The 56,719-nt window shown below is 61.8% G+C and carries 40 protein-coding genes (1 of these 40 running past the window's edge); 12 read left to right on the forward strand and 28 right to left on the reverse strand.

From position 1 onward, the window contains the following. Positions 1–116, reverse strand: partial view of a hypothetical protein gene (locus HGO40_RS04480; protein WP_250962049.1) — the 5' portion only. 1,363 nt of this gene lie to the left of the window's left edge; only the first 116 of its 1,479 coding nucleotides appear in the window; it begins with the start codon at positions 114–116; its stop codon lies beyond the left edge, outside the window. A gap of 194 nt (positions 117–310) precedes the next feature. Between HGO40_RS04480 and HGO40_RS04485 the strand changes: the two genes are divergently transcribed. After that, a complete protein-coding gene (locus HGO40_RS04485) occupies positions 311–2,965 on the forward strand; it encodes an excinuclease ABC subunit UvrA (RefSeq protein WP_250962050.1) in 2,655 nt (884 codons plus the stop codon). 84 nt (positions 2,966–3,049) lie between these two features. Here the strand turns inward: HGO40_RS04485 and HGO40_RS04490 are convergent, their stop codons facing one another. From HGO40_RS04490 to HGO40_RS04505, 4 genes are all read right to left on the reverse strand, one after another. Continuing rightward, a complete protein-coding gene (locus HGO40_RS04490; RefSeq protein WP_250962051.1) occupies positions 3,050–3,661 on the reverse strand; it encodes a LysE family translocator in 612 nt (203 codons plus the stop codon). A gap of 201 nt (positions 3,662–3,862) precedes the next feature. Continuing rightward, entirely contained in the window at positions 3,863–5,251 is a 1,389-nt protein-coding gene (hemN, locus tag HGO40_RS04495) for an oxygen-independent coproporphyrinogen III oxidase (RefSeq protein WP_250962052.1), read from the reverse strand. After that, positions 5,248–6,621 carry an oxygen-independent coproporphyrinogen III oxidase gene (locus tag HGO40_RS04500; protein ID WP_250962053.1) on the reverse strand — a complete coding sequence of 458 codons (1,374 nt, stop codon included), beginning with the start codon at positions 6,619–6,621 and terminating at the stop codon, positions 5,248–5,250. Before HGO40_RS04500 ends, hemN begins: the two co-directional genes overlap by 4 nt. Positions 6,622–6,717: 96 nt before the next feature. Continuing rightward, the gene (locus HGO40_RS04505; RefSeq protein ID WP_250962054.1) at positions 6,718–7,161 is read right to left on the reverse strand and encodes a CopD family copper resistance protein; all 444 of its coding nucleotides are present in this window, start codon (positions 7,159–7,161) and stop codon (positions 6,718–6,720) included. A gap of 454 nt (positions 7,162–7,615) precedes the next feature. Here HGO40_RS04505 and HGO40_RS04510 point away from each other — a divergent pair, with 454 nt between their 5' ends. Beyond that, positions 7,616–13,228, forward strand: a complete 5,613-nt coding sequence (locus tag HGO40_RS04510) for a putative Ig domain-containing protein (RefSeq protein WP_250962055.1) — start codon at positions 7,616–7,618, stop codon at positions 13,226–13,228. A 478-nt stretch (positions 13,229–13,706) separates the two neighbouring features. Here HGO40_RS04510 and HGO40_RS04515 read toward each other — a convergent pair whose 3' ends face one another. The 4 genes from HGO40_RS04515 to HGO40_RS04530 all read right to left on the reverse strand — a co-directional run bounded on the left by HGO40_RS04515 (position 13,707) and on the right by HGO40_RS04530 (position 19,852). Further along, positions 13,707–15,056, reverse strand: coding sequence for a TolC family outer membrane protein (locus HGO40_RS04515; protein ID WP_250962056.1), 1,350 nt, complete (start codon positions 15,054–15,056; stop codon positions 13,707–13,709). Positions 15,057–15,058: 2 nt separating this feature from the next. After that, on the reverse strand, positions 15,059–16,429 hold the full coding sequence (locus HGO40_RS04520; RefSeq protein WP_250962057.1) for an HlyD family type I secretion periplasmic adaptor subunit: 1,371 nt from the start codon (positions 16,427–16,429) through the stop codon (positions 15,059–15,061). Further along, positions 16,422–18,143, reverse strand: coding sequence for a type I secretion system permease/ATPase (locus HGO40_RS04525; protein ID WP_250962058.1), 1,722 nt, complete (start codon positions 18,141–18,143; stop codon positions 16,422–16,424). The genes HGO40_RS04520 and HGO40_RS04525 overlap by 8 nt, the downstream gene beginning before the upstream one ends. A 308-nt stretch (positions 18,144–18,451) precedes the next feature. Further along, on the reverse strand, positions 18,452–19,852 hold the full coding sequence (locus tag HGO40_RS04530) for an amino acid permease (RefSeq protein ID WP_250962059.1): 1,401 nt from the start codon (positions 19,850–19,852) through the stop codon (positions 18,452–18,454). Positions 19,853–20,347: 495 nt separating this feature from the next. Between HGO40_RS04530 and HGO40_RS04535 the strand changes: the two genes are divergently transcribed. Next, complete coding sequence (locus tag HGO40_RS04535) at positions 20,348–20,959, forward strand: TetR/AcrR family transcriptional regulator (RefSeq protein ID WP_250962060.1); 612 nt, start codon at positions 20,348–20,350, stop codon at positions 20,957–20,959. Positions 20,960–21,002: 43 nt separating this feature from the next. Here the strand turns inward: HGO40_RS04535 and HGO40_RS04540 are convergent, their stop codons facing one another. From HGO40_RS04540 to HGO40_RS04565, 6 genes are all read right to left on the reverse strand, one after another. Next, positions 21,003–22,106 carry a polyamine ABC transporter substrate-binding protein gene (locus tag HGO40_RS04540; RefSeq protein ID WP_250962061.1) on the reverse strand — a complete coding sequence of 368 codons (1,104 nt, stop codon included), beginning with the start codon at positions 22,104–22,106 and terminating at the stop codon, positions 21,003–21,005. Positions 22,107–22,145: 39 nt separating this feature from the next. Beyond that, positions 22,146–23,483: an alginate export family protein gene (locus HGO40_RS04545; RefSeq protein ID WP_250962062.1), complete on the reverse strand. Its 1,338-nt coding sequence runs from the start codon at positions 23,481–23,483 to the stop codon at positions 22,146–22,148. Positions 23,484–23,598: 115 nt separating this feature from the next. Beyond that, on the reverse strand, positions 23,599–24,861 hold the full coding sequence (locus tag HGO40_RS04550) for a serine hydrolase domain-containing protein (protein ID WP_250962063.1): 1,263 nt from the start codon (positions 24,859–24,861) through the stop codon (positions 23,599–23,601). A gap of 313 nt (positions 24,862–25,174) precedes the next feature. After that, a complete protein-coding gene (locus HGO40_RS04555) occupies positions 25,175–25,825 on the reverse strand; it encodes a response regulator transcription factor (protein WP_250962064.1) in 651 nt (216 codons plus the stop codon). A gap of 119 nt (positions 25,826–25,944) precedes the next feature. Beyond that, positions 25,945–26,538 (reverse strand): lecithin retinol acyltransferase family protein, encoded by a 594-nt coding sequence (locus tag HGO40_RS04560; protein ID WP_250962065.1) that lies wholly within the window; start codon positions 26,536–26,538, stop codon positions 25,945–25,947. 134 nt (positions 26,539–26,672) lie between these two features. Then, on the reverse strand, positions 26,673–32,156 hold the full coding sequence (locus tag HGO40_RS04565) for a trifunctional serine/threonine-protein kinase/ATP-binding protein/sensor histidine kinase (protein ID WP_250962066.1): 5,484 nt from the start codon (positions 32,154–32,156) through the stop codon (positions 26,673–26,675). A gap of 350 nt (positions 32,157–32,506) precedes the next feature. On the opposite strand from HGO40_RS04565, the gene HGO40_RS04570 reads away from it, so the two are divergent. After that, positions 32,507–32,887 carry a response regulator transcription factor gene (locus HGO40_RS04570; RefSeq protein ID WP_250962067.1) on the forward strand — a complete coding sequence of 127 codons (381 nt, stop codon included), beginning with the start codon at positions 32,507–32,509 and terminating at the stop codon, positions 32,885–32,887. Between the two features lie 63 nt (positions 32,888–32,950). Here HGO40_RS04570 and HGO40_RS04575 read toward each other — a convergent pair whose 3' ends face one another. Next, on the reverse strand, positions 32,951–33,574 hold the full coding sequence (locus HGO40_RS04575; protein WP_250962068.1) for a TetR/AcrR family transcriptional regulator: 624 nt from the start codon (positions 33,572–33,574) through the stop codon (positions 32,951–32,953). A gap of 82 nt (positions 33,575–33,656) precedes the next feature. Between HGO40_RS04575 and HGO40_RS04580 the strand changes: the two genes are divergently transcribed. Further along, positions 33,657–34,286 carry an NAD(P)H-dependent oxidoreductase gene (locus HGO40_RS04580; RefSeq protein WP_250962069.1) on the forward strand — a complete coding sequence of 210 codons (630 nt, stop codon included), beginning with the start codon at positions 33,657–33,659 and terminating at the stop codon, positions 34,284–34,286. Between the two features lie 16 nt (positions 34,287–34,302). On the opposite strand, the gene HGO40_RS04585 is transcribed toward HGO40_RS04580, so the two are convergent. After that, positions 34,303–35,865, reverse strand: coding sequence for a L,D-transpeptidase family protein (locus HGO40_RS04585; RefSeq protein ID WP_250962070.1), 1,563 nt, complete (start codon positions 35,863–35,865; stop codon positions 34,303–34,305). 162 nt (positions 35,866–36,027) lie between these two features. On the opposite strand from HGO40_RS04585, the gene HGO40_RS04590 reads away from it, so the two are divergent. Both HGO40_RS04590 and HGO40_RS04595 read left to right on the forward strand, forming a co-directional pair. Continuing rightward, complete coding sequence (locus HGO40_RS04590; protein ID WP_250962091.1) at positions 36,028–36,711, forward strand: murein L,D-transpeptidase catalytic domain family protein; 684 nt, start codon at positions 36,028–36,030, stop codon at positions 36,709–36,711. A gap of 165 nt (positions 36,712–36,876) precedes the next feature. Then, positions 36,877–37,830 (forward strand): class I SAM-dependent methyltransferase, encoded by a 954-nt coding sequence (locus HGO40_RS04595; protein ID WP_250962071.1) that lies wholly within the window; start codon positions 36,877–36,879, stop codon positions 37,828–37,830. Between the two features lie 96 nt (positions 37,831–37,926). Here HGO40_RS04595 and HGO40_RS04600 read toward each other — a convergent pair whose 3' ends face one another. From HGO40_RS04600 to HGO40_RS04640, 9 genes are all read right to left on the reverse strand, one after another. Further along, entirely contained in the window at positions 37,927–38,253 is a 327-nt protein-coding gene (locus tag HGO40_RS04600) for a four-helix bundle copper-binding protein (RefSeq protein WP_250962072.1), read from the reverse strand. 119 nt (positions 38,254–38,372) lie between these two features. After that, positions 38,373–38,975 (reverse strand): LysE family translocator, encoded by a 603-nt coding sequence (locus HGO40_RS04605; RefSeq protein ID WP_250962073.1) that lies wholly within the window; start codon positions 38,973–38,975, stop codon positions 38,373–38,375. A 54-nt stretch (positions 38,976–39,029) separates the two neighbouring features. Continuing rightward, positions 39,030–39,866, reverse strand: coding sequence for an AraC family transcriptional regulator (locus HGO40_RS04610; RefSeq protein WP_250962074.1), 837 nt, complete (start codon positions 39,864–39,866; stop codon positions 39,030–39,032). 496 nt (positions 39,867–40,362) lie between these two features. Beyond that, entirely contained in the window at positions 40,363–40,788 is a 426-nt protein-coding gene (locus HGO40_RS04615) for a GlcG/HbpS family heme-binding protein (protein ID WP_014338265.1), read from the reverse strand. A gap of 57 nt (positions 40,789–40,845) precedes the next feature. Continuing rightward, on the reverse strand, positions 40,846–41,628 hold the full coding sequence (aotJ, locus tag HGO40_RS04620; RefSeq protein ID WP_250962075.1) for an L-arginine-binding protein AotJ: 783 nt from the start codon (positions 41,626–41,628) through the stop codon (positions 40,846–40,848). Positions 41,629–41,771: 143 nt separating this feature from the next. Next, entirely contained in the window at positions 41,772–42,122 is a 351-nt protein-coding gene (locus tag HGO40_RS04625) for a RidA family protein (protein WP_250962076.1), read from the reverse strand. After that, positions 42,119–43,492 carry an FAD/NAD(P)-dependent oxidoreductase gene (locus tag HGO40_RS04630; protein ID WP_250962077.1) on the reverse strand — a complete coding sequence of 458 codons (1,374 nt, stop codon included), beginning with the start codon at positions 43,490–43,492 and terminating at the stop codon, positions 42,119–42,121. Before HGO40_RS04630 ends, HGO40_RS04625 begins: the two co-directional genes overlap by 4 nt. Next, complete coding sequence (locus tag HGO40_RS04635) at positions 43,485–43,814, reverse strand: (2Fe-2S)-binding protein (RefSeq protein ID WP_250962078.1); 330 nt, start codon at positions 43,812–43,814, stop codon at positions 43,485–43,487. Before HGO40_RS04635 ends, HGO40_RS04630 begins: the two co-directional genes overlap by 8 nt. Continuing rightward, positions 43,804–44,928, reverse strand: coding sequence for an NAD(P)/FAD-dependent oxidoreductase (locus HGO40_RS04640; protein ID WP_284738997.1), 1,125 nt, complete (start codon positions 44,926–44,928; stop codon positions 43,804–43,806). Before HGO40_RS04640 ends, HGO40_RS04635 begins: the two co-directional genes overlap by 11 nt. Before the next feature lie 157 nt (positions 44,929–45,085). Here HGO40_RS04640 and HGO40_RS04645 point away from each other — a divergent pair, with 157 nt between their 5' ends. From HGO40_RS04645 to HGO40_RS04655, 3 genes are all read left to right on the forward strand, one after another. After that, a complete protein-coding gene (locus tag HGO40_RS04645; RefSeq protein ID WP_250962080.1) occupies positions 45,086–45,991 on the forward strand; it encodes a LysR substrate-binding domain-containing protein in 906 nt (301 codons plus the stop codon). 135 nt (positions 45,992–46,126) lie between these two features. Next, a complete protein-coding gene (locus HGO40_RS04650; protein ID WP_250962081.1) occupies positions 46,127–47,212 on the forward strand; it encodes a Rieske 2Fe-2S domain-containing protein in 1,086 nt (361 codons plus the stop codon). After that, positions 47,209–48,159: a PDR/VanB family oxidoreductase gene (locus tag HGO40_RS04655; RefSeq protein WP_250962082.1), complete on the forward strand. Its 951-nt coding sequence runs from the start codon at positions 47,209–47,211 to the stop codon at positions 48,157–48,159. The genes HGO40_RS04650 and HGO40_RS04655 overlap by 4 nt, the downstream gene beginning before the upstream one ends. A gap of 315 nt (positions 48,160–48,474) precedes the next feature. On the opposite strand, the gene HGO40_RS04660 is transcribed toward HGO40_RS04655, so the two are convergent. Continuing rightward, the gene (locus tag HGO40_RS04660) at positions 48,475–49,188 is read right to left on the reverse strand and encodes a GntR family transcriptional regulator (RefSeq protein ID WP_250962083.1); all 714 of its coding nucleotides are present in this window, start codon (positions 49,186–49,188) and stop codon (positions 48,475–48,477) included. A gap of 118 nt (positions 49,189–49,306) precedes the next feature. Further along, entirely contained in the window at positions 49,307–50,338 is a 1,032-nt protein-coding gene (locus HGO40_RS04665; RefSeq protein ID WP_250962084.1) for an Ldh family oxidoreductase, read from the reverse strand. Between the two features lie 229 nt (positions 50,339–50,567). Between HGO40_RS04665 and HGO40_RS04670 the strand changes: the two genes are divergently transcribed. After that, positions 50,568–55,385, forward strand: a complete 4,818-nt coding sequence (locus tag HGO40_RS04670; RefSeq protein WP_250962085.1) for a dermonecrotic toxin domain-containing protein — start codon at positions 50,568–50,570, stop codon at positions 55,383–55,385. A 150-nt stretch (positions 55,386–55,535) separates the two neighbouring features. Continuing rightward, positions 55,536–56,534, forward strand: a complete 999-nt coding sequence (locus tag HGO40_RS04675) for a FecR family protein (protein WP_250962086.1) — start codon at positions 55,536–55,538, stop codon at positions 56,532–56,534. Positions 56,535–56,719 lie beyond the last annotated feature (185 nt).

Here is a 56,719-nt window from a genome sequence, read left to right on the forward strand (position 1 = left end):
TCGGGGCCGTCACCGCCCCACTCCAGCTTGGCACTGGCAAGCATCCACATGTACCACAGCGCCGCGCCGACCAGCAGCGCGACAAATAATCTAGAGAGCAGTTTTGAACGAGACATGGGGAGGTTCGTATCCAGTGGAAAACTGCGAAGCTTTTCTCATCTCTTTTGTCCGGAGTAAATTTTTATCGCACGAGAATGGCCAAACCCGGTCGCATAAATGTCAGCGCTGTGATCCAGGTTACATTCTTCCCGTGACGCCGCCTCACCTGAACGCCCCAGTGCGACAAGCAGATGCCCACAAGGAACGCTCCATGCCCCCACGCTCCGGCCCCGCCGCCTCTTCATTGCCTCAAACCACCGGTTTCGTCCGGGAACGCGGCGCTCGAGAACACAACCTCAAGAACGTCGACGTGGACATCCCCCGTGATGCCCTGGTGGTGTTCACGGGCGTGTCGGGTTCCGGCAAGTCGTCGCTGGCATTTTCCACGCTCTATGCCGAGGCCCAACGTCGTTATTTCGAGTCCGTCGCGCCCTACGCGCGGCGCCTCATCGACCAGGTGGGCGTGCCAGACGTGGACAGCCTCGAGGGCCTGCCCCCGGCCGTTGCCTTGCAGCAACAGCGCGGCACACCCAGCGCGCGCTCGTCGGTGGGCAGCGTCACCACCCTGTCGAGCCTGATCCGCATGCTCTACTCCCGCGCCGGCAGCTATCCGGCCGACCAACCGATGCTCTATGCCGAGGACTTCTCGCCCAACACGCCCCAAGGCGCCTGCCAGGAATGCCACGGCCTGGGCCGAGTCTACGAAGTGACTGAAGCCTCCATGGTGCCGGACCCATCGCTGACCATCCGCGAGCGCGCCGTGGCCGCCTGGCCCATGGCCTGGCAAGGCCAGAACCTGCGGGACATCCTCGTGACCCTGGGCTATGACGTCGACATCCCCTGGCGCGACCTGCCGAAAAAGCAACGGGACTGGATTCTCTTCACCGAAGAAACCCCGACCGTTCCCGTCTACGCGGGACTGACCCCGGCCCAGACCCGCGAAGCACTCAAGCGCAAGCTCGAACCCAGCTACCAAGGCACCTTCAGCGGCGCCCGACGCTACCTGCTGCACACCTTCATGCATTCGCAAAGCGCCCAGATGCGCAAACGCGTGGCTCAATACATGCGCGCCAGCCCCTGCCCCGTGTGCGAAGGCAAGCGCCTCAAGCGCCAAGCGCTAACCGTGCCCTTTGCCGGCCTGGACATCGCCGAGCTGTCGCACCTGTCCCTGTTCGAACTGGCCGAGGTGCTCAAGCGGGTCCAGGCACCTGACTACCTTGAACAAGCCGAAGAAACAGGGGATGTCCTCAGTCACCCGCAAACCCGAAAGGCCCGGGAACAACGCGCTGCCCGGGGCGAAAATCCCCACGCCGGTGGACCGGACGCCCGCCACACACCCAACCTTTCCCTGGAAAAACGCCTGGCCGCCCAGCGCATCGCCGCCGAGCTGCTGGAACGAATCACCACCCTGATCGACCTGGGCCTCGGCTACCTCGCCCTGGAGCGCAGCACGCCGACGCTTTCCTCCGGTGAGCTGCAACGCCTGCGCCTGGCGCCCCAGCTCAACTCCCAGTTGTTCGGGGTGATCTACGTGCTGGACGAACCCTCCGCCGGCCTGCACCCGGCCGACAGCGAAGCGCTGTTTGGCGCCCTGCAACGCCTCAAGGCAGCAGGCAATTCGGTGTTTGTGGTCGAACACGACCTCGATACCATGCGCCGCGCCGATTGGCTCATCGACGTCGGCCCGGACGCTGGCGAACAAGGAGGAAAAATCCTCTACAGCGGCCCACCGGCCGGCCTTGGCCAGGTCGCCGAATCACGCACCCGCGCCTACCTGTTTGGCGAAGAACACACCACGACACGCACCCCGCGTCCCCCCAAGGATTGGCTGCGCCTGGAAGGCATCACCCGCAACAACCTCGACAACCTGAACGCGGCCTTCCCGTTGGGCTGCTTCACCGCCGTGACCGGCATCTCTGGCTCAGGCAAATCCAGCCTCGTCAGCCAGGCCCTGCTGGATCTGGTCGGTGCGCACCTGGGCCAGGCCAGCCCCAACGCCGAACCCGATGAGCAAAGCCTGGAAGACGAGCCCGTGCAACCCAGCGCCGGGCGCGTTGTCGCCGGGCTCGATGCGGTCAAGCGACTGGTCCAGGTGGACCAGAAACCCATCGGCCGTACCCCGCGCTCCAACCTCGCCACTTACACCGGGCTGTTCGATCACGTGCGCAAATTGTTCGCTGCCACTGAGCGGGCAAAGGCGCTGGGGTTCGATGCCGGGCGGTTCTCCTTCAACGTCGCCAAGGGTCGCTGCGAAACCTGCGAAGGTGAAGGCTTCGACAGCGTCGAATTGTTGTTCATGCCCAGCGTGTACGCCCCCTGCCCCACCTGCCTCGGTGCGCGCTACAACCCGCAGACCCTGGAGGTGCGCTGGCAGGGCCTGGACATCTCCCAAGTCTTGCAACTGACCGTGAACCAGGCTCTCGAGGTGTTTGCCGAGCAAGCGGCGGCCAGGCGCTCATTGCAAGTGCTGCAGGATATCGGATTGGGCTACCTGCGCCTGGGCCAACCAGCTACGGAGCTGTCCGGCGGCGAAGCCCAGCGGATCAAGCTGGCGACGGAACTGCAGCGCAAGGCCCGGGGCACGACGTTATATGTATTGGACGAACCCACCATCGGGCTGCATCCCCAGGACGTGGACCGCTTGCTGGTGCAGTTGAATCGCCTGGTGGATGAAGGCCATACGGTGGTTGTGGTGGAACATGACATGCGGGTGGTGGCGCTGAGTGACTGGGTCATCGATATTGGCCCAGGCGCAGGAACCCAGGGCGGAAAGGTGGTCGCTTGCGGGGCTCCGAGGAATGTGGCGAAGTCCCGGGAGAGTCGAACAGCAGGGTTCCTGAAAAGGGCTTTGCAGCGTGAAAATTGAAGATCTACAGCGAACTGTTGGGCTCCCTGGCGCCGATCTCACGATTCGGATCCGACGCCATCGAGTCTCAATATCAGCCCGGGTTCAGGCGAAATGTACCTGGGAAGCGATATTGAAAAGCATGCTGCAGGCGAACAACCCAATCACCAAAGAGATGGCTCGATTCAAAAATCGTCCCGATACAACTGCGTGAAATTTTCGGCCACAAAAAGCGCCAGCGGCAATCCACACAAGCCCTACTGGAAAAACGATGGATGAAAACAGCAACATGAATGACAGCCAGTTATCCAGCGACAAGAACGTACCCGCCGGCGCAACGAAGGATACAAAAAACAACCCTTTGGGATTGGTCAGCGTTGCCACAAACAGATCCGCAACGGTAATACCCGCAGTTGCGCCAGGCGCGTCATTTTTGACCGAGAGCCAAAGTTTGAGGGAAATATGAAACAAAAAGCCCACGGCAAAAATCTTGGTGGCGGTTACCACCCACCCGTGTTCAGCCATGAGCAGATCAATGAACACGCCCCACATCGTCGTCTGGATGACGTACGCCAACCACTCGGCGGCGACAAAACGCATTGAACGTGCGTTGAGCCCTCGACTCACACCGACTTGTAACAACAATGAGTTCGTCGGCCCCGGAACCAACAACACGGCCAACAACGAAAGCGCAACATAATCCATAGCATTTTCCATACCAGAAGCCTGCACGGCGAACGGTCAGGGGCAGGTCAATCCATCACCGCTGCAGCCCCAGCGCCGATTACTACGCGCACTTTACACTGCGGCGGCAAGACGATGGTGGTCAAACATTCATCCCCATCGCATCAGCCCGTTTTACGACGGCTGCGCAGCCCAGCGGGAGCAAGCTCCCTCGCCACAAAAGCAGTTCGGGCTTCAGACCGTGCGCGAATACTGGACCGTCTGGTCCGCCCCCAGGTACGCGTCGAATGCCATGGCGACGTTGCGCATCATCAATTGGCCTTGGGGCAACAACACCAGCTCGCCGTCACGGATGTCCAGCAACCCGTCGCGCACCAGCTCCTGGAGCCGGTCCAGGGCATCGGCGAAGTATTCGTTGAATCGGATGCCGTGTTCACTGTCGATCCGACCGAAGTCGATGCGCCCATGGCACATCAGTTCGCTGATGACCTGGCGCCGCAGCCGGTCATCGTCGCTCAACCGATAGCCGCGCTGCACGGGCAGCAGGCCTTGATCCAACCAGGCGTAATACTGGGAAAGCTCCTTGACGTTCTGGTTGTAGCTGTCACCCACCTTGCCGATCGACGACACCCCCAGGCCAATCAGGTCGCAATCGGCGTGGGTGGAATAGCCCTGGAAATTGCGCTGCAGGGTGCCCTGGGCGCGGGCGCGCACCAGTTCGTCATCCGGCAAGGCGAAGTGGTCCATGCCGATGTAGACATAGCCCGCTTCAGTCAAGCGATTGATGGTCAGCTCCAGCAACTCCAGCTTGCGCTCGGGCGGCGGCATGTCTTGCGGGCGGATCATCCGTTGCGCCCGCACCCGTTGCGGCAGGTGGGCGTAGCTGTAGGCCGCGATCCGATCCGGACGCAGGGCAATGATCTTGCTCAAGGTGACGTCGAAACTGGTGATGGTCTGCAGCGGCAGGCCATAGATCAGATCGACGCTGATGGACTTGAAATGCGCCCGGCGCGCGGCCTCCACCAGCTCGACGACTTGGGCATCGCTTTGCACCCGATTGACCGCGACCTGCACCTGGGCGTCGAAGTCCTGGACGCCGAAGCTCAAGCGATTGAAGCCCAGCTGGCGCAGACCTTGGATCTGCTCTGCATCGATGGTCCGTGGATCGACCTCGATGGAAAACTCGTGGGCGTCGCTGTCGTCCATGTCGAACGCCTGGTGCAGGCAGTCCATCAGGTCCGCCAGTTGCTCATGGGTCAGGTACGTCGGCGTGCCGCCACCTAAATGCAGCTGGGTCAATTTGCGCGAGCGGTCGAACAACGCCGCTTGCAGGGCTATTTCACGCTTGAGGTAAGTCAGGTATTCGGCGGCGCGATGGGTCTTGCGGGTGATGATCTTGTTGCACGCGCAGTAATAACAAAGGCTCTGGCAGAACGGAATGTGGATGTACACCGACAACGGCTTTGGCTGTGGCGCCTGGTGGCTGCGCTGGGCGGCCTGGCGGTATTCATCCATGGCAAAGGCCTGGTGGAACTGCGGGGCCGTCGGATAAGAGGTGTAGCGCGGTCCCGGGCGGTCGTATTTCTCCACCAGGGCACGATTGAAACCGGAGGCAGTTTTCATGAGGGGGTCAACTTTTCAAAAGCGTGTGGGCTTGCGTCATCCGGTGCCGGGTCGAACAGGTTGCAGATCGCGTCCACATTCAAGCGCCCGGCGGGCAGGATGCCGATGAATCGGCTCGACAGTTCGATCAATCCCTGGTCATGCAACGCTTCCAGCAACGGCCAGGCGGACGCGAAGTGCTCGCGAAACACCAGGCCGAAGCGCGCCTCGATGGCTTGTATATCCAACTCCAGGTCACAGGACAGCTGTTCGGTCACGCTCGCCCTGACCTGGTCCTGCGCCTCACAACGCCAGCCACGACACACAGGCAATTGCCCGGCGTCCAGCTGCTGGCAATAGAGAAGCAGGTCGTCGGTATTCTGTACGTACAGGTGCTCGATCTGCGTGATGGCCGACAAGCCGAAGCCCACGTGATCACAGCAACCGTGACGAGTGAAACCCTGGCAATTGCGGTGCAAGCGTCCATGTTCCTGAGCCACCGCCAGGTCATCGTCGGCCCTGACGAACTGGCCCAGGCCGATGTAGTGATAACCGGCACCGATCAACTGTTCGCAACAGATGCGCCGCATGGCGTCCTTGTCGGCTGGGCTGCAAAAGGTTCCGGCCAGCCCGGCGTTCTTCGAGCGATAACGATAAGGCGCGCGGGCATAATCGAACACGTGCAACCGGTCCGGCTCCAGTTCGATCAGCGTCGCCAGTTTCAGGGCGAAACTGTCCGGTGTCTGCCAGGCGTGCCCGTAGCCCAAGTCGATGTTGATGGAGCGAAAACCAAACGTGCGTGCCGCATCGATCAATGAATGGATCGGCGCCGGGTTCTGGTAGCAATCGACCGATAGATCGCTGTCAACGCCAATGTCGGGCACGCCGATGCTGACATGGGTGAAACCCTGGTCACGGATCAGGCCCATGGTCGACCAGTCGGTGTGATGCAGGTCCACCTCGATACTGTGGTCAGCACCGTCGAATTCGCAGAAGTCGAAGCGCTTGCGCAGGTCACTCATCAGCTTCTGCAGATGGGCGATCACCGGTGTGCCGCCCGTCAGGCAGAACTGCTCGACGCGCCGCCCGGCCCCCAGGTGGCAACCGACCAAGCCCATTTCATAGGCCAGGCGTTGCAGATAGCCCTCGATCTCGCCGCATCGGCAGTCGCTGGCCAGGGGCGAACACGACGCCAGCCGCAAGCGCGAAGGCAGGTGCACCGCCAGGGACAGTGGCCGTCGTTTCTGGCGGCTGGTACGTAATCCTCGAAGCAGGTCGAGGGAGCCGATACCGGCATGGAACCTGCGCGTGCCGACCGGACAATCGAAATCAGGCACCACCGGGGCACGTCCCGAGGGTCGCTCACCGAGGGTATGGAACGGGTCGAACATGACAATCTCCGAGTGGCGGTGCGGCGCCAGTTTGCATGCCTGCGCGCCGGGGCACCTTGACCTGTATCAAGCGTCCTGGCCGCCCGCCGCCAACGCTTACCAAGTGACGTAGAACATGGCCTTGGCCAGCAGCACGATCGCGACCATGTGCAGGAACACGCTGACATGGATGATGTGCACGTAGCGGGCGTTCATGCGTCCGCTCCGGAACAGCCACATCGCCCAGAGGAAATGCCCCAGCACGCTGCCCGCCAACAGGATCTTCAGGCCCAGCAGCACACCGAAGGACGATTGCAACGGCGACGACAGCGCCGGCCAGTATCGCAACCAGACCATGCCGCCCCCCGCGCCGAACAACACCAGCAGTACCCACGGCATCAACTGCCGGGCACGGCGGCTGATGCCCTGTTCCAGCAGCACCATGACCTTGGCGGGCAGTTGCTTGCGGATGCTTTCAAGAAACAGGACTTCGAAGAACACCGTGCCGATGAACACCAGCGCGGCAAACAGGTGCAAGGTCAGGAGCAGCGGATAACTCATGGAAGTCCTCGACGCCCTCTTCAGCGGGGCGATGGTTTATTCGAGGTTATCCCGCCATCTCTGAAGTGGGGTTGATGCCAATCAAGGAAACCGTATGTCCGCCACACCACCGTCCCCACATTTTGAAGGGTGGTCGTCTGGATTTTTTACACAGCGCGAACCCTGTGGGAGCGAGCTTGCTCGCGATAGCGGTATATCAGTCACATCGATGCAGCTGATCCGACGCTATCGCGAGCAAGCTCGCTCCCACAGGGGGCGTCATTCGGCCTTGAAAGCGTCAACAGAACGTTGTTGCTGCCCATCCCTGACCATACCGCTGATCAGTTACTCCAGCTTTTTGACACTTTCCCCGATATGCGGTCACAACTTTTGCGCTCCGCTGGGTCATAACACCGAGGTCGTCGATGGAATATTGGCGTCTACCGAGGTTCAAGCCTGATACGGAGATAAGCTCATGATTTTCAACGTACAAGATTTTGGCGCCAAAGGAGATGGCATCACCGACGACACGGCAGCCATTCAGAGTGCGATTGATGCGGCGGCCGCGGCCGGCGGAGGCCAGGTGTACATGCCGACCGGCACCTACATCGTTTCCGGGGGCGAGGAACCTTCCGATGGCTGCCTGATGCTCAAGAGCAACGTCTACCTGTACGGCGACGGCATGGGCGACACCACGGTCAAGCTGGCCGATGGTTCCGACACCAAGATCACCGGTATCATCCGCTCGGCCTATGGTGAAGAAACCCATGATTTCGGCGTGAGCAACCTCACCATCGACGGCAACCGCGACAGCACCACCGGCAAGGTCGACGGCTGGTTCAACGGCTATATTCCCGGCGAAGAAGGCTACGATTCCAACGTCACCCTCGACAGCGTCGAGATCAAGGATTGCTCCGGGTACGGTTTCGACCCCCACGAGCAGACCGTCAACATGGTCATCAAGAACAGCGTGTCCCACGGCAACGGCCTGGACGGCTTCGTCGCCGACTTCCTCAGCGACAGCACCTTCGAAAACAACATTGCCTACAACAACGACCGCCACGGTTTCAACGTCGTCACCAGCACCCACGATTTCACCCTGACCAATAACGTCGCCTACGACAACGGCGGCAATGGCATCGTGGTCCAGCGCGGCAGCGAGGACATCCCCTCGCCCAGCAACATCACCATCACGGGTGGCGAGGTGTACGGCAACGGCGCCGAAGGCGTGCTGATCAAGCTCTCCAGCGAGGTCACCGTCACCGGTGTCGATATCCATGACAACGCCAGCGCCGGGATCCGCATCTACGGCAGCAACCACGTCGAGGTCATCGACAATACGCTCAACAACAATTCCCTGGGCGGCGCCGTACCGGAAATCATCATCCAGTCCTACGACGACACCCTGGGCGTGTCCGGCAAATACTTCAACGGCAGCGACAACCTCATCCAGGGCAACATCATCAGCGGCAGCGACCTGTCGACCTACGGTGTCGCCGAGCGCAATGAAGACGGCACCGACCGCAACGCCAGCATCGCCAACACCATCAGCCACCCCAGCAAGGGCGCCACGCTGGTCTACGGCGACGGCAGCTACGTCAGCGCCACGGTCCCGATGCCCACCGTGCAAGGTACCGCGGGCAACGACATCCTGACGGGCACCAGCGCCAGCGAGATTTTCTATGGCGCGGCAGGCAACGACACCCTCAACGCCGGGGCCGGAAGCGACATCCTGGTAGGCGGCGCGGGCATCGACAAACTCACCGGCGGCACCGGCGCCGATACGTTCCGGTTTGTCGCGCAGTCGGACAGTTACCGCAACGCGACGACAAGCTTCGATGACACCATCACCGACTTCGACGTCACCCAGGACAAGATCGACCTCGCCGGCCTCGGTTTCACCGGCCTGGGCAACGGCCGCGGCGGCACCCTGCAAGTCAGCTACAGCGCCAGCAACAACCGCACCTACATCAAGGACTTCGACGCCGACGCCAGCGGCAACCGCTTCGAGCTGATCCTCACGGGCAACCTTGCCAGCACCCTGACTGCCAACAACTTCATCTTCAATCGAGTGATCACCGGCACCAGCGGCAGCGACTCGCTGTTGGGCAGCGATGCGGCCGACACCCTGCTCGGCCTGGCGGGCAACGACAGCCTCAGTGGAGGCGCCGGCGATGACAAGCTCGACGGCGGTGCCGGCATGGACACCCTCACCGGCGGCACCGGCGCGGACACTTTTGTGTTCGCCAATCGCCTGGACAGCTACCGCAACTACAACACCGGCGGCGCCAACCTCGGCGACCTGATCACTGACTTCAACATCAGCGCCGACAAAATCGATCTCTCGGCCATGGGCTTCACCGGCCTGGGGGATGGCAGGAACAACACCGTGTACCTGGTGCTCAACAGCGCCGGCACCAAGACCTACATCAAATCCCTGGAGGCCGACGCCAACGGCAACCGCTTCGAAGTGGCCCTGGACGGTAATTACCTCAACACCCTGACCAGCGCCAACTTCGTCTTCGCCACCTCCTCGCCGACCAACCAGGCGCCCGTGCTAGCCACGCCGTTGCTGGACCAGAACGCCACCGAAAACACCCCGTTCAACTACGTGGTGCCGGCGACCAGCTTCACCGATCCGGACAACGACAGCCTCAGCTACACCGCCAGGCTCGCCAATGGCAGCGCCCTGCCCAGTTGGCTGACCTTTGATGCCGCCACCCGCACCTTCATCGGCACGCCACCCGATACGGCATCGGGCACCTACTCGATCCAGGTCACCGCGACCGATGGCAGCAACGCCACCGTCAGCGACAGTTTTACGCTCGCCGTGCAGGACGTCCCCGCCGCCATTGTGATCAATGGCACACCGAACAACGACACGCTGACCGGCACCGCTGCCAATGAGCAACTGTTCGGTGGCGCGGGCAACGACACCCTCAATGGCGGCGCCGGCAACGATATCCTGGTCGGCGGCACCGGGGTCGACAAACTCACCGGTGGCACGGGCGCCGATGTGTTCCGCTACACCTCCAAGCTCGACAGCTATCGCACCAGTTCCACCAGCGCCAGTGACCAGATCCTCGACTTCGACGTGGCCGCCGACAAGATCGACGTTTCGGCGCTCGGCTACACGGGCCTGGGCAACGGGCTCAACGGCACCTTGCAGGTCACTTACAGTTCGTCGACCAACCGCACCTACCTCAAGGACCTGACGGTGGATGCCAACGGCAACCGGTTCGAGATCTCCATGGCGGGCAACTTTGTCAGCAGCCTGACGGCCAGCCACTTCGTCTTCGCCGACCAAGGCACCCCCACCAATGTGGCGCCCGTGGTGGTCACCCCGCTCCTGGACCAGAACGCCAGTGAAAGCACGCCGTTCAAATACACCGTGGCGAGCAACAGCTTCAGCGACGCCAACCAGGATGTGCTGACCTACACCGCAACCCTCGCCAACGGCAACGCCCTGCCCGCCTGGCTGAGTTTCAATGCCGCCAACCTGACCTTCAGCGGCACGCCCACCAGCACCGCGGCGGGCAACTACGACGTCTTGGTCAAGGCCACCGATCCGTCAGGCGCCTCGGTCAGCGACAACTTCACCCTGGTGGTCGCCGATGCGCCCGCCAACACCATCACTGGCACCGCCAATGCCGAGACACTCAATGGCACGACGGGCGCCGACCTGATCCTCGGGCTTGGCGGCAACGACACGATCAAGGCCGGCACCGGTGCGGATATCGGCGATGGTGGTGCCGGACGCGACTCGCTGTACGGCGGTGATGGCGCCGACACGTTTCGCTACAGCAACCTGTCCGACAGCTACCGCGACTACGACACCGGTGGTGTCACGGCCACCGACACGATTTACGATTTCACAGCCGGCGTCGACAAAATCGACGTCTCCGGGTTGGGTTTTCTCGGTCTCGGCGACGGTACCAACAGCACCTTGTACATGACTCTCAACGCGGCCGGCGACAAGACCTACGTCAAGTCCGCCGAAGCCGACGCCGATGGCAATCGCTTCGAGATCGCCCTCAACGGCAACTACCTAAACACCCTTACCGCCAACGACTTCGTCTTCGGCGAGCGCGCCCAGCAGGATATTCTCTACCTGCCGACCCTCGGCCAATCCAACGCACGTCTGTTGCGCATGTCCGAGGACGACGACCAATCCGGCACCTCGATGCTGGTCAACGACCTCAACCGCTACACCACCTACGACGTGCGCAGCCAGTTCAACGATGCCGATGGCAACGGCATCGACATCGCGGTGGGCGGCAGCACGGTCAACGGCCTCTCCACACTCAGCGCCGAGGAACTCCAGTTGTGTTGGTGGCTGACCGACACCAACCAACCCGGGGCGGCACTGTTGCGCGCGGTGACGTTGCTGCGCGACCAGCGCACCGAATTGCAGGCGATCGATAACGTCACCATGGGCATCATCTGGGGCCAGGGCGAGGAAGCCGCCCAGGAAATCGCCCGTGCCACGGACAAGGCCGCAGCTGCGGCTGCGTACAAGGCTGCGACCTTGAAGGTGTTCGATTACCTGCATGCCCAATTTGGCAATTTCACTGTGTACCTGATGGAAACCGGCCATTACTCAGCGGCCGCGGCCCGGGCCCGGGGTTATGCGGAAGAGAAGATCGCCGCCATCGTCGAGGGCGTCGGTTATGTCCGCGCCGCCCAGGAGGCCATGGCCGCCGAACGCGCCGACGTCAAGCTGGCGGTGGACTACACCGACCTGCCGTTGCGCTATGAAGTCGATCCGCTGGTGTATCCCGATGACGTCTGGCACCTGCACGAGGAATCGGCGGAAATCGTCGGCCAACGCCTGGCGGACTACATAGCCAATGACCTCGGCTTTCAGGGCAATCCCGACGACAATAACAGCGTGCAGGACATCTTCGACAACGCCCAGAACCAGGGCGGGATGATCGCCGGCACCGACCAGGACGACACCCTGGTGGGTAGTTCTGGCAACGACACCCTGGATGGCGACTTGGGCGCCGACACCTTGACCGGTGGCGATGGCAACGACATCTACGTGGTCGACAATGCGTTCGACAGCGTGGTGGAAACCAACACCTCGACCGCGCAGATCGATACGGTGCAAGCCTCGGTCAGTTGGACGCTGGGGGCCAATCTGGAAAACCTGGTGCTCACCGGTGTGTCGGACATCGACGGCACCGGCAACGAACGGCGCAACTTCATCACCGGCAATACCGCCAACAACGTGATCGACGGCGCCGCCGGGGCCGACAGCATGAGCGGAGGCGATGGCAACGACACGTATTTTGTCGACAATGCCGACGACAGCGTGATCGAGCCCAGCACCAACGCGGTGACCGGCGGGATCGACAGCGTGCACAGCAGCCTGGCGGCCTACACCTTGGGCAGCAACGTCGAGAACCTGTATGTCGATAGCCCTGGCGCCGCCAATGGCACCGGCAACGCCTTGGACAATACGTTGTTCGCCAGTGCCGGTAACAATGTCCTGGATGGACGCGATGGCATGGATACGGCGAGCTATGAACGGGCGCTGTCCGGCGTGACCGTCAACCTCTCGACGTCGGCGCAGCAGAACACCGTGGGTTCCGGGCTCGATACCTTGAAGTTCATCGAGAACCTGGAAGGTAGCGCCTCCGCCGACACGCTGTCGGGGAACAGTGCGGCAAACGTCCTCGACGGCGGGGCCGGCAACGATACGTTGGTAGGCGGCTCGGGCGATGACCGCTTGATCGGCGGCGCAGGCACCGACAACCTCACCGGCGGCACCGGCGCGGACACCTACGCGTTTGGTGCGCTGTCGGACATGGGCGTCGGGGCTTTGCGCGATGTGATCAGTGGTTTCAAGAGTGCCGAGTTCGACAAGTTGGACCTCACCGGCCTGGACGCCAACCCACTGACCGCCGGGGTCGATGCCTTCACGTTCATCGGCAGTAACGCCTTCGACGCCAGCAATGCTACCGGCCAGTTGCGCTTCGTCGATGGCATCCTCTCCGGCAGCACCAACGCCGACGCCACCCCCGAGTTCGAATTCGAACTGGTCGGCGTCAAGGAGCTGCACGCCAGCGACTTCACCGCCTGACCCAAGCCCCCTCCGGGGGGCTTGAGCTGAAAAACCCAAGACAACCACAGATCAGAACTGTGGCACATCCAACAGGGATGTTGACTGACACACTGCTTTCGCGAGCAAGCTCGCTCCCACAGGGGCTTTGTGGTGCCAGAAAAACCCAGGGCCACCACAGATCAAAACTGTGGGAGCGAGCTTGCTCGCGATGGCGGCAGCACATTCAAAATGGATGCTGACTGGCCCACCGCATTCGCGAGCAAGCTCGCTCCCACAGGGGGTCGTGTTGTGCCTGGGAGATTGAAAACAAGCACATGGCCTGGACAGTTTTTGTGGCGAGGGAGCTTGCTCCCGCTCGGCTGCGCAGCAGTCGTGAATCGGTGGACTCGGTCTGCCTGATACCACTCATTGCCTGGGTTTGGGGCTGCTTCGCAGCCCAGCGGGAGCAAGCTCCCTCGCCACAGGGATAAGTGCAAGATTGCGTGCCTTGGATGGCCTAGAACAGGCTCTGCACCTGCTCCAGCACCGCGCGGTTCATCTGGCCGGTGTGGGTGTGCAGGCTCACATAGCTTTGCAGCATGTCGAGCTTGGTGTTGAGCAGGTCCCGGCGGGCCTGGAACAGTCGCTGCTGGGCGTCAAGGATATCCACCGTGGAACGCACCCCGCCCTGGAAGCCTTTTTCCGTCGAGGTCAGCGCTCGCTGGTTTGACTCCACCGCCCGCTGCATCGCCTTGCTCTTGGCGAACCCGGCGACGACGCCCAGGTAATCGGCCTCGATGTCCTCGGCCAGTTGCTGGCGCTGCACGTCGTAGTCAGACTGCGCACCCGCCAGTTGCGCTTCGGCCTTGGCCACCGAGGCCCGTACCGCCCCGCCGCGATACAGCGGAATGTCCAATTGTACACCCACATAATAGGTGTCCTGGCGCGGGTCGAGTTCCTGGTATTGACGGGTTTCACGGCGGGTCAACTGAGTGGTCAATGACAACGTCGGATAATGTCCCGCACGCTGGCTGTCGGCCTGGGCCTCGGCGACTTTCACCGCTGCCAGCCGAGCGGCCAGCTCGGGGCTGGCCTGGCGGGCAATCGCCGTCCAGTACGGCAAGTCCTGCTCCGGCGGGATCGGGCTACCGGCGGCCAGTTCCTCGCGCATCGGCAGGATGTCATCGATGGGCACACTGGCTCGCCCGGACAACGCCCGCAATGCCGCCACGCGACGGGCCTGGGCTTCGGCTTCCTGGGCCTGCACCAGGTCGAGCCGCGCCTGGGCTTCGTCGATATCGGTAATCGCCCCCTGGCCGCCCTCATAAAGCTGTTTGCTCTGGATGACCAAGCCTTGGAGCGCCGCCTTCTGCTGCTGGATCAGCTTGATCTCGTTCTCGGCCCGGGCGACGTCGAAATACCCCTTCGCCACTCGGTCATACAAGGTCTGGCCGGCCACGTCGAACACCTGGGTGCCCAGTTTCCCCCGCGCCTTGCCTTCCTGGTACGCCGCCCAGCGGGCCTTGTCGTAGAGCGGTTGTTGTGCCGCCAGGGTGACGTTGTTCGCCTGGTAATCGTTGCTGTTGACGTAACTGTTGTCGTCGCCGCCGTCGGTCCGTCCACCGTAGCCATAACGCGAGGACAGCGAGACTTGCGGATAGAGGCCGCCGCGACCGATGTCCTCCTCGTGCCGCGAGGCTTCAAAGGCGTGGGCCGCCGCTTGCACGGTCGGAGCGTTGAGGCGCGAGGCATCGTAGGCTGCGGTCAGGCTCAAGCCACTCTCCACGGCCCACACAGGACTGAGCACCACCCAACCGGTCCACAGGCTTAGCAGTACACGCACGCGAGAGCGGCAACGGTCGACCATGCTCATTCCTCCTTGAAGGCTGCCAGCAAGCGTTCACGCAACGGTTTCATCAGGTAATTCATCAAGGTGCGTTCGCCCGTCACCACCGTGACATCGGCGAGCATGCCGGGGCGCACCAGCAGGCCGGCGCTTTGCAACGCGGCCACGGTGTCGGCGGGAATCTCGACCTTGGCAGAGAAGTACGGTAGGTGCGTCTGCTCGTCGATCAGTTGGTCGGCCGACACGGTCGTCACGGTGCCGGTGACCGTCGGCGTATCCACCCGTTGCAGCGCGGTGAAATGCACGTGCACCGGCAGGCCCGGGCGCAGTTTGTTGGCCATCAGAGGCTCGAAGCGGGCGGTGATCGCCATCGGCGCATCCAGCGGCACCACTTGCATCAGGGTCTGGCCAGCCTGCGCCACGCCGCCGACCGTATGAATGCTCACGTCCATCACCTGCCCGGCCACCGGTGCGCGGATCGCACCGTTGTCGACTTCGAACTGCAAGGCCCGGATCTGATCGGCATAACCGGCCGCCTCGGCCGAGACCTCGCTGAGCTGCGTCTCGGCATCGCGGCGAAATTCCTGCTGCGCCTGCAAGGCCTTGAGCCGGCTTTCGTTGATCGCCTGGCGGGTCCTGCCGACATCCCCCACGCCGGAAGCGATCTGCCCCGCCAACTGGGCCGCGTTGCGCTCGGCCTCGAACAGTTTGTTGCGCGGAACGTAGCCTTCCCGGGCCAGGTCACGCAGGCCTTCAAGCTCATGCTGCTGAAAACGCATCTGCGCGTCGTAGTTGCGCTTGACGCCTTCGTAGCCCAGCAACTGTTGCTGCAACGCCGCGGCTTCGTGCTCGATGATCTGCAAGCGACTGCCCCGCTCCGCGCGACGTGTGATGAACAACTGGCTCTGCAAGGCCATGGCCGCCTTCACTCGAGGCTCGTCGGCGCGCGCCAGCAGCTCCGCAGGCCATTGGATCTCGGCGCTGCCCAGGCGCGCGGCTATCAGGCGCGCCTCGATGCTGCGGTCATTGAGCAACTTGCCCAGGGTCACGTCCAGTTGCGACTGCGCCTGCACCGTGTTCAGTTGCACGAGCAATTGCCCCTGGGTGACCCGGTCGCCATCGCTCACCAGCAGCTTTTCCACCACTCCGCCGACCAACGACTGCACCGCCTTGCGCTCCCCCGCCACCCCCACGGTGCCGCTGCCCCCCACTCCCTGGTCGCGTGGCGCCAGGCAGGCCCAGAGCAGGAAACCGCCCAGCGTCAGGACCAGGAATCCCACGCCATAACGCGCCGCACTCCCGGCATCAGTCCGAGCGCTGGGTAGTGTCGTGGTGCCGCGCACGCTCAGCCCCTGCTCGCTGTAGGTCTGTGCATCAGGGATCAGATCACGCATCGCCGCCCGCCTCCCGGACCGCGGCCGGTCGCGGCCCCGGCATCAATGCCTTGAGCACCCGGTCCCGAGGGCCGAACGCTTGTTGAGTCCCGTCCTTCAACACGAGGATGTGATCGACCACCGCCAGCACACTGGGCCGGTGCGTGATCAAGACCACGGTGCTGCCGGCCGCCTTGAGGGCACTGATGGCCTGGACCAGCGCCAGCTCGCCGGCGTCATCGAGATTGGAGTTGGGTTCATCGAGCACGATCAGCGAGGGCCTTCCGTAGAGCGCGCGCGCCAGGCCCAGGCGTTGTTTCTGCCCACCGGACAAGCCAAGCCCGCCGGGGCCCAGCGGCGTGTCGTAGCCCTTGGGAAACCGCAGGATCATTTCGTGGATACCGGCATGCCGTCCGGCAGCGATGATCTGGTCGGCGTCCTGCTCACCGAAACGGGCGATGTTGTCGGCGACCGTGCCGTCGAACAACTCGATGTCCTGGGGCAGGTAGCCGAGGTGCGGGCCCAGGGCGTCGTGGGACCACTGGCTGATCTCGGCATCGTCCAGGCGCACCGACCCGCCCATGGCCGGCCAGACCCCGACCAGGGCACGGGCCAGGGTCGATTTGCCACTGGCACTGGGCCCGACCACGGCCAGCACGTCGCCCTTGGCGAGGCTGAAATTGATCCCGCGCAGGATCGGCTGCGAAGCCCCCGGCGGGCCGACATACAACTGCTCCAGGCGCACCGCCCCGGTGGGCGGCGGCAATGGCATGCGCAAGCGATCACGAGGGTGCTGCGCCAACAGTTGGCTCAGGCGCTGGTAGCTCTGGCGCCCGGAATTGAATTGCTTCCACGAGCCGATGGCGATTTCCACCGGCGCCAGGGCTCGCCCCAGCAACAGCGACATCGCAATCATCATGCCCGCCGACAGTTGGCCTTCCAGTACCAGCAAGGCCCCCAGCCCGAGGGCCAGGGATTGTCCGGAAATCCGCACGAAACGCGTCGCAGAGGTGATGCGCGCACCGCGGTCGCTGGCATGGGCCTGGGCGGCAATGATGCGCTGCTGCAACAGACTCCAGCGCTGGCGCAACGGCCCGAGCATGCCCAGGGCCTGGATGACTTCAGCGTTGTGCAACGTGCTGTTGACATAGATCGACGACTGCACCCCCAGGCGATTGGCCTCGCCCAGGCGCGTACGTGTCGCCAGTTCGCCCCACAGCGCCAAGCCGATCAGCACCAGGGCGAGCACCAGCGTCAGCACGCCGAACCAGGGATGAAAGATGAACGCCACCAGCAGGAAGATCGGCAGCCAGGGCGCGTCGAGCAACGCGATCAGGCCCTGCCCGGTAATCAACTGCCGCAGTGTCGCCAGGTCCGTGAGCACCTGCGCCGGGTTAGCGTTGTGTTCCCGCAGGCTGCGGGCGAAGGCGGCATCGAATACCCGCTCGCCCAAGGCATCGTCCAGCCCCGCGCGCATGCGAATCATCACCTCGCCGCGCACCCACTCGATCAGGGCACTGAACATGAACAGTCCCAGGGCCATCAAGGTGAGCATGAACAAGGTGGTTTCGTTACGGCTGGTGAGGACGCGGTCGTAGACCTGCATCATGTACAGCGACGGCACCAGCACCAGCAGATTGATCACGCCACTGAACAGCGCCAGGGCCCAGAACACCCGGCGGTAGCTCAGCAAGGCAGCATCGATGTCATGACGCGGATCGAGTAGAAACCCCATGGGAAAAATCGCCTGCAAGAGAAAGGGTCGGTCCAGGACGCAATCCATCGCAAAGCTTTTTCCCCCGAAAGTGCTCGAGGAAAACCGTCCAGCAGATATGCCGATAACAGGGACGATCCTCATCCCCACAGACGCCAATTACTGACAACGCGCCCGCGGGTTAGTGCCGGTTCGCAGGGCTGGGGTAGCAAGTGGGTGACAGGCGGAAGGGCCGCGCGTCAAGACTGAGGTGTTTGCGGCTTGAATGGGCTGAAAAGCGGGTTTGTTGACGCCAGTAACGTGGCGTCAACAGGGTAAAAAATCAGGGATTAGCCGAGGGAAGCGACGCTCTCCGGCTGGGGTGGATGTCGCGACGTCGCCAGGCCGATAAAGGAAATGATCAGCGCCAGGCCCAGGGTCGTGCTCACCTCGCTGCGGTGCTCGGGCGTGATCATCATGACCGCCAGCGCCGCCGAGATGAACACAATGACCAACCAGGTCAACCAGGGAAACAACCACATGCGAAAAGGCAGCTCGATGTTCTGTCGTTGCAGCATCCGGCGCATGCGCAGTTGCGAGATGGCGATCACCAGGTACACCAGCAAGGCGATGGCACCGGAGCTGGCGAGCAGGAACTGGAACAGGCCGGCGGGCATGAAGTAGCTGAACAAGGTGACACCCGCGCCCAGCACGGTACTGGCAATCACCGCGGACCGTGGCACACCGGCCGAGGACGTCACCTTCACGGCCCTTGGCGCATCGCCGCGACGGCCCAGGGAGTACAGCATCCGCGAGGCGATGTAGATCGAGGAGTTCATGCAACTGGCCACGGCAATCAGCACCACCACATCCACCAGGAATTTGGCGTGGGGAATGTTCATCAACTCCAGCGCCCGCTGGTAGGAGCCCACTGAAGCCAGGAGCGGATCGTTCCACGGCACCACGGAAATGACCACGAAGATCGACAGCAGGTAGAACACACCGATACGCCAGATCACCGAACGGGTGGCCTTGGCAATGTTCTGCGCGGGGTTATCGGATTCAGCCGCCGCGATGGTCACCGCCTCCGTACCGATGAAGCTGAACATGATGGTGATGAACGCGCCCACCACCGCCGACAGGCCGTTGGGGGCGAACCCGCCATGCTCCTCCATCAACCGGCTCAGGCCGCTGGCTTCGCGCTCGGGAATCCAGCCCATCAGCACCGCGAAACCCAGGGAGATAAAACCAATGATCGCCACGACCTTGGCCATGGCGAACCAGAATTCGAACTCGCCGTACTTCGACACGCTGAACAGGTTCGTCACCGCCAGCAAAACGATCGACACCGAGGCGAACAGCCAGGCGTCGACGGCGGGAAACCATTGGTTGAGCACATGACCGGCGGCCAACGCTTCGATGGGATTCACCAACACCCAGCACCACCAGTAGAGCCACCCGATGGTGAAGCCGGCCCAGCGCCCGATGGCTTGGTCGGCATAGGTGGAGAAGGAGCCGGTGTCCGGGTTGGCGACCGCCATCTCACCCAGCATGCGCATGACCAGGACCACCACCGTCCCGGAAAACAGATAGGCCAGCATGACGGCCGGGCCGGCGGCGGCAATGGCATGGCCCGATCCCACGAACAGACCCGCACCGATGATTCCGGCAATGGACAGCATGGTGACGTGACGAGGCTTGAAGCCCTGTGCCAGATGGCCGTTCGAAGCCTTGAAGCTGGGGCTGGTCATTTTCTTATTCTCTTGTGATCGAACATTGAGGCGCGCGCAGGAACAATCGGTGTTTCGGTTTTTCCGCCCCTCCTGGAAGCGGCACCATCAGGTTTGTATTGATCCACCCTGGGCGAACGTGCGCACTTGCGGTGAAAAGTCGCGCCACGTTACCTGCCTTCCCTCCCGAGTTAGTTACCTGAACGCGCCACCTATGTGCCTGATTTCGCCAAGTAAGGCATGGCGTTTTGCCTGTTGCCAAGCGTCTGGAACGGAGCATTCAGCCAAGTCCATGGGGGCAGTAATGAAATAAACCCTTTAAAAACTTTACTGGGTTAAGTATTTTGCATACCTATGCCCGGCCCGCTGGCAACCCACAATCCTGTGGGAGCGAGCTTGCTCGCGATAGCGGTGTGTCAGCCGGCTTCAATACTGCTGATCCGACGCCATCGCGAGCAAGCTCGCTCCCACGGGGGGGGGCCAAGGCCTTTACCTTCTTTGCGACAAGGAGCTCCCGTGAGCGGACTGCGTGAACGTCAAAAAGCCGAACGCCGCCAAGCCATCAGCAAGGCGGCGGTCGAACTGTTCGAGCGCCAGGGCTTCCAGAACACCACCATCGAACAGATCGCCAGCCAGGCCGGCGTGTCGGCGCCCACCGTGTTCAAGTACTTCGGCAACAAGCAGGAGATCATCCTGGAGATCCTGCACGACGCCGACCAGCGCGCCCTCACCGATACCCGCAGCCAGATGCCTGAAATCGAGGACCCGGTGGAAGCGCTGTGTTATCTGGAGCGGCTGATGACCGGCTACGCGCTGGAGGTCATGCACCCGAGCCTGTGGCGCGAGTTGCTGCCGCTGATCCTGTTTGGTGGCGACAATGGGCTGCCCGAGGGGTATCGCGCCATGAACGATGCGCTCAGGGCCGAAATCAGTGGGCTGATCAGGGAGTTGCAGCAAGCCGGCAAACTACGCGCCGATCTGGACGTCGACCTCGCCGCGTTCCTGTTGAACGACTATTCGCACTTGCAGCTGTTCAGGTTGGTCAACCAGGAACAACCGGACATCGAGGCACATTCCGCCCAGGTCCGGCGCATCACTGAATTGCTCTTCCTGGGCATGCGCGCCTGAACCACTGAGACGGACCCGGCGCCGCAACGCCGGGCCACGCCGATCAGCGATGGGTCTTGATGCCCGTCCAGGTGCGGGTACGGATCCGCTCCACGGCGGCCGGCACCGGTTCCAAGGTGAACAGGGTCTTGCGCGCCTCGTCCGGCACATACATGGCGGGGTTGTTGCGGATTTCAGCATTGACCAGTGCCGTGGCTTCCTTGTTCGGGTTGGGGTAGCCGATCTTGTTGCTGCTCCGCGCAATGACATCCGGACGCAAGATGTAGTTGATGAAGGCGTAGGCGTCCTTGGCATGAGGCGCATTGGCGGGCACCATCATGACGTCCGACCACATCGGCGCCCCTTCCTTGGGCAGCGCCATCTCCACCTTGACCCCCTTCCCGGCGTCTTCGGCCAGTCGCTTGGCCAGGGCCACCCCACCGGACCAACCCACCCCGACACAGATCTCACCGTTGGCCAGGTCCATGCCATAGCGCGATGAATTGAAGTAGGTGATGTACGGCCGAACCTTGAGCATGGCTGCCTGTGCCTTGGCGTAGTCCTCACGTTTCTGGCTGTTGGGGTCCAATCCTTCGTAGTGCAAGGCAATGGGCACGATCTCGTTGGCGGCGTCCAGCAGACCCACGCCACAACTGGCCAGCTTGGCCATGTTCTCTTCCTTGAACAGGATGTCCCAGGTATTCATTTGCACATCGGCCCCCAGCACCTGGCGCACCTTGTCGACGTTATAGCCAATCAAGGTCGTGCCCCACAGGTACGGCGCGGCATAGCGGTTGCCCGGATCGCCCACCGTTTCCAGGGACTTCATGAATTCGGGGTCCAGATGCTGCCAGTTCGGCAACTGGCTGCGGTCCAGCGGCTGGACGGCGCCGGCGGCGATCAGGTGGCTGACGTTGGAGCTGCTCGGGTAGACCACGTCATACCCCGAGTTGCCGGTCAGCAGCTTGGACTCCAATGTCTCGACGCTGTCGAAGACGTCATAGATGGGGCGAATGCCGGTTTCCTCCTCGAAACTCTTGAGGATTTCCGGCGGCAGGTACTCGATCCAGTTGTAGATTCGCACCGTTCGCTCTTCGGCCAGGCTCGCGCCACTGACCAGCATCGAAACGACAGCGCCCAGCAAGGTGTTGCGCAAAAACAGGCTCATGATCAAACACTCCAGCGCGGCCGCGAAGGCTCGCGACACTTAATAGCGGTAGGTGAAGAAGAGTTCCAGCGCGCTGAACTTCCGGTCGTCGCCGAAGACCTGTTTGGCCGCCGCCATGGGCTTGACCCAGTTGTAGGACAGCGAGGTGGACAGCGACTTCGAAGGTGCCCAATCCAGGAAGACTACACTCTCGTCGGCAAACCGTTTATCGCTGACGGCGGTGCCCATGTAGTTTTTTTCGTCCAGCCAGAATTGGTAGTGGATCGCACCGAGCGTCAGGGTTTCGTTGAGGTGGGTCTTGAGTGAGAACTGCTGGACGTTTTCGTTGCTGTTGAACATCAGGTAGTTGCCGACGACATCGCCGATCAACCAGGTGCTCCAGTCGACGAAGCCCTTGGTCAAGGGATCCCAGGCTTTCTGTCGGTTATCGGTGAGGTTGTCGTCGCCGGAAAAACTCGCGTAGCGGTAGCCGATCACCGGGGTCAGCGGCAGTGTGCCGAAGGTGTAATCGGCCTGGCCGTACCAGGCCTTGGCATCGTAGTCCACACCTTCGCCGCTGCCTCGCTCCACGGCATATTCGGCGTTGAGGGCCAGGTCCGGGAGACCCGGGAGCCGGGCGTTCAAGGCCCTGACGTTGTACACCAGCATGCCATCGCGACGACGCGGCAACGTGCTGCCCTTGGGCCCCATGGCCTTGACCTTCAGCGCGGTGGCACCCAGCGTCACCTGGTCGTCGAGGTTGTAGTCCAGGTTCACGCCGCTCAGGCGAAAGTCACCCAGGTCGCTGTCGGTTCCCAGGCTGAAACCCTGGACTTTCAACGCGCCATGGTCCCAGGCGACCACCGCCGACTCCTTGAAGGCGGTGCGTGGGGCGAGCCAATAGGCACCGTCGTTGAACTGATCAAGGTTGCCATCCATGACGATGAAACCATTGCCGATCATGTAGTTCTGGCGACCGCCCGTGACCGTCCACTCCCCGGCCCGGAAACCGCCATAGAACTCTTCCGTCGATACCTTGCCATCGGAGCTGCGGGTGAAGCCACCGGCGTCACCATCACCGAAGGTGGTCGCTCCCACCAGGGAGCCGCCGGCCAGCAGGCTGAAATCCGGCTGCACGGCGTATTCCAACTTGACGCCCGGCTTGACATAGAACTCCTGCCAGTCGATTTTCGTGCCGCCATTCTTGCCGCTGCGCAGGTCCACCACGCCGCCGCCAAAATTGACGTTGCGGGTGGACACGGCTGCGCCACCGGCCGTCAGGTTGACCTCGCCCTTGAGGTTACCCTCCTCGAAGGTGTAGCCCGCCCAGGCAACCTGGGCGGTCAAGGGTAACCCGAGCACGAGGCACGTTCGGGACAAACGCATCATGGAAACCATATGGAGCTCCTGTTGATTATTGTTGTTACAGGGCAGTGAATGGCGGCGCAAACCCGCGCCAACACCTGGCTGGGCCAGATGAGCGGAACGAAATTGTTGTGTTTATCGGATGAAGTCAGGGCGTCAGTTGCGCCGCGATGGCCCGCAGCATGCGCACGCTGTCGCCGTCGAACGGGCTGACGGCCTCGCCCAAGGATGACTGCTTGACGATCACCACGCCGGAGGGCTTGTCGATGAACAGGTATTGGCCATGGATGCCACCGGCCATGAGCGCCTGGCTGTGGTCGTTGAAGACATACCATTGGCTGCGGTAGGACGCGCCTGGGGTCCAACTGGAAAAGTCGGCGCAGGCGGCATAGACGGCCGGGTCGGCCCCAGCGGCAATACCGGCGAGGGCCTCGGCCGAGAGCAGTTGGCGCCCGTCCTGACGGCCGTCATTGGCCAGCAGGCGGCCGAAGCGCGCCATGTCACGCAGGGTCGCGCTGAACCCGGCACCGGCCACGCTGCGGCCCCAGGGATCGGCCAGGAAATAGCCGTCGCGCTCACAGCCCAACTGGCTCCAGACCGCCTGCAGCAACTGGTGACAGGCCTTGCCGGACGCCCGCTCCATGACCCAGGCCAACGCCTCGGTGGTGGCCGTCACATAATGGAAAAAGCCGCCGTGACTGCCGCGCTTGCGCAGTGACGGCAAGTATTGGTACAGGGATTCGAACGTCGTGTACTGCGCCGGTGCCGGCTGGAAACCGCAGGCGTAACCGTATTGGGAACTCTCCGAATCCGGATCCTCATAGACCTCGCTGTAATCGACGGCCACGGCCATGTCGAACAGCTGGCGCACGGTCGCATCGCCGAACGCACTGCCGGTCAGTTCCGGTACGTAATGGGCGGCCGTCAGCGTCGGGTCAAGCTGACCTTCGCAGACCAGTTGTTCACCCAGGGCACCGATCAGCGACTTGGTCACCGAAAACATGATGTGCCGGTCCTCGGGGCGCTGGCCGTTGAAGTAACGCTCGAACAGCACGGTGTCGCCCTTGAGGACCAGGAAAGCATCGGTCTGGCTGGCGATCAGGTGGTCGATCACGCTGATGCTCAAGCCACACTCGCTGTCGAAGTGCAACTCGTCCAGCGGCTGGAGCGCCTGCTTGAACGCGCTGACCGGCCCGCTGCCAGCCTGTACATCGATGGAGGGACGCAAGCGCGCCAGGTTGCGGAAGCCCCATTGGTTGAACGGCGGGCTCATCCAGTTGTGCCAGGTGACACGGCGGAGGGGTTCGGCGGGAAAGCCTTGCATCAGCGAAGGCGCCAGGCGTGCGTCGGAGGGCGATTCGTGAGTCTCGACGTAAAGACTGGCCAGTGAAGGCACGGTGTTCTGATTCATTGGGTTGCCCCTGCGAAATGACTCTGCGTGAAAGCAGATGCAGGAGAATAATTACTCGATGTAATTTTTTAGTCAATAAAACTTTTTATTGGCATCGCTTATCAGTATTGCCCATTCAAACCAGCCAATGCGGTTTGCCTGCAGGCATTGCAGGGGCCTGCTTCGCAGGCCAGCGGGAGCAAGCTCCCGCGCCACAGGGGATTGGGTTGGCTGGAAGTTCCAGCGTGGGGGCTGAGCGGGCTGTGGCGAATGAGACGCTGCCCCCGTGGCGAGGGAGCTTGCGCCCGCTCGGCTGCGCAGCAGCCGTGATCGCTCACCGACTCTGCCCGGTACCCAAGGCTTCGGCCATCCGGACCAGGTCCGCAAACGACTTGGCGCACATTTTTTTCATCGCATGGGCGCGATGGATCTTCACGGTGATATCGCTCAGGTTCATTTGCCCGGCGATCTGCTTGTTCATCAGCCCCGTGACCGCAAAACCCATGACTTCCTTTTCACGGACGGTGAGCGTCTGGTAGCGGGCATGCAAATCGGAAAATTGCTGCTCGACTTGCCGTCTCCGGACATCCGCCTGAAGCGCGGCGGACACCGCATCCAGCAGGTTCTGTTCACGGAAAGGTTTCGCCAGGAAATCCACGGCGCCGGCTTTCATCGCCTTGACCGACATCTCGATGTCGCCGTGGCCGGTGATGAAAATGATCGGGATATTCGAATTCGACTCCGCCAACTGCGCCTGGAAGTCGAGGCCACTGGCGCCTTGCAACCGTACATCAAGGACCAGGCAACTGGGGCACTCGGTCTTCGGTTGCCGAAGAAAATCCGCCGTGGAGGCGAACGTCTCGACGCGGATCCCGACCGAGCGCAGCAGGTTGCTCAACGCATCGCGCATGGAGGCATCGTCATCCACCACGAACACAATAGAACCTTTGAGACCCGCCTCATTGGATGAAGCATTACCGTTCATTCACGACCCTTCCGGCGAGTGAAACGAAAAAAAGTGTAGCACAGCGACCTTGCGCGACCCGCCTTGTGCCTAGTGGCCTGTGTGGCTAATTCGTGCACTCAAATTAACCGCACAGGCCACTATGCAATCAGCTGCGGCTCCAGCGTCGAAATAAAAGCAAAAAGATCACGGGGACGCTGGAAATAAGCGTCGACCTGAGCGCTGTAGTGTTTTCCGCTGATGCACCAGTTGCAAAAGTGTTCGCAGTTGTTGGACAGAACCCGATATTTATTCTCACCGAGCCGTGAGCGCGCCCGCCGGACGACTTCGTCGTTGGAGTATTCATACGGCTCCTGCGCGATCCATACCGGTTTGCCATGGGCGAAATGTTCAAGGTCGATCACTTCGATGGGGCCGGATCTCAGCGAACCGCTGAACCCGGAGTAGTGGGCGACTTTCAGGTCGCCCAGGTAGATCCCGTGATGCAGATAGAACCCCCGTGGGCTGATCAGGTGCGCGCCGATCGGCGGCGTGCCCCCGGACCGTTCGACATGCACCCATCTCAAGGCGATATCAGACAAGCCGCGATTGCGGGCCGCTGCGCATCCCTGCCCCTCCAGCATCGGCGTACCCAGGCGATAGAAAGCGCTCGCCGTGACGAGCGCCATCAACACCAGCGCGACCGAACGAAGCGCAGAAAGTCCATCCATTGCCCGGTGGGTTAAATCGATCATGGCTCACACTCCGCAACCCGTGAAGCCAATCTATCGCCCGGGTTGCGGCGTTGCATTTGTACGTGGGAGTGGAACCGGTGATCTATTGATATACAGCCTTTAAACCTAAGTATGAATCGAATGCTGTCGAGTCCTCAGGCAGGCGTTTCCCCCTGGACGATGGGCAACGTGAATTGAACGGTAGCGCCGCGTGGCTGATTGGCGCAGGCCTTCAAGCAACCGCCATGGGACTCGATGATCGAACGACAGATCGATAACCCCACGCCCAGCCCAGTGGGTTTGGTGGTGTAGAACGACGTGAACACCTGATCGACGTTTTCCGAGGCGAACCCCGGCCCCGAATCGCTCACACTCACCAGCACCCAATCGGCCCCCTCTAACGTTGCGCAGATCCACAACTGCCGTTCGCCCTCGTTGACGCAGCTCATCGCTTCGAGCGCATTCATGATCAGGTTGAGCAGCACCTGTTGCAGCTCGACCCGGTCACCTTGGATGAGCGGCAAACCGTCGGCCAGTTGCGTCTGGATCAAGACGCCGCTCTTGATGATCTGGCTACGGGTGAACTCGATCATTTCGCCAATGGCAATGTTGATGTCCACCGGGCCTTTTTGTGGCGGCGCCTTGCGGATATGCCCACGGATCCGCCCCAGCACGTCCGCCGCCCGATTGGCGTCGTAGATGAGGCGCCCCAGTACCTGGCGGACTTCCTCGATCTCGGGTGGCTGGGTGTTCAGCCAACGCAGGGCGGCATCGGCATTGAGGATCGTCGCGGCAATCGGCTGGTTGACTTCATGGGCGATCGAAGCCACCAACTGCCCCATGGTCGCGACTCGGTTGGCGTGCGCCAGCTCGGTTTGCACCTCGCGATAACGTCGCTCGCTTTCGCGGATCTTTTCTTCCGCCTGGCGGCGTTCGGTCAGGTCCAGCACGAAAGCGACCCCTTCCCTGCTATTGGCCTCGAACAGCGCCAGACCGACGATGACCGGCAGGCGGCTGCCATCCTTGCGAAAATATTCTTTTTCATAAGGCCGGGCGTGCCCGGTGAGCAATGCCTGGGCCAGGGAGCGTTCGCTCAGTTCGCGGAACTCCGGCACTGTCAGGTCCCGCCAGCCCAGGCGGCCCAACGCCAGGTCTTCGCGCTCGTAGCCGACCATGCGCAGAAAGGCATCGTTGGCTTCGATAATGTCGCCATCGGCATTCCAAAACAGAATGCCAATGATGTTGGCGTCGACCAGGCGCCGGATCCTCGCTTCGCGCTCGGCGACTTCGCGATACAAGCGGGCATTTTCCAATGAGATGGCCGCACGGGACGCCAACAGTTTCAACACGGCGATCCGGGTTGGGTTGAACACATGGGCAGCCAGATTGTTTTCCAGGTAGAGCGCGCCGACGAGCTTGGCCTGGTTCAGCAACGGCACGCAGAGAATCGAGCGGGCGTGCTGCTTGCGGATATACGGGTCCGCGGCAAACGGCGCCGCGATCAGGGCATCGTCAAGAAAAACGCTCTCCCCGGTGCGCAGGACGTGGTAGAGAATCGACTCCGGCAACAGTGCCGCGCCCACCGGGGCATTGTGGATTTGCGTTACGTGGTTGCCGGTGGTCACCTGCGCCGCGACTCGGTACTCGCCGTCGCTGGACAGGATCAATAACCCGCGTTCGGCGCCGGCCTGTTCGATCGCCGTGCACATGACCATGTCGATGAGCTTATCCAGGACGATTTCCCCCGACACCGCCTCGGAGACCTTGAGTACGGTGGCCAGATCCAGGTGCTCGACCGGCGTCATCATCGTCGTCGTTGGACCGGGCACAGGCGCTTCGGTCCTCAGCGATGGATAGGTGTGTTCCAGTTGTCGCACTTTGCCCTCGGCGCCCCACCGCTGGTAGGCGTAACGAGCGTCCTGGAGATAGACGCGAGCGATCTTGCCGAAACCACGGGCGGCGTAGAAGCGCGCCGCGAGTTCGTTGGCCAACGCCTCGATATGGACGAAACCGCTTTCCTGCGCGGCTTGGATGGCTTGCTCGTACAGCGACTCGGCATCGATTAGGCGCCCTTCGACCCGGGCCATTTCGGCACCCACCAACGCGGTGCGGCTGGCGAAGTTCTCCGGACACTGCTGTGCCCATGCCTGGAGCTGGCGGTAATTGGCCGCCATCGCCACCCAATGAGGTTCGCGCTCGTCCACTGGCACACGATCGCAACAAGCGGCCCGCGTCAGGGCGCCGTAGAAATGGTATTCGGTTTCCTCGAAAAACGCCTGGCAAACCCAGAGCAGATCCTGGGCCTTCGCCGCCGCGGCCATGGCCGCTTCGGGATCGTCGGCCAGGTAGCGGGCTTGCAGGTTGCGGACCCAGTACAAACATTCAGCCAGGACCAGATCCGAGTTGCTGGACAAGTGGGTTGCGATGGCCGGTTCGTTCAACTGGCCGTCGTCAAGGCAGCCGAACGTCAGCGTCACGCCCCGAAGCATCCGGATCAGTGCCAGCTGGGCAACGATAAAATCCGTCACCAGCCCGAAGTGCACCCTCCTGGCATAGGCCAGGCCCCGCTCGGCTTCGTCTTGAACACCGGCCAACGGCTCGCCAGCGAACAGCAGGTCGGCGGTGAGGTTGTTGCCCGCGTAGGCGCCATACGGCAGGTCACCGATCCGATTCGCCGCCGCGAACGAACGACGCAAAAGGTCCCGGCATTGCTCCACGGGCCTCATCCAACGCACGGCAAAGCACGAAAAACACAGATAAGTGCTGGCCTCGAATCGCCGCAGGTCGCGTTTTTCAATGAGGTCGCAACCCAGCTGGCCAAAGCGGAACCCCATCTGGTAGTCACCGAACCGCCGACCGGCGACCCGAAACAGATTGGCGTACAGCACACAGGACGCATCGCAGTTGCCCTGCTCCAGGCTCAAGGTGACTGCCTTGCAGATCAACAGGTCCACCAGGTTCGCTTCACTCTGCAAGGCCGGCGCAAAGAGCTTGCCCAGTGCGTTGAGCGTCGCCAGGGAGGTGGCGTCCTCCATCAGCGGCAGCTCGATGAGGTCTTCGATGGCCCGGCCTTCAAGCAGTTCCCCGATGCGCTCGTACTCGTGACGCACATCGTCGTCGCTCGGGTGGGCCGACCACTCGATCCCCACATGACGCAGGTAGTCGAGGCAGACCGCCACCGCACCATCGCTGCGATCCAGGAGCAGGTAGACATCCATCAGCAGGCACGCCACGTTGGCCCGCTCGATCACCGTCACGGCGCGGTCGGCCAGGGCCTTCAGGCGTTCGTCCGCAGCACCGAGTTGCCCGGTAAGGAACTCGCATTCGGCCCGGTTCAATTCCATCCCGAAGATCAAGTCATGGCGCCCTGTCCAGCAATCATCATCCAGCAACTGCACGCCGGTGGCCAGGTAGTTGAGTGCCGAAGCATAGGCCGTCGAGGCCTTGGCCCGTTGGCCGGCCAGCAGGTTGAATTCCGCCAACTGCTCCCGCTCAGCCCGGTCGGTGAGCAACGCCGCGCCACGATTGAGCTGGCCGGCAATTTCAAAGATCGCCTCTTCAAGCGCTTGGGCGTCCGTTTGTGCCGCGAGCAGCCGTCCGATGCGCAGGTGCATCTCGGCGCGCGCAGCCTGGGGAATCAGCGAGTAGGCGGCCTCATGAATACGGTCGTGAACGAATCCATAGGCATCGTCCAGCCGCTCGACCAGTTCCTGGCGGACCGCCTGCCACATCACCGCCCGGACCTGCGTCGGGGAGATGTCCAGAACGGTGGAAAGCGCCTTGAGCCCGGCCACGTTGCCCAGGCACGCCAGTTGCTGCAACGCCTGCTGCGTGTCGGCAGGCAGGCGTACCAGTTTGCCGACCATCAGGTCGACGACATTGTCTGTGTAGCCCTTGGCGTGAATGCGCTGCGGATCCCACCACCACTGCCGCGCCTCGTGATCGAAGGCCAGCAATCGCTCGTCAGCGAGGGCCTGCAGGAACTGGATCACGAAGAATGGATTGCCCGCGGTCTTGTCCAGCACCAGTTGCGCCAGCGGCTCGACACGATCAACGGCGTCATGCAGGGCCTCGGCGATCAACTGCTCGACGTGCACCTTGACGAGGGGCGCCAGGGTGATCTCGCTGATCTTGCCTCCCGCGCTCCGAATGGCCTTGAGCTTGCCCGTCAATGGATGCGTGGCGTCCACCTCATTGCTGCGGTAGGCGCCCACCAGCATCAGGTGGCGCACATCGGCGCTGGTCAGCAGGTCCTCCAACAGGTCGAGCGTCGCTGCGTCCAGCCATTGCAGATCGTCGAGAAACAGCGCGAGCGGATGGTCCGCGCGGGCGAACACACCGATGAAGCGCCTGAACACCAGCAGGAAGCGGCGTTGCTCCTGTTGGGGATCAAGCGCCAGGACCGCTGGCGGCTCGCCGATGATGAGCTTGAGTTCGGGGATCAGGTCGGTCATGAGCCGCGCATTGGCATCCAGTGCCTCCAGCAACGCCTCGCGCCAATGCGCCAGTTCCGTGTCGCTTTTGCCCAGCAACGTACGCACCAGGCTCTGGAAGGCCTGCACCAGGGTCGAATAAGGGATGTCACGCCGGTACTGGTCGAACTTGCCACTGGGGAAAAGGCCCCGCGGAGGAACCAGGACTTTGTGCAACTCATTGACCACCGAGGATTTGCCGATACCGGAGTAGCCAGTCACGAGCACCAGTTCCGGCGCTCGTGTGTCAACCACCCGACCGAACGCGGTGACCAACGTCTCGACTTCACGCTCGCGGCCGTAGAGTTTTTCGGGAACCAGCAGCCGATCGGAGGCGCCTTGTTCGCCCAGGGCAAAGACATCGATGTGCCGCGATTGTGTCCAGTGCGCCAAGCAACGACGCAGATCATGTTCGACACTCGCGGCGGTCTGATAGCGCTCCTCGGCGGTCTTGGCGAGCAGTTTCATGACGATCCGGGACAACGTCTCGGCGATGGTTTGGACCCGCGCACTGGGCGGCGAAGGCATCTTGGCGATATGGCAATGGACCCACTCCATGGGGTCGGACGCCGTGAACGGCAGCGAGCCAGTCAACATCTGATAGAGCGTTATGCCGAAGGAATAGAGATCACTGCGCGAATCGATCGAGCGATTCATCCGGCCGGTCTGCTCGGGCGCCATATAGGCGAGCGTGCCGGCCAGGGTTTCGGGGGCTTGGCGCTCCCGCGGCAGCCGCGAAGCCAGGCCGAACCCGGTGAGCCGCGCCTGGCCATCGTCGCAGTTCACCAGAATGTGGCTGGGCTTGATGTCCTTGTGAACGATGCCGCGCTGGTGGAGCTTGCCCAGCGCCACGGCGATGCTCACCGCAAGGCGCAGGAACGTCGCCGTTTCCATCGGGGCGATCAGCAACTGCACGAGCGGCACGCCGCCGGGATCCTCGAGCAGCAGCCGCACCTGGGCCCCTTCGCGCACCATGTCGAGGGGTTGTACCGACCAGGCGCCATCAAGCTCATCCTTCAGGCCAAACTCATGGGCGAGCCGGTCAAGGCAACCAGGGCGAGGCTGTTCGGTCGCGGGGCGGGCCACCAGGACCGTGTCGTCGCCGTCCACACCCGAGCGCAATTCCCGACAGAAGATACGCTCACCATCGTCCCATAGTATTTGCATGCTGTTATTCCATCGGCACAGGAGCACTATTTTGTTTGGTCTGCCGCACTTTGCCGTCGGCTGTCATCCAGTGTCATGTCGCACTTGCCGATGTCGTAGCCATAAGGCGACTTCCGTGGCTGCGCTGGATGCCTGAGGGTAAAGCATGTGCCGGGATCCAGGACGGGGCGTGTTGCGCTCTTTAGATTAGCGCCTCATGAAAGCGCTTCACAATGTTTTCATGGCCTGGCGCAGGACCGGGGACAGGGCGCCAACCCTTAGGTCTTAGGGCGTTATACATAGGTATACTTCTGCCCCTTATGGGACCGCGTATCGTGTAGTCACGACAGGCGCTGTTACGAGCGATCCCTATGACGCAAGCCACGCAGATACGCAACACGACGACTATCGCGGTTGTTGACGATGACGAATCCGTCCGGACAGCTCTGGATAGCCTGTTGCGTTCCACTGGTTACAAGGTTCGAACTTATCGCAGCGCCATCGAGTTCCTGGACGCCAATGCCCCGGTCAGTACCCATTGCCTGATTTCCGATATCCAGATGCCGGGCATGAGTGGTGTAGAGCTGCATGAACAGCTCGGTGCCATGGGTTTTCGGATTCCCACCATCTTCATTACCGCTTATCCGGACCTGGGGGCGCATACGCCGGGGTTGGTCGCCTGCCTGCCCAAGCCTTGCGATGCCGACAAGCTGCTGGACTGCATCGAGACGGCCCTGGGCCCGGCACATTGAGGTTGCTGTATAGAACGCCCTAATACGAAACGACCGTGGGAGCTTGCTCGCGATAGCGGTGGCTCAGTTTGAAGAGGTGTCGCCAGTCCTGCCCACCATCGCCACGATACTGGCCAGCAGCTCGTCCTTCGCCTCGCCAGGGCTGATTTCCCCGGTGGCGGCCGCATTGGACAACGCCTCCGCCGCCCCCAGCATCGCCCGCAAACCCGCCTGGCCGATGCCCTTCGTACCCGCAAACGGCTCCAGCACCGCGCGGCACTTATCGAGAAAAATCCCCTCGTATTCGCGCTTGATGCGCGCAAGCTCCGGCGAACTGGTCAGCGCCGCGATCACCCCGGGAATCTCCCGACCTTGCAACAGCACGCATTCGACGTAGGACGAAGCGATCACCGCCGCCCGGCTTTGCAAGGTGGGGTCGCTGGCCTCCAGGGCAGCGTCCATCAGCGCGGTCTGGCGAGCATCGAAATCCTGGTACAGCGCCGCCAACAGCCCGGATCGGGTGACGAAGTGGTCATAGACGATGGGTTTGGTCACCCCGGCCTGGTCCGCCAGCCGCGCCAACGTCAGAGCATCACTGCCCTCCTCGCGCACCAGCCGCCAGGCAACCTCCAGCAATTGACGCTGCCGGTCCTGCCGGGACAAACGACGACGAGGTGAAGGCGGCGAATGTTCATCAGTGCTTGACATGCTAACTTTACCAACCGTAACTTACTAAGCGTAACTTAAGCATACCTGTCTTCAAGACCTCGTGACCAGAAGGAGTTTCGCCATGCATGCACTCATCGTTGTGGCTCACCACGATCCACGCTCCCTCACCCATAGCCTGGCCCGGAAAATCGCCGAAGGCATTACCCGCGCCAACCCCACCGATACCTTCGAGATCGCCGACCTGGCCGCCGAAGGCTTCGATCCACGCTTCAGCTTTGCCGACCATGCGGTCCACCACCGCGAGGCCCTGCCGCCCGCGGATGTGCTGGCCGAACAAGCCAGGATCGACCATGCCGACGCGCTGGTATTGGTCTATCCGATTTATTGGTGGTCCATGCCGGCATTGCTCAAGGGCTGGATCGACCGGGTGTTTTCCAACGGTTGGGCATTCGATTTCAGTCTCGACAAACCGTTTATCCAGAAGCTGCAACACTTGCGCGTCCACCTGGTAGGTGTCGGTGGCGCCGATGCCGACAGCTTCCAACGTCACGGCTACGATCAGGCGATGACCACGCAGATCGACCATGGCATTTTCGGTTCTTGCGGCGCCCAAGTGGTGAGTTCCCAGCGGTTGCTCGACTCGGACACCGCCGATCCGCAACAGCTTTTGCGAGCCGCCGGCGATATCGGCCAGCGGTTGTTCGCAACGCTTGATGAAACCACACAGGCGCCCGCTATTGCATGCGCCTGAGTTCAGAACCAAGCGTTCACAGCGCGCGACCATGGGCGGCGGACAGCGTTGCGTCACGCCCGTAGATATCCGGGATGTACACCGCCTGGCCCTGGCTGTCCGCCTGTGCCGTCCAGTAACCCAGCAGGATCGGCATGGGCCGGGCCAGCCTGAACTCGTGGGTCGATTCACTGGCCAGCAAGGTATCGGTGCGAGCCCGTTCAGCCGGGCTGACCAGCAGGTCGCGCAGGTGCATCACCTGCTCGATCCGCACGCAACCTGAGCTGAAGGCCCGCGGACCTTTGCTGAACAGCGACTGACTCGGCGTGTCATGCAGGTATACCGAGAACGGATTGGGGAAGCGGATCGCCATTTTGCCCAACGGGTTTTTCGGGCCTGGATCCTGGCGCAGCATCAGGTTGCCCGGGTGCTCCCAGTCGATGTCCTCCGCCAGCAACGGCAGGCCTTCACTGTCGAGGATCCGTAGGTTGTGGCGAGTGAGAAACTCCGGATCACGGCGGATCTCGGGCAGTTTGTCCTCGCGCATGATGGTCGGCGGGATGGTCCAGGTCGGGTTGAGCGTCAGCCGGGTGACATGGGATTTGAGCAACGGCGTCTGCCGTTGCGCCCGGCCCACCTGGGTGCGGGTCTGCCAGACCGGCGCGCCGCCCTGGTAAACCGTCAACTGCGCCGCAGCCACGTTGACCAGGACGCTGTCGGTTTCCACATCCTGGGCCAGCCAACGCATGCGCTCCAGATTGATACGTAACTGCTCGCGGCGCATGGCCGGGCTGATGTTCAGCTCGGTGACGGTCCATGGCCCGACCACGCCATCGGCCTGTAGCGAATGCCGGGCCTGGAAGCTCTTCATCGCCTCCACCAACATGGGGCTGTAATGCTCGTCGCTGACCTGCGGCGGCGTACTCAAGTACCCCTCATTGAACAGGCGCTGGGCCAGGGCGGGGACACGGGCGTCCTGTTTGTCCGGTTGCAGCAACGGCCCGCCTGGCACCGCTTGCCATTCGCCCAGCGGCTGTTGCCGTAGCCGGGCATAGAGGCCGCGCAGGTTGCGGTAAAGGTCCAGGTTCGGCCGCGCCTGTTCAAAGGCGTCGGCGAGGTTTTGCAGGCCCAGCCCCGCGATGGCCAGCACCACGGCCGGGTGATCCTGTGGCGGTGGGTTGGCTTTCCATACCGGCTCCAGTCGGTCTTGGGGCAGGTAGCCGAAACGCAGGTCATGCAAAGCTCGCAGGTAGCGCTGGCTGATGGCGATCTCGGCGCAATGAAGGCCTTGGGCCGCGTCCCCGACCGGCAGGCTATAACGTGCCGGATCCATGCCGTCGTCGGCCAGCTGCTGCAACTGGACCAGCAACGCTCCCCGTCGTTCGTCGTCCGCCCAGACCTCCTGGCCTGCGTTTTGCTGGTAGAACGCCTGCAAGTCAAGCTGCGTCGGAAAATCGACGCCCACCGCGACGTCCGGGCACGCGACCGCGAGTTGCGCCAGCGTGCTCTGCACCAGAGCCGGGTCGCCGTCCTCGGCTTTGGCGACCAATGGCGCCGTGAGCAATAAAAGGCTCAGGTAACATGCGGACTTTTTGAACAACTGCTTTACTCCAATCCATGGCCGTCTCGTTGACGGTGAATTTTGCGACAGGTACGACCCGCCATCATGCAGACAAACGAAATCGGACGGGATGCCGCGAACGAACACCACGCTGGACACCCTTCGCCTGTATCGGGCTTTTTGCGCCGATTCTGCCTGGTCATGCTGGGCCTGGGTATCATTTGCAGCCCGGCACTGGCGGAAAAAAAGGCCAAGTCGAAAACGCTTTACCACAGCCTCGCCCAGGCAGCGCCGGAACTCAATCCCCTGGCGCTCAAAAGTGCCTTGAGCGCCATGCAATGCGCCGTCGCCAATGGTGCCGGCCAGGCTCGCCACCTGGCGGTCATCGACTACTCGCAACCCTCCACGGCCCGGCGCCTGTGGATCTTCGACCTGCGCCAGAAGAAGCTGGTGTTGCGCGACCTGGTGGCCCATGGGCAAAAGTCCGGGGAAAACTTCGCGACGCAGTTTTCCAATCGCCTGGGCAGCTACCAATCCAGCCTGGGCCTGTTTCGTACCCAGGAAAGCTACCAGGGCGCCCACGGTTATTCACTGCGCATGGATGGCCTGGAGCCGGGCTTCAATGACCTGGCCCGCGACCGGGCGATCGTGATCCATGCCGCCGACTACGTGAACCCGTTGTGGAGCGTGCGCCAGGGTCGCATCGGGCGCAGCCAGGGCTGCCCTGCCGTACGCCCGCAAGTGGCGCGCCAGGTGATCGACAAGCTCAAGGGCGGACAATTCATGTTTTCCTGGTACCCGGACCCGAGCTGGCTCAAGCGATCGGCCTATCTCAACTGCCAGCCGCAGCAGGTTGCCAGCATCTTGGCTACCAGCGGCAGCTAGGGGCACCTTTTGTGGCGAGGGGGCTTGCTCCCGCAGGGCTGCGTATCAGCCCCAAGCATGTGAGTGCTTCGCACTCAAGCGGGAGCAAGCTCCCTCGCCACAAGGATTGCGTCGGGTTAGCCTGCGGTTAAAATGCCGGCCTTTCGAATCCCTGGCGTTGCCTGAATGAATTGCGTAGCCCTTCAAACCCTTCACGACCATTTGCTGGCAGCCCTAGAATCAGCGCCGGTAGAAACCCGTCGCTTGTTCCATGGCCGGGGGCGCTGCTGGCCAGGCCTGGAGCAGATCACGGTCGATTGGTTGCAAGGGGTGGTGCTAGTTTCGCTGTTCAAGGAACCGGACCCCAAGCCTCTGGACGACTTGAGCGCAATGCTGCTGGCGCTGACCACGTCGCCCGCCTGGCAACACAGCAAGGCCCACACCCTTGCCGTACAACACCGCTACCTGCCGCAGAGTCTCACCCAATGGCTGGTGGGCGAGCCCATCGATGAATGGACCCTGACCGAAGGCGGCCTGTTTTACCGGATCGACCTGGGCAAGAAGCAGAACAACGGCCTGTTCCTCGACATGCGTTACGGTCGCGACTGGGTGCGGGCCAACGCCCAGGGTAAACGGGTCCTGAACCTGTTCGCCTATACCTGTGGGTTCTCCGTGGCGGCCATCGCCGGGGGCGCGCAGCATGTGGTCAACCTGGACATGTCCCGGGCGGCCCTGAGCCGCGGCCGTGACAACCATCGGCTGAACGGCCATGACCTGGGCCAGGTGAGTTTCCTCGGCCACGACTTGTTCAAGTCCTGGGGCAAGGTGATCAACAGCGGCCCGTACGACCTGGTGATCATCGATCCGCCTACCTTCCAGAAAGGCAGTTTCCTATTGACCAAGGACTACCAGCGCGTCTTGCGGCGCCTGCCGGAACTGCTGGCCGCCCATGGCACGGTACTGGCTTGTAGCAACGACCCGGCCACCGGCCCGGATTTCCTTATCGACGGCGTCATGCGTGAGGCTCCAGGCCTCGAATTCGAACAGCGGCTGGCGAACCCTCCGGAGTTCCCAGACGCCGATGTGACTTGCGGATTGAAAGTACTGGTATTCAAACAGGCTGCGTCCACCAGCCAATAGGCCGCTTTCGAGCAGAGGCCTGCACCTGCATCGCGACCGGCCAAGCGCCTGTCCTCCAGGACCAACGCTTGGCCAAGCCACGCCACGCCACGCCAATCAGGCGGCCATTCGCTCACACGCCTCGGCGCATGACCGGCAAGCTTTTGCACACGCCTGGCAGTGCGCCGGTTCATGTTTGCCACACTCCTCGCCACACGCTCGGCAAATTGCCGCGCACACACTGCACAGTTGGGCGGCGACGCTGCTGTCGCGCTTCATGAGCGTGGCCGCGAGCCGACATAGGTCAGCGCAGTCACGGTCCAGCTCTATGCACTTAGCCATCATCTGCACGCTCTGCTCACGCAGGCAGGCTGCAGTGCAGGCTTCACAGGCCATGGCGCAGGCGGTGCATTCGGCTATACAGGCCTCGTAACGACTGTTCATGGGAATCTCCTGTTGCAAAGGTCGATTGGGGTACCGCGCATGAAAACAGGGCGGTATAAGGTCCGACTCGGCCGTCAATCCGGAGGTTTCGAGAGAAAAATTACAATTTTGTCAGCCGCTCAGACCACCAGCGTCAACCATGCTGACGCCAGCAGCATCACCGCCATGACGCGGTTGAAACGCCCCATCGCCACGGCAGAACGACAGAACCTTGCGGCGCCACGCCCCAGATAGGCCCAGGCGGTCATGCAGGGGAGCGAAATCGCAAAGAACGCGAGGGACAACCAGAGCACCCTCTCCGTACGGTCCGCCTCGGCACCGGCGAATACGCTCACCACCGCCCACGCCATCATCCAGGTCTTGGGGTTCACCAACTGCAACCCGGCCGCCCCCGCCAGGCCCAGGCGCGGCCCCTCGACCGGACGGTCCGGGTCAACGGCCTGGGCCGGAGCACTGAAAATCTGCCAAGCCATCCAGCTCAGCCAAGCGATGCCCGCCCATGAGAGCAACGTCTGAATCGTGGCATGGCGCGCCAGCACATCTCCTAATCCGGTGCCGACCAGAAGCACCAGCAAGGCCGCCGCCGCACAGGCACCGAGGATGATCGGCAAGGTGGTCGCCAGGCCAAAGCGAGAGCTATGGCTCAGCACCAGGATATTGGTCGGGCCCGGCGTGATGGAGGCGACAAATGCGAACAAGGCAAACGGCAGTAACTGGTCCATGGAGCGACTTCTCGGTGAAGGATCGATCGCTTGATCATCCCCGCCAAGCCGTGGTCAGTCTGGAACAATTGAGCAGCGCTTGCGGTAGTCCGCCGGGCTCAGGCGATAGGCACGCTGGAACCAGCGGCCCAAATGGCTTTGATCGGAAAAACCAAGCATGGCCGCCACCGCCACGGCGCTCTCGCCACTGGCCAGCAGGCGCCGGGCACGGGCCAGGCGCAACTGGATCAGATAAGCATGGGGCGCCAGGCCGAAAGCGGCCTTGAAGGCACGGGTCAAGCGGAAACGATCCACGCCGGTGACCTGTGCCAGGTCATCCAGGCCGATGTCTTCGCTCAGGTGACTGTGCAGATAATCCCTGGCCTGCTGCGCCACCAATGGCAGCCGCGGATCCGGGTTGATCCGCGCCCGCCAGTGCAGGTGCTGGGTCAGGTTGGCCAACAGGGTGTCGAGGGCCGTCTGGCGCACGATGCGGATCTCCTGCTCATGCAGGCTTTGGAAGGCCAACGCCGTGGCACTCGCCAGCCGCGCATCATCGGTCAGGGTGGCAGCGAATCCCAGCTGGGCGTTGTCCGGCGCCACATCGAACAGAGAGCGCAGCTCGCGCTCCAGCCATTGGGGCTCCAGGTACAACGTGCGATAGGTAAACCCGTGATCGTGGGGCGCGTTGCCGTCATGCAACTCACCGGGCTCGAGCAGGAACACCTTGCCCGGCGTACTGTTGTGCTGCTGGCGGCGACAATGAAACTGCTGCACCCCCTGCTCGGTCACGCCCACCAGATACGTGTCATGCCAATGGGGATCATAGGCATGCCCCTCGAAATGCGCGCGCACGGTCTCGATACCGGACGTGGCGTCCTGCTTGAGATCGATCCAGTTGCGCGCCGTCATGCCCTGTCCCGTCTGGTGAATGTACTCTTGGCAGAGTAACTGCTGGAGAAGCGTGTGTCTGGAAGATTTGTGCAGGCCCTGTGGGAGTGGGTGTTCCACCGCGATCCCAGTGGGAGCCGAGCTTGCTCGCGATGGCGGTGGGCCTGCTTGCATCAATGCTGAACGTGCTGCCGCCTTCGCGAGCAAGCTCGCTCCCACAGGGTTTTTTGGTCGTTTAGAAGATCGGCGTCCACCGCCGATCCCTGTGGGAGCCGAGCTGCTCGCGATGGCGGTGGGCCTGCTTGCATCAAGGCTGAATGTGCTGCCGCCTTCGCGAGCAAGCTCGCTCCCACAGGTTTTTTTGGTCGTTTAGCAGATCAATGTCCGCCGCCGATCCCTGTGGGAGCCGAGCTTGCTCGCGATGACGGTGAACCTGCTTGCATCAGTGCTGAATGTGCCGCCGCCTTCGCGAGCAAGCTTCGCTCCCACAGGGAAACTCCATAGCTTCATGACCGCTTCAGGCATCCGGCGTAATCACCGGCAACACCGTCTCAACCGCCAAACGAGCCAACTCCGCATCCTGCTCAGCCTTGACCCCAGACACGCCAATAGCCCCAATGCATTGGCCGTCATGACGAATGGTCACCCCGCCTTCAAGCATGCCCTGCAAGTGCGGAGCGCTGAGGAAAGCGTAACGACCACCGTTGATCATGTCCTCGAAAACCTTGCTGTCACGCCGCCCCATAGCGGCCGTGCGCGCTTTTTCAGTGGCGATATAGGCCGATAACGGCGAGGCATCGTCCAGGCGCAACAGCCCGAGGGGATGACCACCGTCGTCCACCACACACACCGACACCGCCCATTGACGCTGGTGAGCCAGCTCCTTGGCCGCTACCAGCAATTGCGCAACGTCCTGCTCAGTGAGTACCGCTTTGGTCTTCATGAATCACTCCGTGTTGTGCAACAGCAAGCCCGCGAGATACACCCCTCGGGCGGAGAATTATTCGCCGTAGATATCGAAATCAAAATACTTCTGGCGAATACTGTCGTAAGTGCCGTTGGCGCGAATGGTCGCCAGCGCCTGATTGAAGCGACTCGCCAGCGCATCGTTCTTGCGTACCGCGATGCCGATGCCCGTGCCGAAGTATTGCTCCTCGGTGAAGTTAGGCCCGACAAATTCGAATTCCGTTCCCTCGGGCCGCTTGAGCAAGCTCTCGTCGATCACCACCGAACTGGCCATGGTCGCGTCCAGGCGCCCGCCCAGCAGGTCGAGGAAGATCTCGTTCTGCGAACCATAGCGCACGACCTCGGCGCCCGCCGGGGCAAAGTGATCGGTGACATAACGATCGAAGTTGGTCGCCCGTTGCACGCCGATCCGCTTACCTTTGAGCTGTGCCGGGATATCGTTGATGCCGCTGCCCTTGCGAAACACCAGGCGCGCCGGGATCCGATAGTAGCGATCGGTGAAGCCCACCGACTTCAAGCGCTCCGGGGTGATCGACATGGAGGAAATCACCGCGTCGACTTTCTTGACCTTGAGCGCGGGGATCAAGCCGTCGAACTCCTGTTCCTGCCAGACGCAACGGACCTTCATTTCAGCGCACAGCGCCTGGCCGATGTCGTAGTCGAAGCCGACGATGGCGTTGTCCGGGGTTTTCGAGGCAAAGGGCGGGTAAGCCGCGTCGATGCCGATGCGCAGCGATGATTCGGCGGCCTGCAGGTTCGCGCCGAAAGCCAGCAGCGAGACGAGACCCAGTTTCAGGGCGATGCGTTTTACGTTCATTCATTTGCTCCAGGTGCGATGTTATTGATTCCGGACGCTCCACAGAAGTCGTCCGTTATGGCAGCAGCAATGTGAACAAGCCCGGGCGGTGACTCTGGTGGTCGCCTGCCCGGTGACCGCACAACGGTGATCGGCCAGCGGCCTCAGACGGCCGCGGTGACAATCAGCTCCAGCAAAATCTCCGGGTCGTCGAAGGCCACTTGGGCCGTGGCCCGCGCCGGCGTCTGCGTGGCATTGATCCACTCGCTCCACAGCGCGTTCATGGCGGCGAAATCCCGGCCCATGTCTTTCATCCAGATCTGCACGCTGAGCAGTCGGTGCTTGTCGCTGCCGGACGCGGCCAGCAGTTCATCGATCCGTTGCAGCACCTGGCGGGTCTGGCCCTGGATGTCCTGGCTGCAATCGGCGGCGACGACACCGCTGAGCCAGGCCACGCCGTTGTGCACGACGCTGCGGCTCAGGCGTGGGTTGCTTTCGATGCGTTGAATACTCATGAAGGTTCCTCGATGGAGAGATGCTCGCCAGCCAATTGGGCGAGCGTGATGGGTTTGAGGGGTGAGCGGATGCGGTAATAGCCCACCTCGGCGGGTGCGACGCCGCGACGCTCGGCAATGATTTCGGTGACGCTCAGGCCGCACTGGCGCCCCTGGCACGGGCCCATGCCGCAACGTCCAAAAGCCTTGGTCTGATTGGGGCCCAGGCAACCCAGGTCGACGTAACGACGGATGTCGCCAGCGCTGACCTCTTCGCAGCGGCACACCGTGACGTCGTCGGCGGGAATGCGATTCTCTGTTCGAGGGCGATACAAGGTGTCGAGCAGTGGCCGTGCGGCGCGAGCACGGCGCAAGGCTTGTTGCAATGCCCCGGCTTTACCCTGCTGACCGGCGATGGCCAGCGCAGCCAGGCGCCCCTCCAGTTGCGCCACCTGGGCCCCGCCGATGGCGCCACCGTCGCCTGCGATGAAAATGCCCGGCGTGCTGCTTTCTCCCCATCGATTGCGGCGCGGCGCCCAGCACAATTGCTGTTCGCTCCAGTCGTGGGCCAGGCGCAACGACCAGCTCACCTGGGTGTTTGGCACCACGCCTTGATGCAGCAGAATCAAATCGGCGCGAATGCGCTGGGCGCGACCTTGACTGTCGAAGCTCAAGGCGCAGGCCCGATCCGTACCTTCAACCCGCAGGTTGCACGCACCGCGAAAATGCCGGACGCCGGCCCGCTTGAGTTCCGCCAGCAGCCCCAACCCTTTGAGCAAGTCGCGCCAGCCGCGCAGCGCGCCGGGAATATAGCGCCAAGCCCGCAGCAGATCGCTTCGCAGGTTGGTATCCACCAGCGCTTCAAGGGTGATCCCGGCGCGCAGGTATTGCACCGCCAGCAGGTAGAGCAATGGACCACACCCGGCCAGCACCACAGGCGAGGCCGGCACCATGGCAGCGCTCTTGAGCAGGATCTGCCCGGCTCCGGCGGTCATGACGCCCGGCAGGGTCCAGCCAGGAATCGGCATCGGCCGCTCGAAGGCGCCTGTGGCGATCAACAGGTGACGCCCTTGCAAGACTTCGGCACGGCCCTCGATCAGGTAATGCACCTCGCATTGCGACGTCACCTGCCAGATGGCCGCGTTGGGAAGATAGCGGGCACCGCATTGCAGAAAGTCGGCGGCCAACTTCGCCCCGGCCACGTAGTCGTCACCCAACACCGCGCGGCTGCGTAGATCCGCCTGGAGCACCTGGCGATAAATCTGTCCACCCGGGCTGGCCTGCTCATCCAGCACAACCACGGACAAGCCTTGGGCCCGGGCTTCGAGCGCAGCGCTCATGCCCGCCGGGCCAGCGCCGATGATAATCAGGTCGATGGCTGCGTTACTCATCGCCGCCCTCCTCCCGCAGTGCCAGGCAAGCGGCACCGTGTTGGCGGCGCACGCGCATGCCGGCACGCACCGGCACCAGGCACGCCTGGGCATTGGCTTGGCCGTCCACCTCCACCAGGCACTCGAAACACACGCCCATCATGCAGTAAGGTGCGCCGGGACGAGCGTTGATGGCGCTCTCGCGAGTGTGGCGGATGCCGCAGCCCAGCAGCGCCGCCGCCAGGGATACATCGGCGGGCACCGTCAGCGGCGTGCCTTCGAATTCGATTTGCACGGTGTGATCTCCCAAGGCCAGTGGCCGGAACAGACGATCAGCCGACATGGCGCACCTCGGCTTGCCGGTTGAAACGTTGCAACCCGAATGGCTGCACCGCCAGATCATCGAATTCACCGGCAATCCATGGCGCCAGACGCAACGCATGGGCAGCGGCCAGGGTCACGCCGCTGTGGCAGCTGACAATCGACAAGCCCGGGCGGCCTTGAGGCGTTTCGTAGATCGGAAAGCCGTCGGCGCTCATCACCCGCAGCGCACCCCAGGCCCGCACCAGCCGGACCTGGCCCAACCGTGGGAAACACTGCACCGCGCGCCGGGCAATGGCGGCCATGACCTGGCTGCCGGTGCCGTCATCGAAGCCCGCCGACTCATGGGAGTCGCCCAGTTGCAGCGTGCCTTCGTCGGTCTGGCGTACATAAGTGGTGGGGTATTGCAGAAAGGGTTCGAGCCGCTCCGTGACGAGGATCTGCCCGCGGTTCGGTTGCACCGGCACGTCCAACCCGACCATGGCCCCTAGCGCCCGATTGCCGAGGCCGGCGGCCAGCACATCCTGACGGGCGGACCAGCGCTTCTCTCCAGCCCGCAGTTCGAAACCCGTTGCACCTGCGTCGAGCGCGTCGACGTGATGGCCGTTGATGAGCCTGACCCCGCGCGACTGGCAGGCGGCGTAGAGCGAGCGCAGCAGCTTGAGCGGATTGACGTGGCCGTCCATGGGCGAAAAACAGCCGCCGACCACATCCGGCCCAATGCCCGGCAAACGGGCGCGCAGTTGCGCATTGTCCAGCAGTTCAAAGGGGTAGTCGCCAGTAAGGGCTTCGCGCAGCCAACCCAGCCGATGGCTTTCCTCGGCCATTTCCCCGTCGCTCAGGCACAACTGAAAGCCGCCCTGTTGGCGCAGATGAATGTCGATGCCGGTATCGGCGTGCAGCGCCGCAGCAAACCGAGGCCAGAGCGCCACCGATTCTCGCGTCCATTGCGCATACGGGCTCATGCGGTAGCCCTTGCCCTGGACCCAGAGCAAACCGAAGTTGCCCCGGGCGGCGCGAATGGCGTCGTCGCCTTCGTCGAGCACGCTTACCTGGCGTCCGAGCAAGGCCAGCCCATAGGCGACGGACATCCCCACCAGGCCTCCCCCCCCGTCAATGCCATCAGTTTTTTGCATGGCTTTCTTATCGCTGTTTTCGACGCCCATCATTCAATCAGGCGCCAGCCCATGGCTGGATCAATTGGTTGCGATCGATCCTAGGGCGCTGACAACGTCTTGAAAAATGCTTTATTTTGGCAATCTCATGTTTTTTTGTTATGGATAGGTCCGCACCATGAACCTCCGTCAATTGGAAGCTTTTCGCGCCGTGATCCTGGGCCAGACCGTGACCCGCGCCGCCGAACTGCTGCACATCTCGCAACCGGCGGCGACCCGGTTGATCGCCAGCCTGGAAGAGGACATCGGTTTCAGCCTGTTCGACCGAGTCAAGGGGCGGCTGCAACCCACCGCCGAGGCCATGACCCTGTATCAGGAAGTGCAACGTTCGCTGCTGGGCGTGGAACGCATTGCACGGACCGCCCAGGACATCCGCACGCTCAAGCGCGGCTCACTGCACATTGCCTGCGCACCCGCCATGGGCTTGTCATTCGTGCCTCGGGCGATTGCCGCGTTCATGGCCGAACACGATCAGATGCAGATATCGCTGGTGGTGCATTCGTCCCGGGAAGTTGTGGACCTGGTGGTGGGCCAACGCTGCGACCTGGGCCTGATCGTGCTGCCCAACACCTACCCCAGCCCCCGTGCGGAAAAACTGCTGGCGACGCGCATGCTTTGCGCCCTGCCCGCCGGCCATCGCTTGCAGGACCAAGAGACGATCCGTCCGGAAGACTTGCAGGGCGAACCGTTCATTTCCTATCCCCAGTCGATTGCCTCGCGCCAGCAGATCGATGCGATCTTCGCCGCCCATGGCGTGGACCGTGTACTGCGCCTGGAAACCCAACTCTCGCTGCCCATGTGCGTGCTGGTCGAACAAGGCCTGGGCGTGGCGCTGGTGGACGCCATCAGCGCTGTCGAATATCGCGGCCAGGGCATCGTCTTTCGCGCCTTCGAGCCGGCGATAGAAATGGACTTCAGCATGCTCCTGCCCATCCAGGGCCCGGTTTCCAGGCTGCAAGCCACTTTTCTGGAGCACATGCGGCGCTTCATCGAAGCGCAGGTGCCGGCGGCCTATCGGTTCTGAACGGATCACCTGAGCCGCCCAATGGATCCACTAATGTAGCCAATCGTCCATTCTCACAGCAAAATCGTTGACAACTAAATTAGTTAAGAGAGTTAATGGATCCACAAACAAGAACAATCCGCCTGGAGATCCGTCATGTACCCCAAGAACGCCTGGTACGTTGCCTGCACCCCCGATGAAATCGCCGACAAACCCCTGGGTCGCCAGATCTGTGGTGAGAAGATGGTTTTTTACCGGGGGCACGAAGGCAAGGTCGCAGCCGTGGAAGACTTCTGCCCCCACCGCGGCGCTCCGCTCTCCTTGGGCTACGTCGAAAACGGCAACCTGGTGTGCGGCTACCACGGCTTGGTGATGGGCAGTGATGGCAAGACCGTCGAGATGCCGGGGCAACGGGTACGGGGATTTCCCTGCAACAAGACCTTTGCGGTGCAGGAACGGCATGGCTTCATTTGGGTCTGGCCCGGTGACCAGGCGCTGGCCGATCCGGCACAGATCCATCATCTGGAATGGGCCGAAAGCGATGAATGGGCCTACGGTGGCGGTCTGTTCCATATTCACTGCGACTATCGCCTGATGATCGACAACCTGATGGACTTGACCCACGAGACTTACGTCCACGCCTCGAGCATCGGCCAGAAGGAAATCGATGAAGCGCCGCCGGTAACCACCGTCGAGGGCGATGAAGTAGTCACCGCCCGCCATATGGAAAACATCATGGCTCCGCCGTTCTGGCGCATGGCCTTGCGCGGCAACAACCTGGCCGATGACGTGCCGGTGGATCGCTGGCAGATCTGCCGTTTCACCCCGCCCAGCCACGTACTGATCGAAGTGGGCGTGGCCCATGCCGGCAATGGCGGCTATCACGCTGCACCGCAATTCAAGGCGTCGAGCATCGTGGTGGATTTCATCACACCGGAAACCGAGACCTCGATTTGGTACTTCTGGGGCATGGCCCGGCACTTCCAGCCGCAGGATGAAGCCCTCACCGCGTCCATTCGCGAAGGCCAGGGCAAGATTTTCAGCGAAGACCTGGAAATGCTCGAACGCCAACAGCGCAACCTGCTGGACCATCCGCAGCGCAACCTGCTCAAGCTCAACATCGATGCCGGCGGCGTGCAGTCCCGTCGGGTGCTGGAGCGCTGGATCGCACGGGAGCGCGAGGCTCAAGCCGGGTTGATCGCCAGTACTCATCAGCCGCAACTGGCGGAGCAACGGCCATGATCGAAGTCCAGGTCACGGCGCGAAACAGCGAAGCCCTCGATATTTGCAGCTACGAGCTGACCCGGGTCGACGGCGAGCCATTGCCCGCCTTTACCGCCGGTGCCCATATCGACGTGCACCTGCCCGGCGGGCTGATTCGCCAGTACTCGCTGTGCAACCATCCCGAGGAACAGCACCGCTACCTCATCGGCGTGCTCAAGGACCCGGCGTCCCGCGGTGGTTCGCGCAGCTTGCATGAACTTATCCAGCCCGGCATGCGCTTGCACATCAGCGAACCGCGCAACCTGTTTTCGCTTGCTCCCCACGCCCGGCGCAGCCTGCTGTTTGCCGGCGGCATCGGCATTACGCCAATCCTGTGCATGGCCGAGCATCTGGCCCAGAGCGGTGCGGCGTTCGAGTTGCATTACTGCGCCCGTTCGCGGGACCGTGCGGCCTTCGTCGAACGCCTGCGCCAGGCCCCTTACGCCGACCGGGTCTTCCTGCATTTCGATGAAGCACCCGAAACCCTGCTGGACGCCGCCAAGGTGCTGGCCGCCCCCGCTAGCGACCTGCACCTCTACGTGTGCGGGCCCGGAGGTTTCATGCAGCACGTCCTCGACACCGCCAAGAGCCAGGGCTGGCAGGAAGACTGCCTGCACCGCGAATACTTCGCCGCCGCCCCCACCGACACCCGCGCCGATGGCAGCTTTTCGGTCAAGCTCGCCCGCAGTGGCCAAGTGTTTGATGTACCGGCGGACCGCAGCGTGGTGCAGGTGCTGGAGAGCCATGGCATCGAAATCCCGATCTCCTGTGAACAAGGCGTGTGCGGTACCTGCCTGACGCGGGTGCTGGAAGGTGTGCCGGAACATCGGGACATGTTTCTGACCGAAGCTGAGCAGGCCTGCAACGACCAGTTCACCCCGTGCTGCTCCAGGTCGAAGACACCGGTGTTGGTCCTCGACCTCTAACACCAGACAACACGGAACCCTGTGGTGGGCTTGCTCCACAGTGTTTACCGTGGATCAATCTGTGCCGTGATGGCTGGGAAAGCTTTTGTGGCGAGGGAGCTTGCTCCCGCTTGAGTGCGCAGCGCTCATCGCTTTTTTGGGGCCGCTGCGCGCCCCAGCGGGAGCAAGCTCCCTCGCCACAGGACCGTGCGGTTCCCAATACCTTGTGGGTATCCAACATCACCGCAAACTGACCCACCGCTTTCGCGAGCAGGCTCGCTCCCACAGGGGATTTGGAGTGGATACGAATATTGCAATCACCAGGCGCCGAGGCGGTCACTCCGAACGCAGGATCACCTTCATTCGCTCATCAGCCAGTGGCGAGCCGAACACCTCGGCGTAGCGCAGGGTCGCATTGGCATGCTCGCGCATGATCGCCTCGGCGCGGCCGCTCTGGCGGTTGATCAGTGCGTCGAACACGGAATGGTGTTGCATATGGGCATAGTTGAAACGGCGAAACTCACCTGCCATGTTCTGGCGATCCACCGCCAGGGCGGTGACTGAGGCGAATGGCAAATGATCGTTGCGGGCCAGGGCATCGGCGATCGCCGGGTTGTGGCTGCCTTCGACGATCACTTGGTGAAAGCGCATGTTGAGGTCGTGATAGACCTCCAGGTCGTCCTCGGTGACGTAGCCTTTGGCGAACAATTCATCGCCCTGTACCAAGCATTGCTCAAGCGTCGCGCGGGCTTCTTCGGACAAACCATGCTCGGCTGTCTGCCGTGCCGCCAAGCCTTCCAGCACGCCACGCACCTCCACGGCCCCAGCAATTTGCTCGGCGCTGACCGAACGCACCTGGAAACCGCGCCCACCAAAACGCACGAGCAACCCATCCTGCTCCAGGGTGCGGAACGCCATGCGCACCGGCATGCGCGAAACACCGAACAACTCGGCTGTAGGGATTTCCATCAAGCGCTCGCCGGCGGCCAGCTCACCCGAGGCGATCATCTTGCGCAGCGCAACCAGCACCGTTTGGCCGGGCTTACTCATCCAGGCGATTCCAGAAAAAAGAAGCCGTCATAGTAGAAGGCTTGGCCCAGCGTGTCACGGCAAGGCACGGGGCCGCGATAAAGCGGGTGGCAACCACCTTGGCTGCCACCGCTGGGGCTCAAATGCCCGCCAGTTCCCGCAACTGCGCCACCGTCTGCTCGTCCACCGTAATCCCCTGCTCATTGGCTTTGCCGCGCTCGCGATGACGACGGTCGCCCGGCAATCGTCGCAACCCGACGCCATGCATCTGCCTGACCAGTTCCCGGCTGCGCTCGGCGAAGTCTTGCCCGGCGGGCTTGCTGGGGTCGATCACGATCAACAGCTGGCCGGTCCATGGCGTCGTGGCGCCCGGATGATTGCTCCAATCGAATTCGAAAGAAAAATTGCCCCCCGTCAGCGCCGCCGCCAGCAACTCGACCATCATCGACAACGCCGAGCCCTTGTGCCCGCCAAACGGCAGCAGCGCGCCGCCTTCGAGGATCGCCTTGGGGTCGCGGGTCGGTTGGCCAAGGCTGTCCACGCCCATGCCCGGCGGCAACAACTCGCCGTTGCGCGCGGCAATCTGCACGTCGCCGTGGGCGATGGCGCTGGTGGCCAAGTCGAAGACAATCGGCTCACCGTCGGCCCGTGGCGCGGCGAAGGCAATGGGATTGGTACCGAATAATGGACGGTCCGCGCCATGGGGCACCACGCACGTCATGCTGTTGACCACACTCAGTGCCACCAGGCCTTCGTAGGCAAACGGCTCGACATCCGGCCAGAGCGCCGCGAAGTGATGGGAGTTGCGAATGGCCAGGACAGCGATACCGGCGCTGCGGGCCTTTTCCACCAACAATGGGCGCGCGGCGGCCAGGGCTGGCTGGGCAAAGCCGTTGCCGGCATCCACCGCGACGAACCCTGAGGCGACGTCTTCGACCACCGGCACGGCCTTGCCGTTGACCCAGCCGCTGTTCAGCGTCGAGACATACCCGGGAAGGCGAAACACCCCATGACTGTGGGCGCCGTCGCGCTCGGCCCCGGCGCAGTTTTCAGCCAGGCACCGGGCGACTTCGGTCGAGGTGCCATGACGCAGGAAAATCTTCTCCAGCAAACTCACCAGAGCATCGAAAGACAGGGTGCGAGAAGCAGCGTGATCGGATGGCGCAGACATCTGAAGCTCCGGAATGATTGTTGGAGGTAGCAACAGCGTGAAGGACCCGCCCGGTGATTAAACACCGTTTCAGGCGCGGGCTGTCAATCCTTGCCCGTGGCGGCGGCCCGGCAAGCCAGGAAACCAGCGTGCGGTAACTATGTACCACCTTTGCTCGTTCGTCGTTGCCTAGTCTGGCGGCTCCCTCATTGTTCGCACCGCCTCGCGGTGCCTTGATCGAGATGCAACGATGCCCACTGAAGACATGCCACTTTTATTTCCCGAGGTCTTGGCTGCCGCCACACCGGACGAATTGATCGCAACCCACGGCTTGACGCAGGAAGACCTCGATTGGCTGCAGCATGTTTCCCTGCCCAGCCACACACTGCGCACCGCACAAACCCCACCGATGGCCGCCGAAACGATCCTGCTTGCGGCCGAGGGTAAATCCCCGATTCCGCTGGCCGGCTGTTTTATCCTCAGGGTCTCGACAACGGCTGACGCAGAGGACACCGAGGCGGCGTACCTCTATACGCCGCAAGGTGGAATTACAAAGTTCGCCAATCGGCAAGCCGTCGAGAAAAAAATTGACGAGATGTTGCGCAACCCTACGGCGCGCGACGACCTGTTTCGGTTCCTGTCGCTCTCCCAGCGCAGGGAACTCAACAGCACACCCACCCTCAGGCAGGACAGGGGCACGATCAGCGGCGACGTGTTCAAGGCTCAGATCGAATCCATCGAACACGCCCAAGACCTTAATGCCCGATCCATGGTGAATGAGCTGATCCAACTGCCTTCGCTCGCCTCCATGCTGGATCAGGTACTCAGCGAGATCCTTCCGGACCTGGATCACGGACAGGCCCGCGTGGCGCTTCGAAAACGCGGTCACCTGAGCGATCCGACAGCGATACCGGTCACTGAAAGCGTTTCATTGAGCGACGCGGTCCTGATCTATTTCCACAATCAGGGCTGGCCTCCCGGGTATGAAGCCGACCTGTCGCATCCCGATACAAGCGCTTCGTCCCACAATGCGCAGCAGTGGGAAAACATAGTGAAGACCACGGCCGCCAAGCTGATCCCGGCGTTTACGGAATGCCTCAATGCCTATTGGCAGGCGCGTAGCGCCTTCTATATTCCTCGCCGCCAATTACTGTCTCTGTTCATCGAGGAGGCGTTGCGGGCAACTATTTTGATCCAGCGGGAAAAAAAACAACTGACCGAAAGGCAAAGTCGAGAACTGCTTCGGCTATTCCGGCCGTCTCGCCGGGACGAGGCACTTTTATTTATCGAAACGATCCGGTTCTGGGAATATGAGCCCAATGACGTGGCACTCGCGGGGTCCTTGATGATTAGCGGCGAGGGTCATTATCTCTACACCCCCGGCTACCCTCTTCAGAAAGTGGAAAATCACCTGGGGTTCAAACAGGCCTTGCTCGGTATGCCGGCTACTGTCGAACGAAAGGAAACGCTCTATAGCCTTCTCAGCCTGGAAGACCGTAACCGATTCCAGAGTTTTGACGACCCGCAGGTTTCGGGTAAACCGGTGGCCTTTCCGATCGCCGAATCCCTGGCCAGCGCCATCATCGACAAACAGGTGGGGAACCTGCACTACGCACTGGAAATGTCGCGCCAGGCCGCAGTCGACATCCACTCGCTTATCGACAAGGCGCTGGATATACGTGCGTTCATCAACAAAAGCCTTTTGAGTCAGCCATCCGCCGGACATTGGGGGACGCATCCCGCGTTTCATGGCGACCTGCGCCCATCCAACTTCCTGGCCGATCAAATGGAAAGAAAAATCAAGAGCTATACCGATGTCGAGGACGCTTTCGACGGCCTCTTTAGTCAATTACCGACATCTGCCGACGTTTCGCTGCTCAACCCCCTCAGGCCGCTGCAGGCGGAACTGACCAATGTTTATTCCTTGGGCATCCGTGCCGAGGCCGAACTCAGGGCGCTTGATTCGAGCCTGCCGCCGATTGCAAATGATCTGATCAAAACGGTTTTTGCCTACGACCCGGACTACCCGGACCGTTCGCAACGCACAACCGTCAGGGGCTTTCGGCCAGACGTCTATTCGTTGAAGCTCGCATGCAGCGAAGAAGGTCGAACGGTTCAGTTGCCTCTCGCCAGTTGTTTTCTATTAACCGAGCGTGGCGGACTCGATACGCCCCACTCAGGCATGGCCATTCTGTGGACGCCCGCCGAGGGCGTGCAGGCTTTTTCGTCCGTTGATAGCGCCACTCAGAGATTGAATCAACGTCTGCTCGACTCTCAAAGACGCTTTGGCTTGCTGGAAAATCTCACTGCCCCTCAACGCTTGCCCCATAGGCGCTACCAGCTCCTTGCTTATGAACTGATCGAAGACAATGTGCTGGTCAATCGGATGCGTTCATTCATCAAATACTTCGAGGCCGAGTACGGCTATCTGAGCACATTGAGAGCCGGCGATTGGCGACTTACCGGGCCGGCCTTGATCAAAAGTCTTCAGGCGCTCCTGCACAAAGGAGCGCCCACCAATCTGAAGCGCGCCACCTCTCTTGCCCAGGCAATTAAACGCCAGCAGAAACTGCCTGCCTGGCTTGGCACGGCCCCCCTTGAAGAAAGGCGTGTGCACGTAGAAGTGATTGAGCAATATAAAAACAGCGTGTCCGACGGCAAGGATTACCTGGACGGCATCGAGCCCCTGGGCACCTATGTGCGCAAAAAACTGCAAGCGCTATTGGACGCGCGCTTTCCTGGGAAAAACCTGGACCCCGACACCGTCCGGATTACGCCCAACCTGGCGATCGTTGGGCCAGCCAGTTCATTGACCAACTTTGCGTTGAATCACATCGATGTGACCGAGAAGGGTTTCAAGGTTTCGTCAACCTCCACGCAGCCATTGCCTGACGGTTTTAACGAAATGGCGGTACGGCAAATCTTGTTGTCCCTGGAAATCCCGACCACTTATAAACACTACGTAACCGAAGCCCTTTCCGGGCCAACGGCAGCCGTAAAGTCCAGAAAGCGGCGCTTTCACCAACAACTGCCGTGGCAACTGTTGCAGTACGCGCACGCACGGTATCTGCAGCAACACCTTTCCCCGACGGCATTCGACCTGTTTCGGCAAGTCATGGATATGCCGGACGCCATCGCTCGTCAAGCCGTCGAGGGCTTTAGCGCCTGCTTTCGCCCTGTGGAGCTGATCAAGACCGAAGGCGCTGCCGCGATCAAAGCGTTGGGGCTTTACCTGTTCAGTTCGGTTAACGATGCAACCAGCCCTCATGTCCTGTATTCGCCCTACCATGACGGGGATCTGCTACAAGAATTCGAAAATGAAGAGCGTATCGTCGCTGCATTCAATACCCCCGGTGCGCTCCAGGATTTGCTGATTCGCCGGCTTCCCAAGGCGCAACAAGCCACGTTTAAAAATCTCTTTGCGTCCACCCGGGGGAGATCATCGGAGGTGACCCTGGGCTTCAGTCCCATCAATACCAATGTTCTGCACACGCTGTATGACGACAACGTCGCGTTACTGGCAGATATGTTGACCGCGCAAACCCAGAACCACCGTCAGTCTGATTGGGCAACAGCCCTCCATCTGTTCAGCACCGGCGTCAGGATGCTGGGGAAACAGTTACCGGCCAAATTATCCTTTCTGGACACACTTTGGGAAAGCTACCAGGACTTCAAGGATTCCGCCGAAGACTTGCAGCAGCATGATTGGAAAAGCGGATTGCACAACTTCATCGCTGGCGCCGCGGAGATGGTTTCACTTGGCTTTTTGAATCGCGCCGATACATTCGGCCTTCTTGACCCCATCGAACCGGTTTCGGCGAGCGCCCCGTCACCGCTGAATTGGAAGGACATCGCCTGCACGGCTTCGGCCCGCACCGACTTGCAAGTCTTCGAAGCGTTGGATGTCAGTCTCTCGGATCTTCAACTCAATGTGATGGACGGAACCTACAGGGCAGTGGAAACCGGCAAGCGCTACATTCCCCTTGCCGGCAAGGTCTATCAAGTGGCAAAAGCCGGCCTGGCCTGGCGAATCATTCACGACGACGGCGAAGGGCCGTTAGTGAAGTATTCGCCTGATGACTGGACATGGGCGATTGACCCGCAGCGCCAGACGATTCGCTTTGGCAAGGCCGGGTCGAAAATGGCCGTCACCTACAGTGATTTCAAAGCCAAGGGGACATTGAACATCGAGGCACGGGGCATGGCTGAGATACGTAGAAAATACCCATATCGTGCCAATACGATTGTTCAAGCGCTGGCGACCGCACGGCTCTACTGCTCCAATGCCTTGCAAAACCTTGAGCAACTTAAACGGCAGGTGCTATCAGGCTCGCGGTTGGATACTTACCTGAAATCGTTCTTCAACGTAAACGTGGTAGACCCCCGGCTTGTAGGGAAAATAGACACAGCGATTTCACCGATCTGCCAAGCACTGGCCGACCCGACCTGGGAATTGCAACATGCGGACCAAATCGTTGTTGGCAGCCTGAAACATCTGGCGGACAGGGCCACGGCGTTTGTACTCGAACCTGAAGCGCGGGGAAGAATTTATATCACACAGTTTTTCTTTGACCTGGGTCTGGATTGGTATAAAAGCATCGTCCCCGATTCCTTTGATGTTGATGCTCACGCCCAGGGCGCGACATTTATCCACGAAATATCCCATCAGTTGTTCAATACGCTCGATATTATCTATCTCGATGCGCCGATGCCGTTCCTGGATTTGATTTCAACAGCAACTCATTTGGGAAAAGTGAAATATGAACTGCAAAAAGAACTGCAACAGGACGGGCTTTCATTAAGCACCCCAAAATCAAAACTATTTACGCAGTGGGATGAGAACGACAATACCTACAAAGGCCTGGAGTTTTTCCCCCGAGAGAAGGAGACGGTGAAGGAAATCCTGAAAATAACAGGGACCCGCAACATGAACGAAGCACGTGATGCTTTCCTCGACCCCCTTTTACCGGACAAGCGGATCGACGTCATACTCCGCAATGCCGACTCCATTACCCTGTTGATCTGCGAACTAGGGCGCCAGCTCGACCAGCGCCGCTCTGCCCATTGATCTTTTTTTCACGTCGATCATGCAACAGTGACACGAGAAACAACGCTCGATACGACGATAAAAAAACCGTTCTTTAGTGCGCAAACGCCATCACCGCTGTTCTCGACAGCGGTGGTGGAAGGTTAGAATGCGGCAAATCAGGACGAAACAATGACCGAACATACCCTCTCGGAAGCCGAATACGACGCCATCACCGATGCCGCTGCCCATTGGTGCATGCGTCTGCATGCCGTCGACTGCACCGATGCCGAACGGCAGGCGTTCCAGCAATGGCACGATGCCGATCCGCTGCATGCGTTCGAATACGAAGCCATGTTGGAAATCTGGGAGGTGGCCGATCATCTGCCGCGCGTCGAGCCAGCAGCCCCCGCCCCAGCGTCCAGGCTCCGGTCGCGTTGGAGCCGGTTGGCTGTCGCCGCCGCGATGCTCGTCGTGGGCCTGCCCGTGGCCGCCTACACCGGCTGGAATCTGGGCTGGGTTGCCAATTCCTACGAGCGATTCGAAGCCGGCACGAGCGTCCGCCAGATCACGCTTGACGACGGCAGCCAGGTCGAACTCAACCTGGGCAGCGAGCTAACCTTCGCCAACTACAAAAACGAGCGCCGGGTGACGTTGAAAAAAGGCGAGGCGTTTTTTGACGTCACCCATGACAAACAGCATCCATTTGTCGTGCGCGCCGGCCAAGGCCAGGTGCGGGTGACCGGGACGCGCTTCAACGTCTGGATGTACCAGGACCAGGTGCGGGTCACGCTGGTGGAAGGTTCGGTCAAGGTCATCAGCAACCAGGCGCTCACCCATAACGGCCTGCAACTTTCGCCGGGCATGCAAGCGAGCTACAAGGCGGGCGCCCACCAACCGCAAGTCCGCGAGACCGATCCCAACGACAGCTCGCTGGCGTGGCGCAACGGCAAGTTGGTGTTGGATAACCTTGCCCTGAGCGATGCGCTGCCGCTGATCACCCGCTACCTCGACCGTCCCGTCATGCTCGCTGACAACAGCACCGGCGGCCTGCGTGTCGGGGGTGTCTACAACATCGGCGAAGTACAGAACCTTGTGGCTTCGTTGCCGAAAGTCCTGCCGGTCTACCTGACGCAGAATAAGGACGGCAACCCGGTGCTCAATCCCATCGGGCAACGGCCGGTTCAATAACTGAAAAGGCCTCTTTGGGAACGAAATTCTGTTCACTTAAAGGGAATGACGAACCTGTGGCGGGGGGGCTTGCTCCCGCTGGGCTGCGCAGCAGACCCAATTGTGAGCGCTTCGCGGTCAAGCGGGAGCACGCGGCCTCGCCACGGGTTGGCGGAACGCCGAAGGTACCACCGCGGGTAGTGGGT

Source organism: Pseudomonas sp. CG7 (assembly GCF_023701885.1).
Lineage (GTDB): Bacteria > Pseudomonadota > Gammaproteobacteria > Pseudomonadales > Pseudomonadaceae > Aquipseudomonas > Aquipseudomonas zanjanensis.

Excerpts from the sequence above, each read along its gene's own strand:
- HGO40_RS04550 (WP_250962063.1), bottom strand. The coding sequence starts at position 24,861 with ATGAATCAGAACACCGTGCCTTCACTGGCCAGTCTTTACGTCGAGACT.
- HGO40_RS04675 (WP_250962086.1), top strand. The coding sequence starts at position 55,536 with ATGACCGAACATACCCTCTCGGAAGCCGAATACGACGCCATCACCGAT.
- hemN (WP_250962052.1), bottom strand. The coding sequence starts at position 5,251 with ATGAAAACTGCCTCCGGTTTCAATCGTGCCCTGGTGGAGAAATACGAC.
- aotJ (WP_250962075.1), bottom strand. The coding sequence starts at position 41,628 with ATGAACGTAAAACGCATCGCCCTGAAACTGGGTCTCGTCTCGCTGCTG.
- HGO40_RS04665 (WP_250962084.1), bottom strand. The coding sequence starts at position 50,338 with ATGTCTGCGCCATCCGATCACGCTGCTTCTCGCACCCTGTCTTTCGAT.
- HGO40_RS04520 (WP_250962057.1), bottom strand. The coding sequence starts at position 16,429 with ATGCGTGATCTGATCCCTGATGCACAGACCTACAGCGAGCAGGGGCTG.
- HGO40_RS04530 (WP_250962059.1), bottom strand. The coding sequence starts at position 19,852 with ATGACCAGCCCCAGCTTCAAGGCTTCGAACGGCCATCTGGCACAGGGC.
- HGO40_RS04490 (WP_250962051.1), bottom strand. The coding sequence starts at position 3,661 with ATGGAAAATGCTATGGATTATGTTGCGCTTTCGTTGTTGGCCGTGTTG.
- HGO40_RS04600 (WP_250962072.1), bottom strand. The coding sequence starts at position 38,253 with ATGAACAGTCGTTACGAGGCCTGTATAGCCGAATGCACCGCCTGCGCC.
- HGO40_RS04630 (WP_250962077.1), bottom strand. The coding sequence starts at position 43,492 with ATGAGTAACGCAGCCATCGACCTGATTATCATCGGCGCTGGCCCGGCG.
- HGO40_RS04525 (WP_250962058.1), bottom strand. The coding sequence starts at position 18,143 with ATGGGGTTTCTACTCGATCCGCGTCATGACATCGATGCTGCCTTGCTG.
- HGO40_RS04670 (WP_250962085.1), top strand. The coding sequence starts at position 50,568 with ATGCCCACTGAAGACATGCCACTTTTATTTCCCGAGGTCTTGGCTGCC.
- HGO40_RS04615 (WP_014338265.1), bottom strand. The coding sequence starts at position 40,788 with ATGAAGACCAAAGCGGTACTCACTGAGCAGGACGTTGCGCAATTGCTG.
- HGO40_RS04590 (WP_250962091.1), top strand. The coding sequence starts at position 36,028 with ATGCTGGGCCTGGGTATCATTTGCAGCCCGGCACTGGCGGAAAAAAAG.
- HGO40_RS04635 (WP_250962078.1), bottom strand. The coding sequence starts at position 43,814 with ATGTCGGCTGATCGTCTGTTCCGGCCACTGGCCTTGGGAGATCACACC.
- HGO40_RS04645 (WP_250962080.1), top strand. The coding sequence starts at position 45,086 with ATGAACCTCCGTCAATTGGAAGCTTTTCGCGCCGTGATCCTGGGCCAG.
- HGO40_RS04510 (WP_250962055.1), top strand. The coding sequence starts at position 7,616 with ATGATTTTCAACGTACAAGATTTTGGCGCCAAAGGAGATGGCATCACC.
- HGO40_RS04485 (WP_250962050.1), top strand. The coding sequence starts at position 311 with ATGCCCCCACGCTCCGGCCCCGCCGCCTCTTCATTGCCTCAAACCACC.
- HGO40_RS04650 (WP_250962081.1), top strand. The coding sequence starts at position 46,127 with ATGTACCCCAAGAACGCCTGGTACGTTGCCTGCACCCCCGATGAAATC.
- HGO40_RS04570 (WP_250962067.1), top strand. The coding sequence starts at position 32,507 with ATGACGCAAGCCACGCAGATACGCAACACGACGACTATCGCGGTTGTT.
- HGO40_RS04640 (WP_284738997.1), bottom strand. The coding sequence starts at position 44,928 with ATGCAAAAAACTGATGGCATTGACGGGGGGGGAGGCCTGGTGGGGATG.
- HGO40_RS04575 (WP_250962068.1), bottom strand. The coding sequence starts at position 33,574 with ATGTCAAGCACTGATGAACATTCGCCGCCTTCACCTCGTCGTCGTTTG.
- HGO40_RS04500 (WP_250962053.1), bottom strand. The coding sequence starts at position 6,621 with ATGTTCGACCCGTTCCATACCCTCGGTGAGCGACCCTCGGGACGTGCC.
- HGO40_RS04555 (WP_250962064.1), bottom strand. The coding sequence starts at position 25,825 with ATGAACGGTAATGCTTCATCCAATGAGGCGGGTCTCAAAGGTTCTATT.
- HGO40_RS04580 (WP_250962069.1), top strand. The coding sequence starts at position 33,657 with ATGCATGCACTCATCGTTGTGGCTCACCACGATCCACGCTCCCTCACC.
- HGO40_RS04625 (WP_250962076.1), bottom strand. The coding sequence starts at position 42,122 with ATGAGTATTCAACGCATCGAAAGCAACCCACGCCTGAGCCGCAGCGTC.
- HGO40_RS04610 (WP_250962074.1), bottom strand. The coding sequence starts at position 39,866 with ATGACGGCGCGCAACTGGATCGATCTCAAGCAGGACGCCACGTCCGGT.
- HGO40_RS04560 (WP_250962065.1), bottom strand. The coding sequence starts at position 26,538 with ATGATCGATTTAACCCACCGGGCAATGGATGGACTTTCTGCGCTTCGT.
- HGO40_RS04595 (WP_250962071.1), top strand. The coding sequence starts at position 36,877 with ATGAATTGCGTAGCCCTTCAAACCCTTCACGACCATTTGCTGGCAGCC.
- HGO40_RS04660 (WP_250962083.1), bottom strand. The coding sequence starts at position 49,188 with ATGAGTAAGCCCGGCCAAACGGTGCTGGTTGCGCTGCGCAAGATGATC.
- HGO40_RS04565 (WP_250962066.1), bottom strand. The coding sequence starts at position 32,156 with ATGCAAATACTATGGGACGATGGTGAGCGTATCTTCTGTCGGGAATTG.
- HGO40_RS04605 (WP_250962073.1), bottom strand. The coding sequence starts at position 38,975 with ATGGACCAGTTACTGCCGTTTGCCTTGTTCGCATTTGTCGCCTCCATC.
- HGO40_RS04505 (WP_250962054.1), bottom strand. The coding sequence starts at position 7,161 with ATGAGTTATCCGCTGCTCCTGACCTTGCACCTGTTTGCCGCGCTGGTG.
- HGO40_RS04655 (WP_250962082.1), top strand. The coding sequence starts at position 47,209 with ATGATCGAAGTCCAGGTCACGGCGCGAAACAGCGAAGCCCTCGATATT.
- HGO40_RS04540 (WP_250962061.1), bottom strand. The coding sequence starts at position 22,106 with ATGAGCCTGTTTTTGCGCAACACCTTGCTGGGCGCTGTCGTTTCGATG.
- HGO40_RS04545 (WP_250962062.1), bottom strand. The coding sequence starts at position 23,483 with ATGGTTTCCATGATGCGTTTGTCCCGAACGTGCCTCGTGCTCGGGTTA.
- HGO40_RS04515 (WP_250962056.1), bottom strand. The coding sequence starts at position 15,056 with ATGGTCGACCGTTGCCGCTCTCGCGTGCGTGTACTGCTAAGCCTGTGG.